Source organism: Lysobacter sp. 5GHs7-4 (assembly GCF_021284765.1).
Classification (GTDB): Bacteria; Pseudomonadota; Gammaproteobacteria; order Xanthomonadales; family Xanthomonadaceae; genus Lysobacter.
The window spans coordinates 283643-339730 of sequence record NZ_CP089924.1 but is presented as its reverse complement, the minus strand read 5'-3'; the positions used below and the strand labels follow the sequence as shown (position 1 = coordinate 339730).

At 69.3% G+C, this 56088-nt stretch carries 52 protein-coding genes; 34 read left to right on the top strand and 18 right to left on the bottom strand.

The window, feature by feature from the left end:
- Positions 1–539: 539 nt before the first annotated feature.
- From LVB77_RS01410 to LVB77_RS21240, 4 genes are all read left to right on the top strand, one after another.
- Complete coding sequence (locus LVB77_RS01410; RefSeq protein ID WP_232908445.1) at positions 540–731, top strand: hypothetical protein; 192 nt, start codon at positions 540–542, stop codon at positions 729–731.
- A gap of 173 nt (positions 732–904) precedes the next feature.
- A complete protein-coding gene (gene mnmE, locus LVB77_RS01405) occupies positions 905–2266 on the top strand; it encodes a tRNA uridine-5-carboxymethylaminomethyl(34) synthesis GTPase MnmE (RefSeq protein WP_232908444.1) in 1362 nt (453 codons plus the stop codon).
- Between the two features lie 256 nt (positions 2267–2522).
- Positions 2523–3566, top strand: coding sequence for an energy transducer TonB (locus LVB77_RS01400; RefSeq protein ID WP_232908443.1), 1044 nt, complete (start codon positions 2523–2525; stop codon positions 3564–3566).
- Positions 3567–4297: 731 nt separating this feature from the next.
- Positions 4298–4432 carry a hypothetical protein gene (locus LVB77_RS21240; protein ID WP_255700563.1) on the top strand — a complete coding sequence of 45 codons (135 nt, stop codon included), beginning with the start codon at positions 4298–4300 and terminating at the stop codon, positions 4430–4432.
- Between the two features lie 241 nt (positions 4433–4673).
- On the opposite strand, the gene LVB77_RS01395 is transcribed toward LVB77_RS21240, so the two are convergent.
- The 4 genes from LVB77_RS01395 to LVB77_RS01380 form a co-directional block, all read right to left on the bottom strand.
- Positions 4674–5861 carry an ABC transporter permease gene (locus tag LVB77_RS01395; protein WP_232908442.1) on the bottom strand — a complete coding sequence of 396 codons (1188 nt, stop codon included), beginning with the start codon at positions 5859–5861 and terminating at the stop codon, positions 4674–4676.
- Complete coding sequence (locus LVB77_RS01390; RefSeq protein WP_232908441.1) at positions 5858–6604, bottom strand: ATP-binding cassette domain-containing protein; 747 nt, start codon at positions 6602–6604, stop codon at positions 5858–5860. Before LVB77_RS01390 ends, LVB77_RS01395 begins: the two co-directional genes overlap by 4 nt.
- An 87-nt stretch (positions 6605–6691) precedes the next feature.
- On the bottom strand, positions 6692–8209 hold the full coding sequence (locus tag LVB77_RS01385; RefSeq protein ID WP_232908440.1) for an alpha/beta hydrolase: 1518 nt from the start codon (positions 8207–8209) through the stop codon (positions 6692–6694).
- Positions 8210–8352: 143 nt separating this feature from the next.
- On the bottom strand, positions 8353–8775 hold the full coding sequence (locus tag LVB77_RS01380) for a low affinity iron permease family protein (protein WP_232908439.1): 423 nt from the start codon (positions 8773–8775) through the stop codon (positions 8353–8355).
- Positions 8776–8965: 190 nt separating this feature from the next.
- Here LVB77_RS01380 and LVB77_RS01375 point away from each other — a divergent pair, with 190 nt between their 5' ends.
- The 9 genes from LVB77_RS01375 (at position 8966) to LVB77_RS01335 (ending at position 23253) form a co-directional block, all read left to right on the top strand.
- The gene (locus LVB77_RS01375; protein WP_232908438.1) at positions 8966–10081 is read left to right on the top strand and encodes a beta-lactamase family protein; all 1116 of its coding nucleotides are present in this window, start codon (positions 8966–8968) and stop codon (positions 10079–10081) included.
- 336 nt (positions 10082–10417) lie between these two features.
- Complete coding sequence (locus LVB77_RS01370; RefSeq protein ID WP_232908437.1) at positions 10418–11446, top strand: chromate resistance protein ChrB domain-containing protein; 1029 nt, start codon at positions 10418–10420, stop codon at positions 11444–11446.
- Positions 11443–12114: a ferric reductase-like transmembrane domain-containing protein gene (locus LVB77_RS01365; RefSeq protein WP_232908436.1), complete on the top strand. Its 672-nt coding sequence runs from the start codon at positions 11443–11445 to the stop codon at positions 12112–12114. The genes LVB77_RS01370 and LVB77_RS01365 overlap by 4 nt, the downstream gene beginning before the upstream one ends.
- 58 nt (positions 12115–12172) lie before the next feature.
- Positions 12173–15382, top strand: coding sequence for a FlgD immunoglobulin-like domain containing protein (locus tag LVB77_RS01360; RefSeq protein WP_232908435.1), 3210 nt, complete (start codon positions 12173–12175; stop codon positions 15380–15382).
- Entirely contained in the window at positions 15382–16290 is a 909-nt protein-coding gene (locus LVB77_RS01355) for a hypothetical protein (RefSeq protein WP_232908434.1), read from the top strand. Before LVB77_RS01360 ends, LVB77_RS01355 begins: the two co-directional genes overlap by 1 nt.
- Before the next feature lie 35 nt (positions 16291–16325).
- Positions 16326–17474 (top strand): FlgD immunoglobulin-like domain containing protein, encoded by a 1149-nt coding sequence (locus tag LVB77_RS01350; RefSeq protein ID WP_232908433.1) that lies wholly within the window; start codon positions 16326–16328, stop codon positions 17472–17474.
- A 2-nt stretch (positions 17475–17476) separates the two neighbouring features.
- Positions 17477–22039: an RHS repeat-associated core domain-containing protein gene (locus LVB77_RS01345; RefSeq protein ID WP_232908432.1), complete on the top strand. Its 4563-nt coding sequence runs from the start codon at positions 17477–17479 to the stop codon at positions 22037–22039.
- A 1-nt stretch (position 22040) separates the two neighbouring features.
- Positions 22041–22484: a hypothetical protein gene (locus LVB77_RS01340; RefSeq protein WP_232908431.1), complete on the top strand. Its 444-nt coding sequence runs from the start codon at positions 22041–22043 to the stop codon at positions 22482–22484.
- A gap of 295 nt (positions 22485–22779) precedes the next feature.
- On the top strand, positions 22780–23253 hold the full coding sequence (locus tag LVB77_RS01335) for a DUF2262 domain-containing protein (RefSeq protein ID WP_232908430.1): 474 nt from the start codon (positions 22780–22782) through the stop codon (positions 23251–23253).
- Between the two features lie 118 nt (positions 23254–23371).
- Here the strand turns inward: LVB77_RS01335 and LVB77_RS01330 are convergent, their stop codons facing one another.
- Positions 23372–24082 carry a ferredoxin--NADP reductase gene (locus LVB77_RS01330; protein WP_232910416.1) on the bottom strand — a complete coding sequence of 237 codons (711 nt, stop codon included), beginning with the start codon at positions 24080–24082 and terminating at the stop codon, positions 23372–23374.
- A 142-nt stretch (positions 24083–24224) separates the two neighbouring features.
- Here LVB77_RS01330 and LVB77_RS01325 point away from each other — a divergent pair, with 142 nt between their 5' ends.
- Genes LVB77_RS01325 through LVB77_RS01315 form a run of 3 tightly spaced genes read left to right on the top strand, consistent with a single transcriptional unit; the run spans position 24225 to position 26481 of the window.
- Complete coding sequence (locus LVB77_RS01325) at positions 24225–25262, top strand: ABC transporter ATP-binding protein (protein WP_232908429.1); 1038 nt, start codon at positions 24225–24227, stop codon at positions 25260–25262.
- A gap of 17 nt (positions 25263–25279) precedes the next feature.
- Positions 25280–26077 carry an ABC transporter permease gene (locus tag LVB77_RS01320; protein WP_232910414.1) on the top strand — a complete coding sequence of 266 codons (798 nt, stop codon included), beginning with the start codon at positions 25280–25282 and terminating at the stop codon, positions 26075–26077.
- A gap of 26 nt (positions 26078–26103) precedes the next feature.
- Positions 26104–26481, top strand: a complete 378-nt coding sequence (locus LVB77_RS01315; RefSeq protein WP_232908428.1) for a hypothetical protein — start codon at positions 26104–26106, stop codon at positions 26479–26481.
- A 130-nt stretch (positions 26482–26611) separates the two neighbouring features.
- Here the strand turns inward: LVB77_RS01315 and LVB77_RS01310 are convergent, their stop codons facing one another.
- Positions 26612–28603 (bottom strand): winged helix-turn-helix domain-containing protein, encoded by a 1992-nt coding sequence (locus LVB77_RS01310; protein WP_232908427.1) that lies wholly within the window; start codon positions 28601–28603, stop codon positions 26612–26614.
- Between the two features lie 199 nt (positions 28604–28802).
- On the opposite strand from LVB77_RS01310, the gene LVB77_RS01305 reads away from it, so the two are divergent.
- The 6 genes from LVB77_RS01305 (at position 28803) to LVB77_RS01280 (ending at position 31816) form a co-directional block, all read left to right on the top strand.
- A complete protein-coding gene (locus LVB77_RS01305) occupies positions 28803–29081 on the top strand; it encodes a hypothetical protein (protein ID WP_232908426.1) in 279 nt (92 codons plus the stop codon).
- A 57-nt stretch (positions 29082–29138) separates the two neighbouring features.
- A complete protein-coding gene (locus LVB77_RS01300; RefSeq protein ID WP_232908425.1) occupies positions 29139–29636 on the top strand; it encodes a hypothetical protein in 498 nt (165 codons plus the stop codon).
- 86 nt (positions 29637–29722) lie between these two features.
- On the top strand, positions 29723–30160 hold the full coding sequence (locus LVB77_RS01295; protein ID WP_232908424.1) for a carboxymuconolactone decarboxylase family protein: 438 nt from the start codon (positions 29723–29725) through the stop codon (positions 30158–30160).
- A complete protein-coding gene (gene sigJ, locus LVB77_RS01290) occupies positions 30160–31065 on the top strand; it encodes an RNA polymerase sigma factor SigJ (protein WP_232908423.1) in 906 nt (301 codons plus the stop codon). The genes LVB77_RS01295 and sigJ overlap by 1 nt, the downstream gene beginning before the upstream one ends.
- 81 nt (positions 31066–31146) lie before the next feature.
- A complete protein-coding gene (locus LVB77_RS01285) occupies positions 31147–31587 on the top strand; it encodes a hypothetical protein (RefSeq protein ID WP_232908422.1) in 441 nt (146 codons plus the stop codon).
- A gap of 10 nt (positions 31588–31597) precedes the next feature.
- Positions 31598–31816 (top strand): hypothetical protein, encoded by a 219-nt coding sequence (locus tag LVB77_RS01280; RefSeq protein ID WP_232908421.1) that lies wholly within the window; start codon positions 31598–31600, stop codon positions 31814–31816.
- A gap of 72 nt (positions 31817–31888) precedes the next feature.
- Here LVB77_RS01280 and LVB77_RS01275 read toward each other — a convergent pair whose 3' ends face one another.
- Entirely contained in the window at positions 31889–32683 is a 795-nt protein-coding gene (locus tag LVB77_RS01275) for a TatD family hydrolase (RefSeq protein WP_232908420.1), read from the bottom strand.
- 226 nt (positions 32684–32909) lie between these two features.
- Between LVB77_RS01275 and hrpB the strand changes: the two genes are divergently transcribed.
- Both hrpB and LVB77_RS01265 read left to right on the top strand, forming a co-directional pair.
- Complete coding sequence (gene hrpB, locus LVB77_RS01270; protein ID WP_232908419.1) at positions 32910–35417, top strand: ATP-dependent helicase HrpB; 2508 nt, start codon at positions 32910–32912, stop codon at positions 35415–35417.
- Positions 35418–35689: 272 nt separating this feature from the next.
- Positions 35690–36724, top strand: a complete 1035-nt coding sequence (locus tag LVB77_RS01265) for a hypothetical protein (protein ID WP_232908418.1) — start codon at positions 35690–35692, stop codon at positions 36722–36724.
- 72 nt (positions 36725–36796) lie between these two features.
- Here LVB77_RS01265 and LVB77_RS01260 read toward each other — a convergent pair whose 3' ends face one another.
- From LVB77_RS01260 to LVB77_RS01245, 4 genes are all read right to left on the bottom strand, one after another.
- Complete coding sequence (locus LVB77_RS01260; protein WP_232908417.1) at positions 36797–37093, bottom strand: hypothetical protein; 297 nt, start codon at positions 37091–37093, stop codon at positions 36797–36799.
- Between the two features lie 205 nt (positions 37094–37298).
- The gene (locus tag LVB77_RS01255) at positions 37299–37814 is read right to left on the bottom strand and encodes an HIT family protein (protein WP_232908416.1); all 516 of its coding nucleotides are present in this window, start codon (positions 37812–37814) and stop codon (positions 37299–37301) included.
- 98 nt (positions 37815–37912) lie between these two features.
- On the bottom strand, positions 37913–38281 hold the full coding sequence (locus LVB77_RS01250) for a hypothetical protein (protein ID WP_232908415.1): 369 nt from the start codon (positions 38279–38281) through the stop codon (positions 37913–37915).
- Positions 38278–38949, bottom strand: coding sequence for a Fe2+-dependent dioxygenase (locus LVB77_RS01245; RefSeq protein WP_232908414.1), 672 nt, complete (start codon positions 38947–38949; stop codon positions 38278–38280). Before LVB77_RS01245 ends, LVB77_RS01250 begins: the two co-directional genes overlap by 4 nt.
- 154 nt (positions 38950–39103) lie before the next feature.
- Here LVB77_RS01245 and LVB77_RS01240 point away from each other — a divergent pair, with 154 nt between their 5' ends.
- Positions 39104–39463 carry a hypothetical protein gene (locus tag LVB77_RS01240; RefSeq protein WP_232908413.1) on the top strand — a complete coding sequence of 120 codons (360 nt, stop codon included), beginning with the start codon at positions 39104–39106 and terminating at the stop codon, positions 39461–39463.
- Between the two features lie 42 nt (positions 39464–39505).
- Here LVB77_RS01240 and LVB77_RS01235 read toward each other — a convergent pair whose 3' ends face one another.
- A complete protein-coding gene (locus LVB77_RS01235) occupies positions 39506–40597 on the bottom strand; it encodes a hybrid sensor histidine kinase/response regulator (RefSeq protein ID WP_232908412.1) in 1092 nt (363 codons plus the stop codon).
- Between the two features lie 340 nt (positions 40598–40937).
- On the opposite strand from LVB77_RS01235, the gene LVB77_RS01230 reads away from it, so the two are divergent.
- Positions 40938–41891, top strand: a complete 954-nt coding sequence (locus LVB77_RS01230; protein WP_232908411.1) for a DMT family transporter — start codon at positions 40938–40940, stop codon at positions 41889–41891.
- Positions 41892–42111: 220 nt separating this feature from the next.
- Here the strand turns inward: LVB77_RS01230 and LVB77_RS01225 are convergent, their stop codons facing one another.
- The 3 genes from LVB77_RS01225 to LVB77_RS01215 all read right to left on the bottom strand — a co-directional run bounded on the left by LVB77_RS01225 (position 42112) and on the right by LVB77_RS01215 (position 44649).
- Entirely contained in the window at positions 42112–42645 is a 534-nt protein-coding gene (locus LVB77_RS01225; RefSeq protein WP_232910412.1) for a pseudouridine synthase, read from the bottom strand.
- Positions 42646–42758: 113 nt separating this feature from the next.
- On the bottom strand, positions 42759–43622 hold the full coding sequence (locus LVB77_RS01220) for a methyltransferase (RefSeq protein ID WP_232908410.1): 864 nt from the start codon (positions 43620–43622) through the stop codon (positions 42759–42761).
- Positions 43623–43701: 79 nt separating this feature from the next.
- Positions 43702–44649, bottom strand: coding sequence for a LysR substrate-binding domain-containing protein (locus LVB77_RS01215; protein ID WP_232908409.1), 948 nt, complete (start codon positions 44647–44649; stop codon positions 43702–43704).
- A gap of 128 nt (positions 44650–44777) precedes the next feature.
- On the opposite strand from LVB77_RS01215, the gene LVB77_RS01210 reads away from it, so the two are divergent.
- The 4 genes from LVB77_RS01210 (at position 44778) to LVB77_RS01195 (ending at position 47175) form a co-directional block, all read left to right on the top strand.
- Positions 44778–44960, top strand: a complete 183-nt coding sequence (locus LVB77_RS01210; RefSeq protein ID WP_232908408.1) for a hypothetical protein — start codon at positions 44778–44780, stop codon at positions 44958–44960.
- 139 nt (positions 44961–45099) lie between these two features.
- Positions 45100–45471 carry a DNA-binding protein gene (locus tag LVB77_RS01205; protein ID WP_232908407.1) on the top strand — a complete coding sequence of 124 codons (372 nt, stop codon included), beginning with the start codon at positions 45100–45102 and terminating at the stop codon, positions 45469–45471.
- Between the two features lie 38 nt (positions 45472–45509).
- Positions 45510–45992 carry an RES domain-containing protein gene (locus LVB77_RS01200; RefSeq protein WP_232908406.1) on the top strand — a complete coding sequence of 161 codons (483 nt, stop codon included), beginning with the start codon at positions 45510–45512 and terminating at the stop codon, positions 45990–45992.
- 61 nt (positions 45993–46053) lie between these two features.
- Entirely contained in the window at positions 46054–47175 is a 1122-nt protein-coding gene (locus LVB77_RS01195) for a pYEATS domain-containing protein (protein ID WP_232908405.1), read from the top strand.
- A gap of 17 nt (positions 47176–47192) precedes the next feature.
- Here LVB77_RS01195 and aceK read toward each other — a convergent pair whose 3' ends face one another.
- Together aceK and LVB77_RS01185 are read right to left on the bottom strand one after the other, a co-directional pair.
- On the bottom strand, positions 47193–48923 hold the full coding sequence (aceK, locus tag LVB77_RS01190; protein ID WP_232908404.1) for a bifunctional isocitrate dehydrogenase kinase/phosphatase: 1731 nt from the start codon (positions 48921–48923) through the stop codon (positions 47193–47195).
- A gap of 286 nt (positions 48924–49209) precedes the next feature.
- Positions 49210–50460, bottom strand: a complete 1251-nt coding sequence (locus LVB77_RS01185) for an FAD-binding oxidoreductase (protein ID WP_232908403.1) — start codon at positions 50458–50460, stop codon at positions 49210–49212.
- Positions 50461–50620: 160 nt separating this feature from the next.
- On the opposite strand from LVB77_RS01185, the gene LVB77_RS01180 reads away from it, so the two are divergent.
- Positions 50621–51514: a sulfite exporter TauE/SafE family protein gene (locus tag LVB77_RS01180; RefSeq protein ID WP_232908402.1), complete on the top strand. Its 894-nt coding sequence runs from the start codon at positions 50621–50623 to the stop codon at positions 51512–51514.
- Here LVB77_RS01180 and LVB77_RS01175 read toward each other — a convergent pair.
- Positions 51483–52217: an AraC family transcriptional regulator gene (locus tag LVB77_RS01175; RefSeq protein WP_232908401.1), complete on the bottom strand. Its 735-nt coding sequence runs from the start codon at positions 52215–52217 to the stop codon at positions 51483–51485. The genes LVB77_RS01180 and LVB77_RS01175 overlap by 32 nt on opposite strands.
- Positions 52218–52320: 103 nt before the next feature.
- Between LVB77_RS01175 and LVB77_RS01170 the strand changes: the two genes are divergently transcribed.
- The 3 genes from LVB77_RS01170 (at position 52321) to LVB77_RS01160 (ending at position 56026) form a co-directional block, all read left to right on the top strand.
- Positions 52321–53265, top strand: coding sequence for a proline racemase family protein (locus LVB77_RS01170; RefSeq protein WP_232908400.1), 945 nt, complete (start codon positions 52321–52323; stop codon positions 53263–53265).
- 48 nt (positions 53266–53313) lie between these two features.
- Positions 53314–54219 carry a dihydrodipicolinate synthase family protein gene (locus LVB77_RS01165; protein WP_232908399.1) on the top strand — a complete coding sequence of 302 codons (906 nt, stop codon included), beginning with the start codon at positions 53314–53316 and terminating at the stop codon, positions 54217–54219.
- A 220-nt stretch (positions 54220–54439) separates the two neighbouring features.
- The gene (locus tag LVB77_RS01160) at positions 54440–56026 is read left to right on the top strand and encodes an aldehyde dehydrogenase family protein (protein WP_232908398.1); all 1587 of its coding nucleotides are present in this window, start codon (positions 54440–54442) and stop codon (positions 56024–56026) included.
- Positions 56027–56088 lie beyond the last annotated feature (62 nt).

The following is a 56088-nucleotide window of genomic DNA, read 5'->3' as shown; positions in this document are numbered from 1 at the left end:
CGTCCATCCGTCTGCTCGCGAAGCCCGCCCTCCGGCGGGCTTCGTGTTTGTGGGGCCGTCTCGCTCCCGCCGAGGCTTTGGCTTTTGCCGATGCTCCCGCGTCTTCCGATGCTCCCTGTAGGAGCGGCGCAAGCCGCGACCGCGAATCCCGGCTATCGAGCCTATCCGGTTCCGATGGCCTCCAGATCCCGGCGTTGCGCTTTTAGCTCCCTCCTTTGACAAAGGGTGAGGCCGTGCGCTTACGAACCGCAGGTTCGTGCACGGGTGAACGACAACAGGCTGTGCCTGTTGGCCGGGCGGGTTGGGGAGGATTTGCTTTTGGTGTTGTTTCGCTGTTTCTGACCGAAGGTCAAAGGCTTCCGCCTGCTGCGCATGCGGGTCACTTTCTCTTGCTGACCCAAGAGAAAGTAACCAAAGAGAAGGGTCTGAGCCCAGAGCTCCCGTGTGGCTTCGGTTCTTGCGCCGGGATTTTTCGATAGGACATCCCTGTCCTATCGAAAAACGGCGCGCGTCCTGCGCGCCGCCCTCCGGGTCTGGGAGTGGTCGTGTGGCTTCGGTTCTATGGACTTCAATGCCGGAGCAAACTCAACGGCAACGGCAACGGCAACGGCAACGGCAACGGCAACGGCAACGGCAACGGCAACGGCAACGGCAACGGCAACGGCAAACAGCTATGGCAGCGCACGCTGGCGATTGGTTGGCGCCGACCGCTCTCTGTGGGAGCGGCGTGAGCCGCGACTCACTCATGCGGAGAGGCAACCGGGCATCCGTTCTTAAGCGCGACCCGGTCTGACCGATCCTTGTGAGGCCGACCGCCGGTTGCGATCCGAAGTCGCCCTCCGATCGATACCCCAACTCCCGCGACCCGCGCTAACCTTTCCTCCCACCCCGACACCCACCTGCGATGCACGACCCGCATCCAACCGACCGCGACACCATCGCCGCGATCGCCACCGCTCCAGGCGCGGGCGGCGTCGGCATCGTGCGCCTGTCGGGGCCGCGTGCGCGCGAGATCGGTGAGGCGCTGGCGCGGCGGCGCCTGCGTCCGCGCCACGCCCATCACGTGCGTTTCGCCGACGCCGACGGCGCGGCCATCGACGACGGCATCGCCCTGTACTTCGCCGCGCCGGCCAGCTACACCGGCGAGGACGTGGTCGAGCTGCAGGCGCATGGCAGCCCGGCCGTGCTGCACGCCTTGGCCGAACGCTGCGGCGCGCTGGGCGCGCGGCGCGCGCGGCCGGGCGAATTCAGCGAGCGCGCGTTTCTCGAAGGCCGGCTCGACCTGGCCCAGGCCGAGGCCGTGGCCGATCTGATCGCGGCCGCGGACGCACGCGCCGCGCGCGCGGCCCGGCGCGCGCTGGACGGCGAGTTCTCGCGACGCGTCGATGCCCTGGCCGACGACCTGCTGGCGATCCGCGTGCACGTCGAGGCCGCGATCGATTTCGCCGACGAACCGCTGGACACCCTGGGCGGGGCCGCCCTGCGCCGCCGCTTCGACGCCCTGTCGACCGACCTGGACGTACTGCTGGCCGCGACCGAACGCGGCCGCCGCCTGCGCGACGGCCTGCATGCGGTGATCGTGGGCCCGCCCAACGCCGGCAAGAGCTCGCTGCTCAACGCCCTGGCCGGCAGCGAGCGCGCCATCGTCACCGACATCGCCGGCACCACCCGCGACCTGCTGCACGAAACCATCCGCAGCGACGGCGTCGAGCTGACCCTGGTCGACACCGCCGGCCTGCGCGAGGGCGGCGACGCGATCGAGCGCGAAGGCATGCGCCGCGCCCGCGACGAGCTGGCGCGCGCCGACTTGGCGATCGTGGTGCTGGACGCGCGCGAGCCCGAGGCCGGCCGCGCCGCGGTCGCCGACGCCATCGCCGCCGTGCCGGCCCGACTGTGGCTGCACAACAAGGCCGACCTGCTGGAACCCGCCGCCCTGGCCGCGCTCGAAGGCGAGGACCGCATCGCCCTGTCGGCGCGCACCGGCGCGGGCCTGGACGCCCTGCACGCGCACCTGCGCCGGCTGGCCCAGGGCGACGGCGCCGATGCCAGCGAGGGCGCCTTCACCGCGCGCGCGCGCCACGTCGAGGCGCTGCGCCGCGCCCAGGCCGAACTGGCCGACGCCCGCGCCCAGCTCGCACACGAGGCGCTGGACCTGGCCGCCGAATCGCTGCGTCAGGCCCACGACGCCCTGGGCGAGATCACCGGGCGCATCCGCGCCGACGACCTGCTCGGCCACATCTTCTCCAGCTTCTGCATCGGCAAATAGACCGCCCTGGCGTCGCCCGACCGCGCCCGTCGCGCCCCCGCCGCCGGCCCGCCGACGTTGCGGACTTTGGCCGCGCGGCCCGCTCGCCGACCTGAATCGGCGGCCCGCGGAACCCTGGTGTCTCGGATCGGTCACAATTCCCGATTCATGCCCGGCTAAGCCCGATTCGGGTCGCCGCCCGCTTGACAAACGCGGCTCGCTAGCGCGTCCTATCCGGCGTGTGCTCGCTACGGCGCACTTCAGGGGAGTTTTGCCAATGACTGTGAACCACAACGACCGGCGTTCAAGCCGGCTGTCCGTCGTATCGCATGCGACCATCGCGCTGGCCCTGGCCTGCGCACTGGCGGCGTGCGGAAAAGATCAACCCGCCCAGGATGCGGCGGCCACCTCCGCGGCCACCACGGCCCCGGCGGTCACACCGGAAACCGCGGTATCGGCCAAGGTCTCGGCCTTGACCGTCGACCAGCTGCGCGAAGCGGCCCGCAAGGCATACGCGGAAAACCGTCTGTACGCACCGGTGGAAGACAATGCGGTGGAGTACTACCTCGCACTGCGCGACAAGGCGCCGGCCGACGCCGCCGTCTCCAGCGCCCTTACCGACCTGCTGCCGATGACCGTCATCGCCACCGAGCAGAGCGTCGGCCGCGAGGACTTCGCCGAGGCGCAGCGCCTGGCCGCGCTGCTGGAAAAGGCCGATGCGCAGCATCCGGCGCTCGCGCGCCTGAAGGCCAGCATCACCGCCAAGCAGCAGGAAGTGGCCAAGCGGGCCGAACAGCAGGTGCTGACCGCCGAAGAGCAGGCCAAGAAGCAGGCCGAACTCGAGAAGCAGCGTCTGGCCCAGCAGGAAGCGCAGCAGCGGCAAGCCGCGACCCAGCTGGCCGCCTCGCAGGCCGCCGAGCGTCAAGCCGCGGCGAGCCGCGAAGCCGATCAGCGTGCCGCCGACCAGCGCGCCGCCGATCAGCGTGCGGCCGAGCAACGCGCGGCCGATGCGCGTGCCGCCGAAGCCCGCCAGACCGCCGCCGCCGCGTCCACGCCTTCCGCCGGCGCCGACCTGCGCGCGGTGTCCACGCCGGCGCCGCGCTATCCGCCAGAAGCGCTGCGCGCGGGTCAGTCGGGCGAGGTGCAGGTGGAGTTCACCGTCGGCACCGACGGCTCGGTCACGGCCGCTCGCGTGGTGCGCTCCAACCCGGCGCGCATCTTCGACCGCGAGGCGGTCAACGCGGTTCGCAAGTGGCGGTTCCAGCCGGTGGGCGCACCGGTCACGACCCGCCGCACGATCGGGTTCAACCCGGGCGGTTAAGCGACAACGGCGGGAGTGCGCTTGCGCACAGGGGACCCGCCTGCAGTACCCGCAACGCCCGGCTACGGCCGGGCGTTGTTTTTTTGCGCGATTGAAGATGGACGCAAGGGCATGGGCCAACCGTAGGATGCGGGGAGCCGAAGGCGCACCGCAGCGCGCGGAGCATCGCGGTGGGGCGATATTGGCAGTATCACCGCACCCTGCGCCTCTGCTTGCTTGGCACGAAGGTCAACGGCCTCTGCCTGCCGCGCAATGCGGCTCCCTTTCTCTTGCGGGCGCTTTCTGTAGGAGCGGCGTCCCACAGGGATTTCCTTCGGTCATAAGCCGCGACCGCGAACTCCAGCGATCGCGCCTGTCCGATTCTGATTGCCCTTCAGAAACCGATGCTGTGCTCTTGGCTCCCTCCTTTGACAAAGGGTGAGGCCGTGCGTTTACGAACCGCAGGTTCGTGCACGGGTGAACGACAACAGGCTGTGCCTGTTGGCCGGGCGGGTTGGGGAGGATTTGCTTTTGCTCTTGCTCTGCTGCTTCTGACCGAAGGTCAAAGGCTTCCGCCTGCTGCGCATGCGGGTCACTTTCTCTTGCTAGCCCAAGAGAAAGTAACCAAAGAGAAGGGCTTGAGCCCAGAGCTCCCGTGTGGCTTCGACTCTTGCGCCGGGATTTTTCGATAAGACGTCCCTGTCTTATCGAAAAACGGCGCGCGTCCTGCGCGCCGCCCTTCGGGTCTGGGGATGGTCGTGTGGCTTCGTATCAATGGACTTCAATGCCGGAGCAAACTCAACGGCAACGGCAACGGCAACGGCAACGGCAACGGCAACGGCAACGGCAACGGCAACGGCAACGGCAACGGCAACGGCAACGAATAAGCGGTGCGGCTTCTTTTGCCGTCATCCCCGCGAAAGCGGGGATCCAGTGACTTCAGCGCGTGATCCGACTACTGACGAACAATGATTCATCCGAAAACCGCCCGTAGGATGCGGTGAGCCGCAGGCGAACCGCATCGGCGCGCGACTGCGTGGCATGGCGATGGTGCGGTTTGCACCGCACCCTACGGCAAAAAAAGCCCGGCATCGCCGGGCTCTTTTTTCCTCGCGAAACGACGCTGCCTCAGCCGGAAATCGCCAAACGCTCGTTGTGGTAACGCCGCACCGCCGCGAACCACAGCAACCCCGCCAGCGCCGAACCCGCGGCCAGGTACACCATCCACACCTGCGGGCTGATGAACTCGCCGCGGATCACTTTCAGCAGCAACTGGTTCTGCGCCAGGAACGGCACCGCGAACTGCCACAGCTGGGTCTTGAGCGGGTTCACCATCAAGATCACCGTCGGCACCATCGGCATCAGCATCAGCCAGGTCATGTGGCTCTGCGCTTCCTTGATGCTCTTGGCGCCGGCGGCCAGGTAGGTCAGCAGCGCGGTGCCGATGAACAGCATCGGCAGCAGGATCAGCAGCATCTTGCCGATCGCCATGAAGCTCACGTCCAGCATGCGCATGCTGCCGGTGCCCATCTGCGCGCTGAGCTTGAACGCCAGCAAGGTCAGCAGCAGCGAGGTGAAGCCCAGGATGCAGGCCGCGGCGATCTTGCCGCTGACGATGGAGCCGCGCGAGGCCGGCGTGGCCAGCAAGGGTTCCAGGGACTGGCGCTCGCGTTCGCCCGCGGTCGCGTCCAGGATCAGCGCCGCGCCGCCGATGAAGGACGAGAAGATCAGCAGGTAGGGCAGCATGAACGACAGCATCAGGCCGCGCTTGGCTTCCGGTGTGGCCAGATCGCGCATGCCCACGTTGACCGGCCGCGCGACCGTCGGCGACAGGCCGCGCGCAAGCAGGCGCAGCGCGCCGACCTGCTGGCTGTAGTTCTCCAGCGCGTTGCGCAAACGCGCGCTGGGGATCTCGGCGTCGCGGCGCGTGCTGTCCTGCACGATCTCCACCAACGCCGGCTGGCCGTCCTTCCATTGCTTGCCGTAGTCGGCGCCGATCTGCAGCGCCACGTCCACGTCCTGGCGCGCGATCGCCTGGTCCAGGTCGGCCGGCGGCTTGGTCGCGACGATGCCGCGCGTGGCCAGGAAGGCGATCAGGTTGGGCGCGCGTTCGGCGCCTACCACCGGCACCTCCAGGGTCTTGTCGAGCTGGGTCTTGGCGCGCTTCTCGGCCAGCGAGCCCATGCCCAGCATCAGCACCGGATACAGCAGCGGGCCCAGCAGCAGGGCCAGCGCCAAGGTGCGGCGGTCGCGGCCGATGTCGCGCAGCTCCTTGCGCACCACCGCCATCGTGGCGGAAAACCATGACGTCTTCATGCGTGCAGGCCCTCGTCGCTGCCGATCGCGCGCACGAACGCGTCCTCGAGATTGGATTCGCCGGTCTGCGCGCGCAGTTCGTCGGCGGTGCCGGAGGCCACGACCTTGCCCTTGGCGACGATCACGATCCGATCGCAGAGCGCGGCCACCTCCTGCATGATGTGGCTGGAGAAGATCACGCAACGGCCCTCGTCGCGCAGCTGCTTGAGGAAACCGCGCATCGCGCGCGTGGTCATCACGTCCAGGCCGTTGGTGGGTTCGTCCAGGATCACGTTGCGCGGGTCGTGGACCAGCGCGCGCGCGATCGCGGTCTTGGTGCGCTGACCCTGCGAGAAGCCCTCGGTCTGGCGGTCGAGGATGTCGTCCATGTCCAGCGCCTGCGCCAGCGTGCGCGTGCGTTCGGCGATGGCTGCGCGCGACATGCCGTGCAGCTCGCCGAAGTAGGCGATGTTCTCGCGCGCGGTCAGGCGCTTGTACACGCCGCGCGCATCGGGCAGCACGCCCAGCGCGCGGCGCACGGTGGCCGGATCGCGGCGCGCGTCGACGCCGTCGACCTGGATCTCGCCGCGGTCGGGCTGCATCAGCGTGTAGAGCATGCGCAGGGTGGTGGTCTTGCCGGCGCCGTTGGGGCCGAGCAGGCCGGTGATCTGGCCGTCGCGCGCCTCGAAATCGACGCCCTCGACGGCGTGGACCACGCCGGTCTTGGTCTTGAAGCTCTTGTGCAGATCGTTAGCGGTGATCATGGCTTTCCACGGAATGCGTGATGTGGGATTCGGGAACGGCGGAGCGGTGGCGGGATCGGGCCCGGTACACGGCCCGAACCGCGGCGCTTACGGTTCCCACCCGTTGAACGAAACGAACGGCGGCACGTAGTCCAGCGTGCCCAGGCATTTGGCGTCGAGCTGCTTGGCGTCGGCGTTTTCCAGGAACTGGCTCAGCAGCTTGGGCATGCAGCCGGCCGCGAAGCTGCCGTGGCCCTGACCGCGCAGCACCAGGTGGCGGCCGTTGGGCAAGCCCTTGAGCACCTGCTCGCCGTAACGCGGCGGCGTGACCGGATCGAACTCGCCCGACAGCAGCAGCGTCGGCAGGTTCGACTTGAACGGCGCGTGGAAATCCGCCGGGCGCTTGCCGGTCGGCCAGGCCTTGCACTGCGCGACCAGCACCGTGGACAGGTCGCTGCCCATCACGGTGTCGGCGTCGGCGGGATCGTCCTTCAGCAGGTCCGCGTCCTCGGCGCAGATCACCGACAGCTGCATGCCGTGCATGATCTGTTCGCTGACCTGGCCCTGGATCATCTGCGTCAGCGACATCAGCGGCGCGTAGCGGCCCTGGTCGGCCTCGTTGAGCACCAGCGGCAGCAACGCGGCGGCTTCCGGCGCGTAGGCGAACATGCGGGTGAGCCCCGCGACCGCGCCGGCGGTGGCTTGGTCGCGCTTGAGTTCGCCGGTGGTCGGATCGCGGTACTCGACCTCGACCGGCTGCGCCTTCAGCCGCGCCATCAGCTCGCGCAGCTGCGCGCGCGGATCGTCGCCGAAACGCTGGCGGCAGGCCGGCGTCTTGCGGCACTGCTCGAACTGCAGCGCCAGCGACGCGTCCAGGTTGCGCGCGTGTTCGGAGCCCAGCACCAGCTCGTTGGGCACCACGCCGTCGATCACCACCGCGCGGGTGTGCGCCGGATAGCGCATCGCGTACTGCTGCGCCACGCGGGTGCCGTAAGAGCCGCCGACCACGTCGATCTTGGCCGCGCCCAACGCCGCGCGCACACGGTCCAGGTCGCGCACCGCGTCGGTGGTGGTGTAGTAGCGCGGGTCGGCTTTCAGCTTGGCCGCGCATTCGCCGGCGAACTTCACCGCCGCCTCGATGCCGCCGTCGCCGTCCTCCATCACCGCGCTGTCGCCCTGCGCGTTGCGGCAGATCAGCGGATTGGACTTGCCAGTGCCGCGCTGGTCGATCAGCACGATGTGGCGGTGCTTGCGTACCTCGCGGAAGGCCGCGTCCAGGGTCGGCCAGACTTCGGTCGCGGCCTGGCCGGGACCGCCGGCCAGGAAGAACACCGGGTCGGCGGCGATGTCGGATTCGTCGGTCGCCGGCAGCCACGCGATGTTGAGCTCGACCTGGCGCCCCTTGGGCTGGTCGGGGTTCTCGGGCACTGCATAGCGCGCGCATTGCGCGGCGATGCTGGCGCTGGCGAACGGGCTGGCCAGCGAGCAGGGCCGGAACGCGATCTGGCCGTACATGCGCTGGCCGGCGTTGGCCGGCTTGGCGTCTTTCGCCGTCGGCGCCTGGCCGCAGCCGGCCAACAGCAGGGCGGCCGCGAGCGCGGCCGACAGAATGCGGGTGATACCCATGGATCCCTCTTAGTCCTAAGGCGATGCGCCTTCAGGATGACAGACTGGGGCAGGCGGAAGAATGTGACCGAGGGCAGTGGACGGGCGCAGGTCGATGACCGTGGGCGCCGCGAAGCCGAGTTCGCCCGCGATCGCGGGGGCGGCTACAGATCGGGACCGGGCGCGGCGGCCCGGCCTTCCAGTTCGTCGCTTTCGCCGCCCTCGCGCGCGACCTTGGCCAGCGCCTGGTAGCGGCTGCGGTAGCGGTCCAGCGCCGTTTCGTCCATTTCCTCCAGATCCAGCAAGGCGTTGTGGGCCTCCATGGTCGCGCGGATCAACTCGTCCAGCTTGATCTGCATCGCCTCGGTATCGCGGTTCTGGGTGTTCTGGATCAGGAACACCATCAGGAAAGTGATGATGGTGGTGCCGGTGTTGATCACCAGCTGCCAGGTGTCGCTGAAACCGAACATGGGGCCGCTGACCAGCCACAACAGCACCAGTCCGGCGGCGAGGGCGAAACACAGCGGCCGCCCGGTGAAGCGCGCGGCCGCTTTGGCCAGGCGGGTGAATCCGGCTTGCAGGCTCATGACCGATTCCATCGTGGCGGGACGGCCATGGTGGCCACGCGCGCGTAGAGCCGGAGTGCACGGCGGCGGCGCCGCTAAACCTTGTCGCGGCCTGCGGCATCACAAGGGCGCATCCGATCCGGGCATCGCCGGATCGACGCACCGCCTGCGTCGAGGACGCGCGGCACGGTCATTCATTCTTGGGGGTTGCATGCAGTGGGCGAAGTTCCGGTACCCGATCGCCACGTTCGTGTTGGCCGCGTCGATCGCGCTGCCTTGCGCCGCCGCGGATTCGCCGGCCCTGCAGCAAGCCAACGCGCGCGCGCGGCAGTTCGTGCGGCAGGCCCAGCAGGAGCAGCGCATCCCCGGACTGCAGGTGGCGGTGATTCAAGGCGGCCGCGTCGTGCTCAGCGAAAGCTACGGCTGGGCCAATGTCGAGAACCGCGTGCCGGTCACGGCCAAGACCCGGTTCCCGCTCAACTCGGCGACCAAACCCTTCACCGGCGTGGCGATGATGCAGCTGGCGCAGGCCGGGCGCGTGGACCTGGACGCGCCGGTGTCGCGCTATCTGACAGGCTTGCCCACGGCCTGGCAAAGCGTCCGCGTGCGCCAGCTGCTCACGCACACCTCGGGGCTGCCCGATATCGTCGAAGCCAGCGGCTCGATGATAGGCGGCAGCGAGGCGGACGCCTGGAAGACGGTCCAGACGCTGCCGATGGGCGCGGCGCCGGGCGAGACGTTCGCCTACAACCAGACCAACTACGGCCTGCTGGCGAAGATCGTCGCCGAACAAACCGGTGGCACGTATGAGCGCTACCTGGCCGAACGCCAGTTCGCCGTGGCGGGCATGCCCACCACGACCTTCGGCGACAGCTACGACCTGATCCCCGGCGCGGCCACCGTCTACGCCTACTCGCCGCGCCAACCGCTGGCGGACGGCGAAACCACGCGTTTGTCGCATTGGGCTTACGACATCCCGTACAGCCTGTGGGCGGGAGGCGGCATCCAGACCACGGCCGAGGAACTGTCGCGCTGGCTGATCGCATTGTCCGACGGGCGTTTGATCGGAACGGACGCGCTGCGCGCCATGTGGACGCCGGGCCGCTTGAACGATGGCGCCGCCGGCGACTGGGGCCTGGGTTGGCCGGTGCTGCAAACCGCGCCCACGCGCCGGGTGGCGGGCATCGGCGGCGCGCGCGCGGCCTTCGTGGTCTATCCCGACCAGGACCTGGCGGTGATCGTGCTGACCAATCTGGCCGGCGCGAATCCGCAGCGCTTCGTGCCCAAGATCGCCGAGTTCTACCTGACGCCAGCCCCCGTGCGCTGACGCCGCCCGGCTCTAGCGCGCGATGCCCACCGGGCGACAGCGGCCAAACTCGCTACCCATGCCCCGCACCGTCCTGCCGGAAGGCCAACCGGGCTGGCGCAACGGTGCCCGATTTCCGGTGCACGACACCGCCGCCTGCTGTAGATAGACGGCAGGCCGGCACGGACCGCCACGCTCGCGTCTCATTGCGCGAATTCGTCTGTGATACCGTTCGCGGTGGTAGGGGACTCAGGCCGACATTTGCCGTGCAGATGGATCGGCCTGCTCGGGCGCTTCGTGCGCGCGAGCGATTCATCTCGGCGGTCTGGACGATGGCTGAAACAGGGGCGACACAGGATGTGGCAGCGCGTGCGTGATCGTGGTTGGCTGCGGCCGATGGCAACGGTGTTGGCGATCGCGATGTTGGCTGGTTGCAGCGCGTCCACGCCACCGCGCGCCCCTGTGGTGACGGACTATGGCCTGGGCCCGGACAAATGGGCGACCGCCTGGTTGATGGCCCGCCATGCCGAGCCCGGGGCGGAACTGGTGGTGGTACCGCAAGGCCATGCCCTGCCGGAGGGCGTCGCATTCGATGTGCCTTCTTCGCCGCTTCGACGCGAACGCGATCACGCCGCGTTCCAGTCCGTGATCCAACGCTATCGATTGGCCGATCCGGCGCTGGCACGGATGGCGCGGATTGTGCGCGATATCGAGGTGAACTATTGGGGCGCGCCCGACGCCGCGGAATCGCCCGCGATCGAACAAGCGTTCCGCGAGCTGCAGCAGCGCCACGGACGCTATTCGGTGGCGCCGGCGTGTTATCTCGCGTTCTTCGACAAGATCTACAAGCAACTGCAATCGTCGCCGCAACCCGGTCCGGCGTTCGACGCCGACGCCTTGCGCGTGGACTGCCATGCGCTGGCCAGTCAGGAGGCGCAGGGGCCGCTGGTGCCGGAGTTGTCGATCGCCACGCTCCTGGCGGAGATGAAAGCCGGCAGAACCGTGCGCTTCGTCGATGTGCGCGAACCAGAGGAGTTCGTCGAGTCGCACATCCCCGGCGCGCTGAACATCCAGCTGCGGTCGCTGGACGAAAACGCGCTCGCCCAGCTGCGCGGCGCGGACTATGTCGTGAGCTACTGCATCAAGGATTTCCGCGGGTTCGAGATGGCGCGGTCGTTGCGCGATGCGGGTATTCGGAACGCCGTGATCCTCAACCCCTATGGCATCAAGGGTTGGATCGCCGAAGGCCTGCCCACGGCAGGGGCGAAGGCATTGACGTCGGGCGAGGCGCTGACCAGGCTCGACGCCTGCGTGACGTCGCCCGCCGCCTGCAAGGCGGATGGCGCGTCAACGCACGGCGGCGGTTCGCGGGAGGCGCGCCCATGAGCGCGATCGTGCCGGCAAGCCGAGCCCGCGCGCTGGCGCTGTTGTCGCTGTGCTGCGCGCCCTTGATCGTCTGGACGGTGTCGGTCAACGACCCCATGGCTTACGTGCGTTGGGGCGGCTTGCCGCCCGGCCAGCAGTGGTACCTCGCCGCGAAGCTGGCCGGCTTGCTTGGGTTCTGCCTGTTCTGGGCACAGTGCATGCTGGCGCTGGCGCGGCATGTCGCGCCGCTATCGACCTGGTTCGTCGTCGACCTGCGCTGGCACCGCAAGCTGGGCCTCATCACCGCTTCGTTGGTGCTTGCGCATGTCGCGCTGTTCGTCGTGGCGGCCTCGCTAAGGACGGGGCAGCCCGCCTGGGATCTGTTGCTGCCGGACTTCACGCATGGGTACTACCGCTCCAGGATCGCGCTGGGAGCGGCGGCCTTCTGGCTCGTATGCCTGACCGTCTTCGCGGGATGGAAGACGATGCGCGGCGCCAGGCGCTGGAAACGGATCCATTTGCTGTGGCCGGTCGTGTTCGGCCTGGCCTTCTGGCATGCCTTCACCATCGGCACCGAATCGCGCTACGGCGCGATGCGCGGGGTGATGCTGGCTTTGCTGGCGGGCATCGCGGTCATCGCCGCGCTGCGAACGTGGCGAGCGCTGCGCCGGAGCGCGCCGCGCCGATAGGAAATCGGGTGTCAACCGGAGGCGGACGATGGTTCGCCTCACTGCAAAGGAAGCGCGCATGTTCGCCGAACCGAATCATCGAACCGAAGCTGCGTCGGGCGCGAGGCTGAGCCGACGTCGATTCGTCATCGTTGCGACCATCGCGCTCCTGCTGGCCGCTCTGCTGAACGTGACCGCGACACGGGGTGCCGACGACGATCTGCTGCTGTATCCCTTGTCCGCCGTGAATTACGCACGGGTGTTGCGCGTGACCGGCCTCGCCGAGCCAGGTCAACGCGTTCGGATCGAGGTCGATGGCGTTGTCGCGGGCAAGACCGTTGCGAACGCGAGCGGCGACTTCGTCTTCTTGATCGCGCCGTCGCGAGGCGAACACCTCGTACAGGCCGTCGAGGACGCCAAGCACCCGTACCCCGTACGCTCGGTGGCCTTCCGCGTCCGTCACGATCCGCCACCCGAGCGCGAGGCCGCGCGCGCACGGCCGGCGGCCGCATCGGGCGCGGTCGCTGCGGCGACCGGCGCACCCGCGATCGATCCGCCCGCGGCGACCAGTACCACCAACCCCGCGACGATAACCGGTACCGCCGCGGCCGGCGCGGAGGTCAGCGTGTTCGTCAACGGCCGGTACGCGCGCAAGTTCCTGGCGACGACGGGCGGAACCTTCTCGGCCTGGGTGCCGCTGGAAGACGGCCCCAACAGCATCTATGCGATCGCCGACGACGGCAGCGGCGCCAGCCCGGTGTCCAACACCGTCGAGATCGCGTACACGAACAGCCTGCCGCGCAGCTACGGCGCAACCACGATCAGTACGCCGACCGTGTGGACCGTCGGCGACGGAACCCCCTATACGCTCAGCGGCGACATGGTGATCTCCGCCACCGGCGCATTGTGGGTGCAGCCGGGCGTGACCTTGCAGGTGTCCGGCAACTACAAGATCAAGGTCGAAGCCAACGGTGAGGTGGCGTTGCGCGGAACCGCGGCCGCGCGCGTGCGCTTGCGTCCGACCACCACCGCTTGCACCGATGCCACGCCGCGCCGCAGCGACTGGCTGGGCATCGAGGTGCTGGGCGGCGTCCCCGTCAATGCGCTCGGTCGCGCGTCGGTCGAATACGCGGACATCTACTGCGCCAATAACGGCGTCTACTTCAACGGCGGCACAGGATCGCTGCGGGACTCCCGTTTTCTCAACAATGTCAGCGGCATCAAAACGCGCGCGGCGACGGCGGCGGCCCTGATCGCTCCGCTGATAGCCGGCGGCAACACCATGCAAGGCAATACCCACGGGGTAAGTGTCGATATCAATAGTCGGCCTTCGATTACCGGCGGCAACCTGATCACAGGCAATACCTACGGCATAGTCGTCACTGGCGGCAATGTTGGTCAGGACCCGTTGCCGGTCGTCAATGGCAACAGCCTGTATGGGAACTCGACCAACAACTACTACGCGCAGTCGTTCGGCAATCCGACCGGCATCGTGCTCGACGCGCGCGGCAACTGGTGGGGTACTGGCGACCCCACCGCGATCGCGGTAACGATCCGCGATCGCAAGGTCAGCACATCGGCGCCGTACGTCGATTTCTCCGGATACCTGGGCAGCGCGGGCGGCGCTCCGGCATCGACCGACAGTCCGCTGGTCGGGCCGATCAACGCCGATGCCACCCTGGCGGCCGGCGACTATCTGATGATCGGCGACGTCACGGTGCCGTCCGGTGTGACCTGGACGCTCGCGCCAGGCGCGACGATCCGTTCCGTGGGTGGGCGCCGGATCCGGGTGTCCGGTACCCTGCGCGCGCTCGGCAACACGTCCCAGCACGTGCACTTCACCTCGGCCAATCCTTATCCAGCGAAGGGCGACTGGTACGGCATCGAGGTCATGGCCAATGCCGTCGCGCAGATCGATCGCGCGCGCATCGAGTACGCGGTGGCCGGTGTGGACTTCAACGGCGGGCAGGGGACCGTGTCCCAATCGCTGATCCGATTCTGCACCTACGGGATCTACGCCCAAGCCGGGGGCAATCCCACGATCCATCAGGGCAATCAGATATCCCATAACGACTACGGGATCTATGCGTATGCCGGCCAACCGGTGGTCAACGGCAACGCGCTGTTTTCCAACGCGTTGTACAACTACTACACCCGTGGATTCTCGGCGCCGAAGCCGACCCTGGACGCGATCGGCAACTGGTGGGGTGTCGCCACCGAGGCCGGCATCGCCGCCACCATCTACACCGCCGGGACGTCGTCGACCACGGTCAACACTTCGGGTTATCTCCTGTCGGAGCCCTTCGCGCCGGCGATGCTGCTCAGTGGATTCTCGATGAGTAGGCAGCAGGTCCGCCCGCTCATCGCCGCGCTGCCGGCGGAGGGCGTTTTCACGCTCAATCGCGGCGGCAGCGTGGCTTATCGTGTGGTGCGCGATGCGGACGGCGCGATCGTGCGCCAATGGACGCGGGCCTATGCCGACCCTGGCCAATACGCTTTCCAGTGGGACGGCCTTAACGACCAGGGCACTTCGGCTGCCGGCGGTCTGCATCGCGTCATCCTGACCGCGACCGACGGGCTGGACCCTTATGTGTTCGACCTCAAGATGCCCACGACGGTGGTCGTGCCGAGCGGAAGCCTAAGCGGCGGCTTCAATCCGTACTTGAACGAGTTCTACAAGGCGCAACTGAGCTATTCGCAATCGTCGCTCGCCTCCTTGCTGGTCACGCCGCTGGGCGGCACGCCGTTCTATGCGTTCGAGGGGGTTCATTATCCGGCCGGCAGCCATTGGGTTCATTGGAATGGACGCACGCCCGACGGATCGTTGGTCACCGCCACCACCGCCACCTTCGCGACCGATGCGCAGGTGATGCGCGCCAACGGCATTTACGTGTTCGAGCCTGCGGTATCGATCACCGGCACCGGAACGGCGCCCAACATCGAGGTCAAATCCAACCCCTATCTGGTCACTCACAGCTTCGACCAGGCATCGAGCATCGTCTATCGCATAGACGCCGACGCCGTCGTGCGCGTGGTGATGCTGCCGCCGGGCATCGTCGACCCGGCGCACGCTTCGGCCATCGTGCTGCTGAACGACGTCGCGCAGAATGCGCGCGATTCCAGCGGTCTTCCGGTCGATCACACGGTGGTGTGGCGCGGATTCAACGAGAGCGATCCGAACGGCGTGCTGGTGGCGTCCGACGGCGCCTATACCTTCGTGATCGAAGCCACCCTGCCGGCGACCGGGCGCAAGACCGTCTATCGCGGCGTGCTGAGCATGGTGCAGTAATGCGACAGACCCACATTCGGGCCACGCCATCGTCGCGCATGCTGTGCGCGATGGCCTTGGCGTTGTCCCTGCTGCTCGGCGGGTGCCGTTCCGAGCCTGCCGACGCGCCGATCGCTTTCCTCGCGCAGCGCGACGGCTTGTGGCAGGCATGGTGGATCGAGCGCGCCGGTGCGCAGCCCAAGGCGCTATCGAAGACGTCGGAGGACGTGATTCGGTTGTCCTGGTATCCCAACGGGCGCGAGCTGCTGTTGAACCTGCAGGACGGCCGCTTGGTGAAGGTGAATGTCGCCAACGGGCTTACGACGAAGCTCGATTTTCCGGTCGCCGGCGTTGCCGATGCCGTGATCTCTCCCGACGGCCGGCGTATCGCCTACTCGGTCAGCATGGTCGACAGCGGAGACCGCAACGACCTGTGGACCTACGACCTCGCCACCCGCGAACGCCGCAAGCTGACGACGATGCCCGGCCTGCAACACGACCCGGTCTGGAGCCCCGACGGCAAGGCGATCTACTTTCTTTCCGCTGGCGGTCCGCAGGCGCACGACCTGTGGCGACTGGATCTGGCCACGGGCAGCACGGAGCAGCTGACGGTGAACGCCCTGTACCACTTCGACCCGGCGGTCCGCTCCGACGGCCTGATCGCGTATTCCGGCAACGAAGACGGCGACTACGACCTGTGGACGCTGAAGCCCGGCAAGCCGCCGCAGCGCCTGACCCGGGATCCGGCGCTCGATGCGCGCCCCAGTTGGTCGCCGGATGGACGGACGCTGGTGTTCGAATCCACGCGCGACGGCGGTACGCACCAGCTATGGCGCATCGATCCCGAGGGCGGTCAGGCGACGCGTCTGACGAATCTGCCCGGCGGCGCGCGCATGCCGGTATGGGCGCCGACGGGGATGCGGCGGTGAGCCGGTCGCGGGCGATGGGCGCAGGCATGCGCTCGATGGGCCTGGTGCTGGCGCTGGTGTGCGTGGCCGCTTGCGGGAAACAGACGCCGGCAGGGGAGGCAGCGTCTACCTCGCAAGCCAAGCCCGCCGTCGTAATCGCGCAGGTACGCACGGACCGCCTGGCGTTCGATCCGGCCCGATCCGAATCGGTCGCGATTCGGTTCAATTTGAGCGAGCCGGCCGATGTAACGCTCTCGATTCACGACGGCCGCGACCGCCGGGTATTTCAACGCGCCGCCAAGGCCTTGGCCGCGGGCGATCACGCGCTGACCTGGAACGGCCAGGACGGCACCGGCGCGCGGGTACCGGCCGAGGCCTACAGCTACACCTTGACCGCGCGCACGCCCAAGGGCAGCAGCACGCACGACCTGACCGATCTCACCGGCGGCGAGCGCATCGAAGCGCGCGACGTTCGCTGGGACTCGGCGACCGGCACCATCCACTATTACCTGGACAAGCCGGCGCGTATCAATCTGAGAATCGGGCTTGAGGACGGCCCCTATCTGCGCACCGTGGTGGATTGGGTGCCGCGTCAGGCCGGCGCGCAGGCCGAACGCTGGGACGGGCGGGATGCGTCCGGAGTGCTCGATCTGTCCGGCAATCCGACCCTCAAGCCGGTGGTGGCCGCGTACACGCTGCCGGACAACGTGATCTTCGTCGGCGGGCCGGCGGAGACGACTCGCTTCGTGGCCGAGCAGGGCGCCGCGGCGATGCGCGAAAGACAGGCCGTCGTCCGCAAGCAGATCGGCAACAGTACGCAGCAGCCGCTGGACACGCGCGGCGACGTGCGCGCGCAACTGGTTCCGGTCGGAGATTACGCGCGCGACGACCAGGGGCGTTGGATCGTGAGCGGAGCGGTGCGGTTCCGCGTGGACGTGGCCGACGCCGACCGCGAGCGCGTGATTCAACGACGCTTCGAGGCGGTCTACTACGTGGACGGCGTCTTTACCTACGAGAACGAGCTCGGCTATCTGCCGATGACGTGGACCTGGGACACCAGCGCATTCAACCCCGGCGAGCACTTCGTCACTCTCAATATCCGCGGCTACGAAGGCAACTTCGGTGCCGCCACCGTCAAGGTGATGGTGACGCCAAGCGCGCGAGCCAGCACACAGCAGACCGGCTCGCCGGTCGAAGGAAAATGAGCATGCAGCTTTCGCCCGTTCCGGCCGATCGCCGCGGCGCTACGCCCCATCCGCACCCGCGCTCTGCGCGCGGCTGGTACGCGGTCGCCCTGGGTCTGCTGTGCGCCTTCCTGCTGTCGTCGCCTGTTTCCGTCGGTCCGGCGCGTGCCGACGGCATCGGCTCCAGCGTGACGCCGGGCGCCGCGCCGCAGGGGCCCGAGTCGCGCCCATGCAGCGGCGATGGCTGCTGCAAGGCCAATGCACAGGGATCGAACGGTACCGGTGTCGGCGACCCGGTCTGGACCTACGATGGCAGCCTGTATCTGAGTTACGTCGACATGACGGTCGGCGTCAACTTTCCGATCCAGTTCTCGCGCCGCTACGACAGCCGTTCGGAATACGACAGTTCGGTCGGCTACGGCTGGTCGCACAATTACGACAAGCGCCTGTTCGAGTATCCGGATGGCTCGATCGTCATCCGTACCGGTTGTGGCGGCCGCAGCCGCTACGTCTACTCCGGTGGCGCCTATGTGTCTCCCTCCGGCGGCGCGACCGGTCAGCTGCTGGCGCTCACCGGCGGCGGTTTCCAGTTCCAGTACCGCGATGGCTCCCGCGATGTTTACGACTCGCGCGGCTACCTGGCGACCCGCGTCGCGGCCAATGGCTGGCAGCAGGAGCTGAGTTACGACGAGCGCAACCGTCTGCCCCTGATCGGCACCTCGCGCCGCGCGGTCGACCCCAACAAGCCGATGCTGGTGGCCTATCAGCCGCGCCTCACACGGATCGTCGAGAAGACCCATGGCGGCCTGCCGACGGGATATGCGCTGGATCTGCAATACAGCGACACCACCGGCCGGTTGACGAAAATCGTGGCCAACGACGGTCGCGAGGTGAACTACACGCACGACATCCACCAGGGCGCCACGCGCGGAAACCTGGTCGCGGTGGCCGGCCTCACCGACTACAGTCAGGCATTCGCCTACGCGGACGCGAACGACCAGCACAACGTCACCTCGATCACCGATGGCGCCGGCGCGGTCACTGTGGTCAACACCTACAACGCCCAGGACAAGGTGACGCGCCAGAACCAGGGCGGCACCGTATGGACCCTGGCCTATCCGGCCGCAAACACCACGACGGTTACCGAGGCCGTCGATCAGGGCAGCACCACCAGCACGCGTACCTCCACCCAGGTGTTCAATCCCGGCGGGTATCTCAGCAAGGAGATCGATGCCCTGGGCAACGAGCTGCGCTATACCTACGACGGCAACGGCGATCAGACCCGTACCGAGTTGTGGGAGAAGCAGGCCGACGGTTCGTTCGCACTGCTCAAGGCGGTGGACAACACCTACAACGGGCAATCGCAGAAGCTGACCGAAGCGGTGACCCTGGACAGCGGCGAGGTGGTCACCACGGCCTGGACCTACACCAACGGCTGGGTGTCCAGCGAGCAGACCGGCTCCAGTGCGAGTACGCAGGTCTTCCGGACGGAGTTCGCGTTCGTTTTGACGCAGGGCCGCCCCATCGCGATCAGCCAAGTCCGTCGGCGCAAGGACGATGGGACCTTTGCGACCACGACCTACAGCTACTGCACCGGGAGCGATATCTCCGATCCCAATGCCGGCTGCCCCGATCGCCGTCTGGTCAAGCAGATCGACGGCCCGCGTACCGACGTCAACGACGTCGTGACGATCCGTTACTACACCAGCGCCGACACCAGCGGCTGCGCCGCGGGCATCGAGCCTTGCCATCGTCTGGGCGATCGCAAGGAGGTCGAGAACGCGTTGGGACAGAAGGTCGAGTTCCTGCGCTACGACGGCGCGGGCCGGCCGACGAGAATCCGCGACGCCAACGGCGTCGTCGCCGAAATGGTCTTCCACCCACGCGGCTGGCTGCAGCAGCAGATCGTGCGCGGCAGCGACGACGGATCGACCACGGACGACCAGATCACCACCTACGTCACCGACGCGCGCGGCAACGTCACCCGCATGACCACGCCGGACGGCAACTACGTCGACATGACCTACAGCAACCAAAACTGGTTGCTGACGGTACGCGATCAGGCCGGCAACGAACTGCGCTACACCTACGACTCGGCCGGCAACCGCCTGACCGACAAATCCTATGCCCCGGGCAATGTGCTCAAACGCACGCAAACCGTCGCGTTCGACAAGCTCAATCGGGTGGCCAGCGCGGTCGGCACCAGCGGCACCACGCACCTGCTGACCTACGATGCCGCAGGGCGCCAGACCAAAGTGACCGATCCGAACCTGGTACAGACGCTCAATCAGTACGACGATCTCGACCGTCTCGTCACCACGGTCTCCGACGGCGCCAGCGGCGGCCTGCAGATCAGCACCGCGATGACCTACGACGCGGTAGGCAACGTGCGCTCGGTCACCGATCCCAAGAGCCTGACGACCCACTACGCCTACGACGCCCTGGGTCGTTTGACCGAACAAGTCAGCCCCGACAGCGGCGCGACCGCGTTTGTCTACGACGATGCCGACAACCGCCTCTCCCAGACCGATGCGCGTGGCATCACCGCGACCTACGTCTACGATGCGCTCAATCGACCGCTCTCGGTGACGTATCCGAACGCCGCGGAGAACGTGACCTACGTTTACGACGCGGTGAACGCGGTGTGCCAGTCCGGCGAGACCTTCGCGGTCGGCCGCCTGAGCAAGATGACCGACGAAAGCGGCGCCACCGAGTACTGCTACGACCGCTTCGGCAATGTCGCCCGCAAAGTCCAGACGACCGACGGCCAGCTCCGAGTGGTCCGCTATGGCTACGACAAGAGCAACAAGCTGGCCAACCTCACGTATCCGGACGGCACCCAGGTCGACTACGTGCGCGACACCCAGCGCCGGGTCAAGGAGGTCGGGGTCACCGCGGATGGCGGCACGCGCCAGGTGCTGGTCAAGAATGCCGCCTACCTGCCGGCGGGTCCGGCCAGCAGTTGGCAATACGGCAACAACCGCACCCTGACGCGCGGTTACGATCAGAACTACCGCGCGACCACCGTCTACGACGCCGGGCCGAATACCAGCACCTCGGCCAGTGGGATGTTGGACGATGGCCTGAATATCGGCTACGTCTACGACAACGCCAGCTACCTGAAGGAGATCCGTGCGGCCAGCCTGTCGACCAGCACGACGCGGGCGAAGTTCGCCTACGACGCCGTTGGCCGCCTGCTGACGCGTAGCAGCAGCGCGAACGTGGTGCTGGAAAGCTACGTCTACGACCTCACCGGCAATCGCCAGAGCGTGACGGCGGGCGGCAGCACGACGAACTACAGCTACGACGTCGCCAGCCATAGGCTGACTTCGGTCGGAGGCGTCGCGCGCACCTATGAAGCCAACGGCAACCTGAGCACGGTGGGCGGCACCGGTAAGGAATACGTCTACAACCAGGCCAACCGGATGAGCGTCGCCAAGGCCGGCGGGGTCGTGCAGGCCACGTACACCTATAACGGCTTCGGCGAGCAGGTGCAGCGCCAGACCAGCGTGACCACGCGATTCGTGTACGACGAGGCCGGAAATCTGCTGGGTCAATACGATGCGAACGGCCAACCGATCCAGCAGTACGTGTGGATGGAGGGCGTGCCGGTCGGTGTGCTCACCGGGACCGGCGCCGGCCAGGTGCTGCGCTACGTCCAGACCGACCAACTGGGCACGCCGCGCGCAGTGATCGATCCGACACAGCAACGCGCGGTCTGGCGTTGGGACGAGAGTCTGGAGGGCTTCGGTACCGACGCGCCGAATACGGATCCGGACGGCAACGGCCAGACCTTCGTGTTCGACCTGCGCTTCCCCGGCCAGCGCTACGACATGGCCAGCGGGTTGTATTACAACTACATGCGGGACTACGACCCGACGACGGGACGGTACACGCAGAGCGATCCCATTGGACTGTTGGGCGGAGTCAACACATACGCCTATGCTGGCGGCATGCCGACGATGGCCGTAGATCCGTACGGACTCGATTTTTCGCTCGATCCGGTGTGGGGCGCCATTTACGATGCGACGGATGGATGGAGCCCCCAGCAATCAACCGTGGATTTCTGGGCGGGGTGGGGAGACATGGTCAGCTTCGGTTTGACTAACTCCATTCGCGAGTTCAACGGAACGAATGGAAATGTCAATCGGTGCAGTGGCGCGTACAAATGGGGCGAGGCCGCCGGCTTCGCCAACACGCTGGCCGTAGGATGGGCGGGCGGCATGAGGTCCGCTGTTCGCGGTTGGGCCAACTACTCCCATTCCATGTTCCCTGCCAGGTGGGCCACGGGCGCCTTGAAGAACAGGAAGTGGTGGCTGGACAACAAATTCGGACGTTGGTTGGCCGGGAGGAAAAGCAAAAACAGATTGAACGGAGACTACGTACCCTGGCAGCTCCATGCACGTATGGACCCATTGGCCAGAAAAGGGTTGAAGCTGCACGAACTGGCGGCTGCGGGACCGTTGTTTTCCCCCTTACGCCAGGCAATAAATCGAGTTCCGTACTTTCCTGGCAGCGCAATTTACGGAGGAGCGTCGCTTCTAATGAACAGCCAAACGTCCCAGTCTGATTGTGGTTGCCAATAGAATGAACGTCATACAAGCGATCCATTCGCGAATCACAACGAAGCTGTTCTCCTTCGACGACTTCGATAGGGCGCTGCTGGATTTTCTGCTCTCCAGATTGTCCGATGAGAACAGGCACATCTTGTTGTCTCAGATGTCTTTGATCAACAAATGCCAAACCGAATTCGACGAAGAGACGGGCGTTCTCACGAATTATTTCTATAGGATGTTCTTCGGAAATTCGATACGGGACTTCCCCGAGGTTTTCCCGCATTCCGATCGTTCTGAGCTGCTGGCGAGATTGCGGGTGGATGTCAACGAGCAGGTCGTGATCCACGCGGAGTTGATGCAGGTGGATGGCGTGTTCTTCTGTATCAGATACACGTCGAGTTCGGATCTGTTCCGGCCCTTGAGTCCTGATTTCAAGATCACGATCGTGGAACTGCCGGAAGGCATCGCCGGTTAGCACGCCGGCATCCGGACTCGCTGCTCACAAGATTTCGGGAGCGGATCGTCGGCGCAAGCCGTACGCACGTCAGCATCATCTCGACACTGCGTTTTGGCTCTAAGTTCAAGCGGTATACGAGCTGATCGCCCTGGGCACGAGTAGCGACCGAATGGGGCTCTTAGGGGGCCGTTTTCGGCATATACGGCGCCATCCCGACGATGACCTAAACGACGATGACGGACTATCGCTCGACCTTGGGCTGCGGTTTCGGAGCCTGAGATGAAAACATCCCTCTAAAGAAGTGGGAGGAGATATGTTTGATGGCATCAAGCGTTTCTTGTTCGGCGATAAAAGGCAGATAACCGACGTCGTCCAAAGCGACCTGCTCGGGAAGCTGACGTTCGACGACGACGTAGAGGCGTGGGAGTCCGTCGCGAGGATCGGCGGAGAGAAAATCAAATTCCACATCGCAGGGGACTGGGGCAAGGAACAGGTCGTTATTGGCCCATCCCCGCGATTGATCGGCGAGGCGGAGCAGCTTGCGGCGCACTTCGAGGAATTCTCGGGTGCGGTGAGGGAGTTCATCGAAGCCCAGATGGATCAAACCCCTTCGTTGGACGAATGGCGCGAGGAATTGCGGCGGCTGAAGATCGCCCAGATATGCTTTTTCTGGGCTGAGCGTCCAAACGATGGAGAGATCGTTTTCTCGGGCGGAGCGGCCGGCCGCATCTGGGCATGCGCCATCAAGAACGGAAAGCCCGCGCCGACGCTGAGTTTCTCGTCCTGATCGCCGGCGGGGCGAGTCGGCCCTGCTTCAATACCCGCTTCTGCGAGCGGGTGGGCGGCTGTACGGTGGGTAGAGCGCCTCACTCACGAGGCCGATCGGTATCCGGCCTCGTTCCTACCTATTTGCTGCTGACGTACTTCTCGCGGCGGATCGCCGGCACCGGTAGGCCGTGCGCCTTGAGCGCTTCGAAGCAGGCATCGACCATGTTCGGATTGCCGCACAGGTAGGCGATGTCGGACTCGCCGTTGGGCGCGAACTCGTCGATGAACTGCTGCACGTAGCCGTGGCGGGTGTCCGGGTGCGGATCGGCCGGCAGCTCGCGCGAGTAGCAGGGCACGAAGCGGAAATTGGGGTGGGTATCGGCGAAGGCGCGGAACTCGTCGCCGTACAGCAGCTCGTCCGGGGTGCGCGCGCCGAACATCAGCACCACCTCGATGCCGCGCTCGCGGATCAGGGTCTCCAGCTGCGGCAGCATGGCCCGGTACGGGGTCACGCCGGTGCCGGTGGCGATCAGCAGGTAGCGGCGGTTGGCGTCGGCCGGCATCAGGCAGAAGCGCCCGAACGGGCCGCTGGCGTCGACCGTGCCGCCTTCGTCCAGGCCCTCGAACAGCGCCGTGGCGGCGCCGCCGGGCACGTAGCTCACCGCGATCTCCACCGCCTCGCCCGGTCCCAGCGCATGGTCGTGGATGGTTGCCAGCGAGTAGCTGCGCTTGGTGGCGGTGCCGTCGGCGTACTGGAAGTGAACCTGGATGAACTGGCCGGGGATGTAGTCCAGCGGCTGGCCGTCGTCGCGCACGAAGGTGTAGTGGCCCACGGTGGGGGCCAGCATGCGGCGCGAGACGAGCTTGAGGGGGAAATGCTGGATGGCCACGGTACCGACAAACCTGCAACAGTCTGTGGCCGGAGCGCGGCCACGGGGGCGCCTATACTACCGGTTATCGCCGCGCGGCTCGCGGCGCAGGCTTCCCGAAATGACCCAGAACCAAGCAGATACGGCCGCCGCGGGGCTCGCGCCGCCGGTGGCCGCCGGCGCCGCCACGGTGCCGGCGCTGTCCGTGCGCGCGCTGCGCAAGACCTACGACAACCGCGTGGAGGCCCTCAAGGGCGTCTCGCTGGACGTAGCGCCCGGCGACTTCTTCGCCTTGCTCGGACCCAACGGCGCCGGCAAGTCGACCCTGATCGGCATCGTCAGCTCGCTGGTCAATCTCAGCGACGGCGCGGTCGAGATCTTCGGCACCGACCTGGCCAAGCACCGCGACGCGGCGATGCGCCTGATCGGCCTGGTGCCGCAGGAGCTGAACTTCAACATGTTCGAGAAGCCGCTCGACATCCTGGTCAACTACGCCGGCTTCTACGGCGTGCCGCGCAAGGTCGCGATCGAGCGCGCCGAACAGGAACTCAAGCGCGCCCAGCTGTGGGACAAGGCGCAGATGATGAGCCGCACGCTGTCGGGCGGCATGAAACGCCGACTGATGATCGCGCGGGCGATGATGACGCGGCCGCAGCTGCTGATCCTGGACGAGCCCACGGCCGGCGTCGACATCGAGATCCGCCGCGGCATGTGGAAGACCCTGCGCGAGATCAACGCCGCGGGCACCACCATCATCCTGACCACGCACTATCTGGAAGAGGCCGAAAGCCTCTGCCGCAATCTGGCGATTATCGACCACGGCCGCATCGTCGAGCAGGGCCCGATGAAGGCGCTGCTGGCCAAGCTCGACGTCGAGGGTTTCCTGTTCGACATCGACGGCGTGCTGCCGGCGACGCTGCCGACCATCGACGGCGCCAGCCTCAGCGCCACCGACGATCACACCCTGGACCTGGAAATGCCGCGCGCGATGGACCTCAACCGCGTGTTCGCCACGCTGGGCGAGGCCGGCATCCGCGTGCGTTCGATGCGCACCAAATCCAACCGTCTGGAAGAGCTGTTCGTGCGACTGACCAGCGACAACCTCGACAAGGGCCCGCTGGGCAACGGCGTGCCCGCGCAACCGGAGCAAGGCGCATGAGCGAGGCGTCCACCCCAATGCAAGACCAGCACGCGCAGCCCAGCAACGCGCAACGCAACCTGACCGCGCTGGGCACCATCGTCCGCCGCGAAGTCGCGCGCATCCTGCGCATCTGGGGCCAGACCCTGGTGCCGCCGGCGATCACCATGGCCCTGTACTTCCTGATCTTCGGCGGCCTGATCGGTTCGCAGATCCGCGACATGGGCGGCTATAGCTACATGGAGTTCATCGTCCCCGGCCTGGTGATGATGAGCGTGATCCAGAACAGCTACGGCAACATCTCCTCCAGCTTCTTCGGCGCCAAGTTCGGCCGCCACGTCGAGGAGCTGCTGGTCAGCCCGATGCCGAACTGGGTGATCCTGACCGGCTACGTCGCCGGCGCGGTGCTGCGCGGCCTGATGGTGGGCACGATCGTGCTGCTGATCGCGATGTGCTTCACCAAGGTGTCGATGCCGCATCCGCTGGTCACGCTGTCGACGGTGCTGCTGGGCGCGACCATCTTCTCGCTGGCCGGTTTCATCAACGCCGTCTACGCCAAGAAGTTCGACGACGTCGCGATCGTGCCGACCTTCATCCTGACCCCGCTGACCTACCTGGGCGGCGTGTTCTATTCGGTCAAGCTGCTGCCGCCGTGGGCCGAGGCCATGACCCACGCCAACCCGATCTTCTACATGGTCAACGCCTTCCGCTACGGCCTGCTGGGCAGCAGCGACGTGCCGCTGTGGATGGCCTACGGCCTGATGCTGGGCTTCGTCGCCGCGCTGTCGGCGCTGGCGCTGTGGCTGCTCAAGCGCGGCGTGGGGCTGCGCAGTTGAGGCCGCGTCGCGGCGCGATCACGGCGATGCTGATCCTGGCGCCTGCCCTGAGCGGCGGCGCCATCGCTGCCGAAGCCGCCTCGGACGCGGCGCGCGCGCTGCGCGAACTGGCGATCGCCGACGGCGTGCAGCTGAGTCGGGCGTCCTACTGCGGTTACTCGCGCGAGGACCTGGACCGGCTGCTCACGCGCCTGCACGAGCGGACGATCGCGCGCGCGCAAGCGACCGGCGCGTCCGTCGACGACAAGGCTTACAAGGACGGCATGTACGTCGGCATGCAGCAGGCCATGGACGAGGTGCTGCGGCTACCGCCGCAGGACATCGCCGACGAGCACGTCTACCGTGCCAAGCACTGCGGGAAAACGCGTGCGCAGATCGACGCGTTGCTGGCTCCGGTGCCCTGAGTCCGGGGGCGCCGCGCATCGCCGTCCCTTTCGTAAGATGCGCTGAGCCGCAGGCGAACCGCATCGTCGCGCCGCGGCGAATTCCCGCGACGGTGCGGTTGGCGCTGCACCCTACGGCGTTACCCCGGCCTCACTCGCAGACCGCGCCCTCGCCGCCATCGGAGCGGCACACGCGCGGCCAGCCGCGCTCGCGCCAGAACGCCAGCAGGCCGCTGTCGCGCAGATAGGTCTGGAACGCGGGATCGCGGCGCAAGTCGCGCGACTCGGGTTGCCACAGCACCCACTGATACGACGCATAGCCGGCGCGCTGCACCGCGTCCAGGCCGGCGATGTCGCGCGGGTAGTCGCGCACCGGCAGCAGCAGGCGGGTGAAGTCGTAGCGCACCTGACCGTAGTGCGGATGGCGTTCGGAGACCTCGATCGCGGGCAGCACCGCCGGCCAGCGCGCCGGCTCCTGCAGCGCGGCGGCGGCGGCGATTTCCGACTCGCGCCACGGCATCTCGGCCGGCAGCGCGGCGGCCAGACGCGCGGCGGTGGCGTAGTCCTTGCGCCAGGCCGCGTTGAAGTAGCGCGCGGTCTGGGCCTGGATCGGATCGGCCATGGCCAGGTGCGACTGCGCCTCTTCGTGACGTCCCAGGGTGTCGAGCACGCGGCCGCGCCAGAAATGCAGCATCGGGTCGTAAGGCGCGATCAGCAGGGTGTCGTCGATCTCGCGCAGCGCCTGATCGACGTAGCCCATGGTCGCCAGCCGTTGCGCATGCGCGCCGCGCCAGCTGGTGTCCGACGGCGTCAACGCGATCGAGCGCTGCGACAGCGACAGGCATTGGTTCCATTGCTGCTCGCGGCAGGCGCGGTTGGCCCATACGCCCAGCGCCTCGGGCTGCTGCGGGTCCAGCGCCAGCGCCGTGGCCGCGGCCTGTTCGGCCTGGTTGCGCACGTCGTCGCGGCCGGCTTCCGGGGCCAGCGAGCGCACCCACAGCTTGGCCGACAACGCGCCCCAGGCGCGTGCGTAGCGCGGGTGTTCGCGCAGCAGCGCGCGCAGTGCGGTTTCCGAGGGCAGGCTGGAGGCGTTGGTGTTGCGCAGGCCGCCGGCCGAGGTGTTGCGCGCGATCAGATAGCGCTGGTACAGCGCCGGGTCTTCGTCGGCCGGCGGCGGCGGCGGCTTGCGGCCAAGCTGGCGCTGCATGGCGTTGCCGATCGCGTAGGCGATGTTGCGCTGGATGACGAAGATGTCGCGGAACTCGCGGTCCAGGTCCTGCGTCCACAAGGTGCGGTCGCTGGCCGCCTCGACCAGGCGCAGGCTGATGCGCAGGCGCTCGCCGTCCTGGCGCACGCTGCCTTCCAGCACGTGGGTGGCGCGCAGGCGGCGCGCGATGTCGGCCAATGACAGCGGGGTGTCGCGGAACTGCACCGAGGAGGTGTGCGAGGTCACGCGCAGGCCGTCGATGCGTGCGAGCAGGCCGATCAGTTCCTCGCTCAAGCCGTCGGCGAAGTCGCGGCTGCGCGGGTCGTCGCCGAACGCGCGCAGCGGCAGCACCGCCAGTACGGGTTGCGTCGTGGCTTGCGTGGCGGATGCGACCGCGGCGGCGGGCGCCGCCTCGCGCCCGCCGGAGTGGCGCCACCAGGCCAAGGCGCCCAGCGCCAGCACGGCGACCACGGCGACGATCGTGGCGACACGGCCGCGCGCGCGCGTGGGCACTGGCGCGTCGGCGCGCGGCGGCGTCGCGTCGCCGTGGCCGTCCGCGTCCGCGTCCGCGGGCGGCGTGGCCTGGGCGCGCTCGGTGTCGGCCGACACCGGCAGCTCGAAGCGATAGCCGTAGCCGTGCACGGTGTGCAGGTAGCGCGGCGAGGCCGCGTCCTCGCCCAAGGCATGGCGCAGCAAGGTCATGACCCGGTTGAGCACGCCCGGGGTGACGTGGCGATGGCCCCAGACCGCGTCCAGGATCTCGTCGCGCGCGAACACCCGGCCCGGCGATGCCGCCAGCAGCGTCAGCACCGCGAACGCCTTGGGCTCCAGCGCCTGCACTTCGCCATCGCGCAGCAGCCGGCGGCCGGCGCGGTCGATCACGATCGCGTCGAAGCGCAGTGCGGCGGAGTCGGCGGGCGGGTCGGTTGCGGTCATGAAGAAGGTGAGGGCCTGCGGGGGGATCGGCCATTAACGGTTACGCGTCGGCCGCGCTGACGCGGCCTAAGCATTTCCCAAGCTTAGGTCTGCGCCCTCACGCTTCCCAGTGACCTTCCTCATGCCGCCCTCAAGCTTGCCGCGGCGGCCGGCGCGAGCCTGTGCGCGCCGGGACGTCCGGCGCCTTGGAACCCACGCCATGAAGCGCTTCGTGTTCGCCACCGTTTTCGTTCTGACCGCCGCACCCGCTGTGGCCGCGCCGCCGTCGCTGCTGATCGACTGCGCCCGGCCGGTGCTGCCCGACCAGCAGGCGGTCGCGCGCCTGACCGGTTTGGACAACCCCGGCCAGGTCTATGCGGCGCGCGCGCGCCTGATGGCCGAGGCCGGCCGCGCCTGCCATCGCGACGGCGCGCAGCAGGTGCGCATCGTGTTGGCGCCGCAGGCCGAGCGCGCGCGGGCCCTGGCCGCGGCGCGTTAACCCGCCGGCCACGCGGTCTGCGGTCTACTGGGCGCCACGAACCGCCCGGAGCGACCCATGCGCCTGATCCCCTGCCTCGCCGTCCTCAGCCTGAGCCTGGCCGGCTGTGCCGCCACCGACCCCGGCAAGACCGCCGCCACGGCCGAACCCGCGCCCGCTGAGACCTCGCCCGCGGTAGCGCCGCGCGGCAAGATCGGCGCCGACCAGGTCGGCCAGGTCAGCCCGGTGCCCGCGTTCAAGGGCCTGGGCGAGCATTGGTCGGTCGACATCCAGGCCCGTGGCGGCATGGACCACAGCGTCGCCCTGGTCTGGGGCAGCGGCAGCTACCGCGCCGACGGCCACGCGCTGTACCGCGGCCAGCCCGCCGATGCGCCCAGCTCGCTGATCGTCCTGTCCGGCGAACTGCAAACGCCGCAGGGCGCCAAGCCGATGACCATCGAGATCCTGCGCAAGGATTGCACCGACGACGGCGACCGTCCGCACCAGCACAGCGTCAGCGTGCACGTGGAAGGCATGGACGCGCTGCGCGGCTGCGGCGACCTGGCGGTCTACTGATCGATCGCGCGGTGGCATGTCACACGGCCGCGGGCTGGATCGTCGACCCAGTAAGACGGAACGGTCCGTCATTACTGGAGCCCGACATGAACGACACCGCCGCACGCCCGATCAACTACCAGCGCGAGATCCCCGACGTGCTGCAGGCCCTGGGCAGCGTGCACCGCGCCATGGACAGCCACGGCCTGGAGCGCGGCCTGCATCATCTGGTGCAGCTGCGCGCCTCGCAGCTCAACGGCTGCGACTACTGCATCAAGCTGCACACCCGCGAGGCGCTGGAGGACGGCGAAACCGGCGAGCGCCTGCAGGTCCTGGCCGACTGGCGCGCGGTCGCGGACTTCAGCGCGCGCGAGGGCGCCGCGCTGGAGTGGACCGAGGCGCTGACCCGGCTGCAGGCCGACACCGAACTGGGACCGTTGCGCGCGCGCCTGCGCCAGCACTTCAGCGACAATGAGATCGGCGTGCTGACCTCGACCGTGGCGATGATCAATCTGTGGAACCGGATCCAGGTGTCGAGGCACTGATGGCGCAGGCCACTCCGCCGCAGGCGGCCGCGGTCGCGGCCACGTTCGAGAGCCAGCGCGGTCTGCTGACCGGCCTGGCCTACCGCATCCTCGGCTCGCGCGCCGACGCCGAGGACGCGGTGCAGGACACCTATCTGAAATGGCGCGAGGCCGATCACGCCGCCATCGCCAACCCCGCCGCCTGGCTCACCACCACCTGCACCCGGCGCAGCGTCGACTTGCTGCGCTCGGCCCATCGCAGCCGCGTGGACTACGTCGGTTCCTGGCTGCCCGAGCCCATCCACAGCGCCAGCGACGATCATCCCGAAGCCGCGTTGTCGCTGGCCTCGTCCTTGAGCACCGCCTTCCTGCTGCTGCTGGAACGGCTGACGCCGAAGGAGCGGGCGGCTTACCTGCTGTACGAAATCTTCGACCAGCCCTATGCGCAGATCGCGCAGGCCCTGGACCTGCAGGAAGCCGCCTGCCGCAAGCTGGTCTCGCGCGCCAAGGCCCACGTCGAGCGCGCCGACGTGCGCCACGCCACGCCGTTGCAGCGCCAGGATCAGCTGCTGAGCGCATTCGAGAGCGCCATCGTCAGCGGCCGCACCGACGCCTTCGCCGCGCTGCTGGCCGACGACATCGAACTGCGCGCCGACAGCGGCGGCAAGGTGCCCACGCGCCTGGACGTGATGCACGGGCGCGAGCAGGTGCTGGATTTCGTGCTCGGCTCGCTGCGCCAGTACTGGGGCGAGTACCGCTGGACCGTGTCCGACCTCAACGGCGCGCGCGGCGTGATCCTGGAACACGACGGCCGCGTCGAGGCCTCGCTGTCGTTCGCCTACGACGCGCACGGCCGCGCCACCCGCATCTACATCATGCGCAATCCCGACAAGCTGGCCGCGCTGGACGCTCCGGCGATCGCCTGAGGCGCGGGCTTCACACCGCCCGCGCTCGCGCGTTGTAACGGAAGACGGCAGCGCCGCCGTCGCCGTCTACAGGAGCGCTCCATGCGTGTACTCGTCGTCGCGATCGTCGGCTTGGGCCTGGCCAGCGTGCTCGCGTCCTGGCCGGCGCCGGTGCGCTCGGCCGATCCGGTGGCCGCCGGCTATCCCGCAGCGGTGTTCCGCGGCGGCAACCAAGGCTGGGGGCTGATCATGGACACCAGCGTCAAGCCCGCGCGCTATCACTTGGTGGTGCCGCAGCTGGTCGGCGTCGCCTACGGCAACCTGACCCAGGACTCGCAGGTCCCAATCAAGCCCGACCGCTACGCTCTGATCGGGCGCGTCAACGTCGGCGGCCAGCCGCGCGAGCTGGTGGTGCGGATCAGCAAGGCCGCCAGCGGCCAGCCCTGCCTGAACAGCGCCGGCAAGGCGCACGGCTACGCGGTGATCGCCGGCGCGGCGCAGACCGCCAACTGGTACGGCTGCGGTGACTTCGCCGCGCCCTGAGCGCGAACACGTGCGCCGGATCCCTTGGCTGGGATTGCTGGCGTTCGTGCTCGCCGGCCTGGGCCTGCCCCCGGCGCCCGCGACGGGCGAGGCCGGTGTGCGCCCGACCGCCTACGACGCAGCCGTGGACTGCGTGGTGGCGGGTTCGCTGGCGGGGGCGGCCCAGGCCGAATCGAGTGCGGCGTGCGCCGCGATGCTGCTGGCGTCGGTGGGCGACGCGGGGCGGTAGGCGCTGGCGCCCAGGGGGCGCGATCGCGGCTCACGCCGCCCCCACAGAATGCGGGGGCGGCGCTTTTGGTCCTTACACCGGCGGCAGGCGGAAGAAGGCGCGCGCGGTGGCGGTGCTGTTGGCGGCGGTGACGGCGACGTCCTCGCCGCGGTCGCGCGCGAGTTCCTCGACGATGTGCGCCAGGTACATGGGCTCATTGCGGCGGTGCGAGGGCGCGGGCCTGACCGTGCGCGGCAGCAGGTAGGGCGCGTCGGTTTCGATCATCAGCCGGTTCGCCGGAATGTTCCTGACCAGCTCGCGCAGGTGCTGCCCGCGGCGCTCGTCGCAGAGCCAGCCGGTGATGCCGATGTGCCAGTCCTGGTCGAGATAATCGAACAGTTCCTCGCGCGTGCCGGTGAAGCAGTGCACCACCGCCGGCCCCAGCCGGCCGTCGAAGTTGCGCAGGGTCGCCATGAAGTCGGCGTGCGCGTCGCGCTGGTGCAGGAACAGCGGCTTGCGCGTATCGACCGCGATCTGCAGCTGCTGCTCGAATGCGCGCCGCTGCGCCGGGCGCGGCGAGAAATCGCGAAAGTAGTCCAGCCCGCATTCGCCCACCGCCACCACTTCGGCATGCGAGAGCAGGGCGCGCATCTCGGCGTCGCACTCGGCCGTGTATTCGGTGGCGTGATGCGGGTGCACGCCGGCGGTCGCGTACAACTCGCCGGGGTGCTTGCGCGCCAGCGCCAGGGCCTTGGGCGAGTGCTCGCGGCTGGCGCCGGTCACCACCATCTGCGCCACGCCCGCGTCGCGCGCGCGCTGCAGCACCGCGTCGCGGTCGGGATCGAAGCTGTCGTGGGTGAGGTTGGCGCCGATGTCGAGCAGTTGCATGGGGGAGCGTTCGGTAGCGAGGGGCGCAGTTTAGCAATGCCGGCTTGGCGGCTTCCCGCGCTTCCTGTGGGAGCGGCGTAAGCCGCGATGGGCTCCGGCTACGACGTCCTCGGCGATCTCGGCGAGCTGGAGCCATCGCGGCTTACGCCGCTCCCACGCAAAGCGGTCACGCCGCGGAGCGGCAGCCACGATGGCAAGCGCAACGCCCCCGCGTATCCTTGCGCGCGTGACCGCGCCCGTCTTTCCCATCGATCCCCTGCTGCCGCAGATCCGCGACAGCCTCGCCGCCCACCCGCGCCTGGTGCTGGAGGCGCCGCCGGGTGCCGGCAAGACCACCCAGGTGCCGCCGGCGCTGCTGGACGCGCCGTGGTTGCAGGGCCGCAAGATCGTGATGCTGGAACCGCGCCGCGTCGCCGCGCGCGCCGCCGCGCAGTTCATGGCGCGCCAGCGCGGCGAGGCCGCGGGCGAAACCGTCGGCTACCGCATCCGCTTCGAGAACCAGGTGTCGGCGCGCACGCGCATCGAGGTCGTCACCGAGGGCATCCTCACCCGCATGATCCAGGACGACCCGACCCTGGACGGCGTCGGCGCGCTGCTGTTCGACGAATTCCACGAACGCCATCTCGCCGCCGACCTCGGCCTGGCCCTGGCCCTGGACGTGCAGGCCGCGCTGCGCGAGGACCTGCGCATCGTGGTGATGTCGGCCACCCTGGACGGCGAGCGCCTGGCCCAGTTCCTGGACGCGCCGCGCCTGAGCAGCGCCGGCCGCAGCTATCCGGTGAGCATCGCCCACTCTCCGGCGCGCCGCGACGAGAAGCTCGAACATCAGACCAAGCGCGCGGTCGAACACGCGCTCAGCCAGCATCCCGGCGACGTGCTGGTGTTCCTGCCCGGCCAGCGCGAGATCGCGCGCGTGGACGCGGCCTTGCAGGCCAGCGACGCGCTGCGCGGCGTCGACGTGCTGGCGCTGCACGGCGAACTGCCGGTGGAGCAGCAGTCGCGCGTATTGCAGCCCGATCCCGACGGCCGCCGCCGCGTGGTGCTGGCCACCAACGTCGCCGAATCCAGCGTGACCTTGCCGGGCGTGCGGGTGGTGATCGATTCGGGCCTGGCGCGCGAGCCGCGTTACGACCCCAACAGCGGTTTCGCGCGCCTTGACGTGGTGGCGATCGCGCAGGCCTCGGCCGACCAGCGCGCCGGCCGCGCCGGCCGCGTCGCCGAGGGCTGGGCCTACCGGCTGTGGCCGGAGTCGCAGCGTCTGGAGCCGCAGCGCCGGCCCGAGATCGCCCAAGTCGAACTGGCCGGACTGGCCTTGGAGCTGGCCGCCTGGGGCGACGCTTCGCTGCGGTTTCTGGATACGCCGCCCAGCGGCGCACTGGCCGCCGCGCGCGAGCTGCTGCAGCGCCTGGGCGCGCTGGACGGCGGCGCGATCACCGCGTTCGGACGCCGCGTGCTCGCGCTGGGCACGCATCCGCGCCTGGCGGCGATGCTGCTGGCGCCCAGCGACGCCGGCGAACGCGCGCTGGCCTGCGACCTGGCGGCGCTGATCGAAGCGCGCGATCCGTTGCGCAGCGGCGGCGACGCCCTGGCGGCGCGCTGGCAGGCGCTGGCCGCGTTCCGCGCCGGCCGTGCGCCGCCCGAGGCTTCGCGCTCGGCGTTGGCCGCGCTGGACCAAGCCAGCAAGCAGTGGCGCCGCCGCCTGCGCGTGGATCGCGCGCCACCGTCGCAGGTGCCCGCGCATGCGCTGGGCGATCTGCTGCTGCACGCGTTCCCCGACCGCATCGCGCGCCAGCATCCCGGCGATGCGTACCGCTACCAGCTCGCCAACGGCCGCAGCGCCAAGCTGTTCGACGACAGCGCGGTCTACGGCGAGCCGTGGCTGGTGATCAGCGAGCTGCGCGACGATCCGCGCGACGCGCGCGTGCTGCGCGCCGCGCCGCTGGACGAGGCGCGCCTGGAGCGTGAGTTCCCGCAGCGCTTCGTCAGCGAGGACCGCGTGGTCTGGGACGCCAACGCGCGTGCGATCGCCGCGGTGCGCGAGCGCCGTTACGACCGCATCGTCATCGACAGCCGTCCGCTGGCGCGGCCGGATCCCTCGCGCTACGCCGACGCCCTGGTCGATGCGGTGCGCCAGCTCGGTCTGGACGCCTTGCCCTGGACGCCGTCGCTGCGGCAATGGCGCGCGCGCGTGCGCAGTCTGCGCGCGTGGTTGCCCGAGCTGGCGGGCGAACTGCCGGAGCTGTCGGACGGCGCGCTCATGGACACGCTGGACGACTGGCTCAAGCCGGCGCTGTCCGGCAAGACGCGTCTGGACGCGCTGAGCGAAAGCGAACTCGGCGAAGCGCTGCGTTCGCGCCTGGACTGGTCGCTGCGCCAGCGCATCGACGCGCTCGCGCCGACCCGCATCGTCGTGCCCTCGGGCATGGAGCGCGGCATCGAGTACGCCTTCGAGGAGGAGGGCGGGGTCGCCGCGCCGGTGCTGGCGGTGAAGTTGCAGGAACTGTTCGGCCTGGCCGACACGCCGCGCATCGCCGACGGCCGCGTGCCGCTGACCCTGCACCTGTTGTCGCCGGCAGGCCGGCCGCTGCAAGTCACGCAGGATCTCAAAGGCTTCTGGGAGCGCACCTATCCGGAAGTGAAGAAGGAAATGAAGGGCCGCTATCCCAAGCATCCCTGGCCGGACGATCCGTGGACGGCCAAGGCGACGCATCGGGCGAAACCGCGCGGGACCTGAGGCGCAGGTCGCGGCGAAGGATCGTCCGGGTGGAAGCGATACGTCGCCGGCCTGCGGCCGTGACGCCCCGCCGGCATGCTGGATCCCCGCCTGCGCGGGGATGACGAGCAAAAGCAGAGCGAACCAGCAAAAGCAGAGCGAACGAGCAAAAGCCGACGATGCACCGAACGTCATCCCCGCGCAGGCGGGGATCCAGGCCACCCGCGTCCTACCCCGCCAGCCCGCGCATCGCATCGCCTACACTGCGCGCTGTCCCCGCCGACCCGCCGCGCATGAGCGCCAGCCCCGCCGATCTGCCCGAGTTGCTGCCGTTCAAGCTCGACCTGGTCGGCCGCCGCGTGCTGTGGTTGCGCCTGAGCGCGCAGCAGCGCGAGGAGGCGGCGTTTCTCGACGATCGCGCCGTGCCCGCCAACGCCGAAGGCGGCTGGATGCCGCTGGCCTCGCTGCCGCCGGCCGCCGCGTCCGGCGCGCGGCCGGCCGATGCGATCTTCCACATCGGCCACTGCGGCTCGACCCTGCTCAGCCGCGTGCTCGGCGCCTGGCCCGAGGTGCAAGGCCTGCGCGAGCCGCTGCCGTTGCGCACGCTGGCCGAAGCCTGGCCGCTGCTGGGCCGTCCCGAGTCGCGCTTGTCCGAACCCGAAGCACCGGAATTGCTGCGCGCGCTGTGGTCGCAATGGAGCCGCGCGCTGTCGCCGCACACGCGCAGCGTGGTCAAGGCCACCAGCGGCTGCAACGGCCTGATCGCGCCGTTGTTGGAGCGCTGCGCCGATGCGCGCGCGATCCTGCTCGACATGCCGCTGCGGCCCTACCTGGCGACCTTGCTGAAGTCGCCGGCCTCGGTGCTGGACGCGGCCAGCGCCGCCGGCGAACGGCTATGCGATCTGCAGGCGCGCGGCCATGCCGCCGGCGTCGCCTTGCACGCGCTGTCGCTGCCGCAGCAATGCGCGATGGGCTGGCTGGCCGAACGCGTGCGTTTCGCCGCGCACGCCCAGGGCGCACACGCCGCGCGTGTGCTGCGCATGGATTTCGAAACCCTGCTCGCGCAGCCCGAACCCAGCCTGCAACGCGCGGCCGCGCATCTGGGCCTGGATCCGCAGGGCCTGCCGCGGGCCCTGGCCGCCGCGGCCTGGGGCCGCTATTCGAAAGCGCAGACGCACGACTACGGCCGCGACGATCGCGCCCACGACCTGGCGCTGGCGATGCAACGGCACGCCGACGAGATCGCGCAAGGCCAGGCCTGGGTCGACGCCATCGCGCGCCGCGAACCCGCCCTGGCCGCCGCGATCGACGCCCCGGACCACCCCTAAGCTCACCCGAGAACCGCATCGCGCGTCACCCGGCGGGCTGACGAGGCTGCGGTGTCCACCGTGCCGCACGGCTCACTCGTCGCCGTTCTCCGATTTCTGCGCCTCATGCTTGCGCAGGATCGTCGCGAGGCATGCCGCCGCAATGCCGAATGCCGCGTAGAACGCCAGGCTGAAAAGCGCGTAGTTCGGAAACAAGGCCAGCGAATCGCGCAGCAGGAAAAACAGCATCAACACCGCGGCGATGAACAGCGCCATCGCCGTGCTGGCCGCCGCCGCGCCCGGCCGGGGCCGTGCCGCGATCAGGCCCAGCACCAGTGCCGCGACCAGCATCGCCGGCAGACCCAGCATGATCGTCGCCAGGCCCGACATGTCGGAGGCGTGCGCATGGGCGGGCAGCAAGGCGCAAAGCGCGACGCCGCAGGCCGCGCGGCGCCGGACCTGCGCGAAGCGCTCCGGTGCGCGTGCGTGTCCGTGCGCCGTTGCGGGACGATTCGCATCCGGGTGATTGCGCATGCTGGTCTCCTGATCGATGGCGGTACCGCGTTACGTCCACCGCGGCGCCGGTACCGCAACGTCACTGTGGCAGATTCGAACGGATCAACGCGGCCGTCTCGGTCAGCTGCTGCGCGGACACCCGGACCCGCTCGCGACGCTGCGCATCCCCGCTGGGATCGTGCGAGGCGCCGCGTTCGCGTCCGGCGCCGTCGAAGGTCGCCAGCTGAGGCGGGCCTATGCCCCAATCGCTGCCCGGCTGCCGCGGCACCACATGGAAATGGAAGTGCGGCGTTTCCTGCCCGCTGTACACGCCGTTGTTCTGGAACGTGAGGATGCCCAACGGCCGATACGCCGCGACCAGCGCCTGCGCCACTCTCTGCGCCGAGGCCATGACGGCCGCGCATTCCGACGCGGACAGATCGAGCAAGGTCGCCACATGCCGGCGCGTGATGACGCAGCACTGGCCGACTTCGAATTGCCACGGATTGATCACGGTCAGCGTGTGCTCGGCTTCCTCTATGACCGCCCACCGTGGTTCGCGACCGGCCATGCCTTCGCAAAGGTCGCAGGGATCGCGGACGGGAAGTTCGATCATGGGTGCTCTCCGATGGATCCGCAGGGCGCGCTAGGTTCGAGGCGAGCCCGAACCCGCGCCGCCCCGCGGCATGGCGGCGCCGCGGTCGTTACCGCAGCTTAGGGCGCAGGCGGGTCCGACTCGCTCTTCATCCGCTTGACCAGGACCACGACGAAGCAGGCGATCATGATCGCGAACAGAACATAGAACGCCACGCCGACATCCACGAACCGGGGAAACAGCGCGAGCGAGTCGTGCACCAGCAACAGGCCGATCGCGCCGGCGACGACGAACACCAGCCAGGCCAGACCGCTGGCGACCCGACCCACGCGCCCGCGCAAGGCCAGTACCGCCAGCACCAATATCGCCACGATCATCGTCGGGATGCCGATCATGACCGCGCCCAATCCCGACATGTCGGAGGCGCAGGCGCTGGCCGGCAGCGCCGCGCAGGCGCCGACCGTCCAGGCCGCGCGGCGCGCGTTCACGTATCGGCCCACATCCGGAACAAGTTGGTGCGCAGCGATTCCAGCAGCACCTGCAGACGCGGGTCCGGTCCGCCGGGCTGGGCGGCGGCGATCGCGCGTGCCTCGTCCAGCTGCACCAGCAGTTCGCGCCGCGAGACGTCGGCGACCCAGCTCTGCAGCCAGGTGATCGCGGCCAGGCGCACGCCGCGCGTGACCGGGGTGACGCGGTGGATGGTGGTGGACGGGTAGAGGATGGCGCTGCCGGCGTCGAGCTTGTAGGTCAGGTGCTGCGCGCCCAGCTCGATAGTGAGCTCGCCGCCGTCGTACTCGTCCGGCGCGTTGAGGAAGATCGTGCACGACAGGTCGCTGCGCAGCGGCGGCGAGGACGGGAACAGCGCCTCGTCGACGTGCCAGCCGTAGTTCATGCCCGGCTCGTAGCGCACCACCGTGGTCCGCGCCATCTGCTTGGGATGGGCGTAGGTGCGCACGTCGGGGTGGCGCATGAAGGCGTCGCGCGCGATCTGGGCGATGCGCGCGTTGGCCGGGTCTTCCTGCGGCGCCTGCAGGTTCTGCTTGATCGTCGAGTCGGGGTTGGTGATGCGGCCGTCGCCGAAGCGCACCTGCGGCAGCAGCTCGCGCACGGCCTGCAGCTCGGCGGCGTTGAGCACGTTGGGCAGCACTCGGATCATGGCGGCTCGCGTCGGGTCGGTCCCGGATCGGAGGATCGGGTGCGGCCATGATCGGCATTCAGCCGCGGGCGGGCAATACGCGACCCCGATCACGCCGTTTCAACGATCCGCGCAGGAGACTGGTCCCCGCATTCCAGCCCCAGGATCCGATCCGATGAGCAAGTTCACTTCCTTGCCCGACCGCGCCATGGAACTCGTCGCCACGGTCGGCGACAGCCTCAAGCAGGTGCCCGGCAGCGCCGGCAAGCTGCTGGAGGCCGGCGTGGCGCTGGGCGCGGTCAAGACCGGTGCGCGCGTGGCCGGCAATTTCGTGCGCCGCAATCCGGCGATCGCGGTCGCCGCGGTGGCCGGCGCCGGCCTGCTGTGGCTGGCGGCGCGGCACCGCGCCAAGCAAAAGCAGGCCGGCGCGCCGATCGAGGGCAGCGCCAAGCGCATCGACGCGCGCCGTGCCGACGGCGGCACCCGCCGTCGCCGCAGCCGCAGCGCGGCCGACGAAGGCACCGCCAGCGAATAAGGTTCCCGGGGTCATGGAGCGCGGCGCCGCGAGCGCCGCGCCTTACTGCGCTTCCGGCAGCTCCACCACGAAACGCGCGCCGCCGCGGCGGCGATCCTCGTACCAGAGCTGGCCACCGAAGTTGGCCACGATCTGGCGCGCCAGCGACAGGCCCAAGCCGCTGGACAGGCCGTCGTCGACGGCGTCGTCGTGCAGACGCACGAAGGGCTTGAACAGCTCGCGCTGGCGCTCCGGCGCGATGCCCGGGCCGCGGTCGGCCACGATCAGCTGCCAGTAGCCCGGCGCGCCCGGACGCGCCGCCAGCAGCAGTTCGCTGCCGGGCGCGTACTTCATCGCATTGGTGAGCAGGTTCTCGCTGACCTGGCGCAGCACGCGCGGGTCGATCGCGACCTCGGCCGCGCCGGGCGGCGGCGCCACCTCGATGCGGATGCCGCGCGCATCCAGCTGCATCTCGTAGCGGTGCACCAGCCACTGCAGGGTCTGGCCCAAGTCGGCGCGTTCGTCGCCGTCGGCGGCGCGACGGCCGGCGCTGCTGCTTTCCAGGTAATGGCGGATGTAGCCCAGGGCGTCGTCGGCGCTCTCGTGGATCATCTGCAGATAGCGCGGCACCCGCTCGGGCTTGCAGCCGCCGCTGCGCAGCAGGTCGCTGGCGAACAGCACGCTGGTGAGCGGATTCTTGAGGTCGTGCGCGACCAGGTTGACCAGTTCCTCGCGCTCGCGCGCGACCCGTTCCAGCCGGTCGCGGGTGAGCTTGAGGCCGACGTGCGCGTTGACCCGCGCCAGCAGTTCCTCGGGCAGGAAGGGCTTGGTGACGTAGTCGACCACGCCGGCGTCGAAGGCGCGCAGCAGCAGGTCGCGGTCGTGGGCGGCGGTGACGAACACCACCGGCACCTTCAGCGGCGCCTGTTCGCGCAGCGCCTGCATGACCTCGAAGCCGTCCATGCCCGGCATCATCACGTCGAGCAGGATCAGGTCGGGCTCGGATTCGGCATAACGCGCCAGCGCCTCGTCGCCGCTGGAGGCGGTGATCACCTCGTAGCCCTGGCGCTGCAGCAAGGTGCCGACCACACGCAGATTGGCGGCCTGATCGTCGACCACCAGGATGCGGCCCATGGACGTGACGGCGATGGTCATACGGTCGGTGTCGCTCCCCAGCGCCTGCGCTGCCAGCGCAGAGTCGGCCGGCGCGGGCTCGTCGCGGGCCGGGGCCGACGCGGTGGGCGGCGGGTCCTGGCCGAGCTCTGCGGCGTCATCTGTGCGCATTTGTAGTGGCAACTTAACAGAATGGGCTGTGGGGCAGCGGTGCCTGTACAGGTACAGTCTGAACCATTCATCGGGGCATGCAATGGCGCCGGTCACGCTGTCGCCGATAGGGCGGACGGGTCCGGCCGCCGCCAACGGGCCTGGGCGGCGCGGCCGCGTCCGGCTCCGCGCGCCCGCTATCATGGTGGGGCTACGACCTCGCGAATCCGCCGTGACCCCCACCCACGATCCCGCCGCCCGGCGCCTCGGCCTGAGTCTGGCCGCTGCCGGCGCCGTCCTGTTTTCGGCCAAGGCGATCCTGGCCAAGCTGCAGTACCGCTACGGCATCGACGCGCTGGACGTGATGGCGCTGCGCATGGCCCTGTCGCTGCCGCTGTTCCTGCTGCTGGGCGTGCGCGAGACCCGCCGCGCCCGCGCGCGCGGCGACGGCCTGAGCCGGCGCGACCTGGGCCTGATCGTGGTGCTGGGCGTGCTGGGCTACTACCTGTCCAGCCTGTTCGATTTCTGGGGCCTGGAATACGTGCCGGTGTCGCTGGAGCGGCTGATCCTGTTCCTCAATCCCACCTTCGTGCTGCTGATGGGCGTGTTCGCGTTCGGCCGCAAGGTGGCGCGCAAGGAATGGATCGCGATGGCGGTCAGCTATGCCGGCGTCGCCCTGGTGATGGCCGAAAACCTGCGCGTGGAAGGCGAGCACGTGCTGTTGGGCAGCGCGCTCGTGCTGCTGGCGGCGTTCTGCTATGCGCTGTACCTGGCGATGTCGGGCCAGGTGATCCAGCGTGTGGGCTCGCTGCGCCTGGTCGCCTACGCGATGGTGGTGTCGACCGCGGCCACGCTGATCCATTACCTGATCGCGCGCGACGTCGCGCACCTGCTGGCGCTGCCGTGGCCGGTGTACGGCCTGGCCGCGGCCAACGCGCTGTTCTGCACCTTCCTGCCGGTGACCTTCACCATGGCCGCGGTCGCGCGCCTGGGCGCGGGCACCGCGGCGCAGCTGTCGGTGTTGGGGCCGGTGTCGCTGGTGTTCCTGGGCGGCTGGGTGCTGGGCGAGGCGATCACGCCGGTGCAGATCGTCGGCACCGCGGTGGTGCTGGGCGGGGTGCTGATCCTGACGCGGCCGGGCGCGAACTCGGTACCGGTGGCGCCGCCGATGGCGGAGCGGGATTGAGGTGGGCGCGGTAGCGATGCGCGCTTCGGTGGCGACGTCGCCGCATCGTTGTCGCGATCGCGGCTTACGCCGCTCCCACAGAAAGCGCGTCGCCGCTTTGGGGTAGGAGCGGCGTGAGCCGCGACCACGCAACCCACGCACCGCGAAAACCATATGCCCCCTGTGGGAGCGGCGTAAGCCGCGATCGCGACAACGCGCCCGGCCGCGAACCTCGATCGCGCTAAATCTCCCGCCACTCCCCCGGCGCCAAACCGTCGAGGCCATGCTCTGCGATCGCCACCCGCACCAAACGCAAGGTCGGCAACCCCACCGCCGCGGTCATGCGCCGCACCTGCCGATTGCGGCCTTCGCTGATGGTCAGCGCCAACCACGCGTCCGGCACGGTCTTGCGGAAGCGCACCGGCGGATCGCGCGGCCACAACGCCGGCGCTTCGATGCGCGCGGCCCGGGCCGGCCGCGTCGGGCCGTCGTTGAGCGTCACGCCCTCGCGCAAGGCGCGCAGCTGCGTTTCCGACGGCTCGCCTTCCACCTGCACCCAATAGGTCTTGGGCTGCTTATGCCGCGGATCGGTCAGCCGATGCGCGAGGCCGCCGTCGTCGGTAAGCAGCAGCAAACCTTCGCTGTCGTGATCGAGCCGGCCGGCCGCGTACACGTCCGTCGGCAGGCCGAAGCCGGCCAGCGTCGGCCGCGGCGGCAGGCTGCGGTCGGTGAACTGGCACAGCACGCCATAGGGCTTGTTGAACGCGATCAGCATGCGCGCATGATCGCGCAGGCCCGCGTGCGCCGCCAAACGTGGCGGTCGCTACGGGACGCGCATCCAGAAGCGCCGCGCGCGACCGCATCGATCGCGCGCGACGGCCGCCGGCCTCAGCCCGGCTTCTTGAAGCGCAGCGTCATGCGGTCGCTTTCGCCGATCGCCTTGTACTTGGCCGCGTCGGCCGCGTCGTGGCGGTTGCTGGGCGGCAGCGTCCACACGCCGTTGGGGTGGTCGGTGCCGTCCTTGGCGTTGGCGTTGATCTCGCTCTTGGCGTCGAGCACGAAGCCGGCGCCCTGGGCCAGTTCGATCACCAGCGCTTCGGTGAGGTAGCCGGAGGTCTTCATCTTTTCCACATCGGTGCCGGGCTTGGCGCGGTGGTCGACCACGCCCAGCACGCCGCCGGGCTTGAGCGCATCGAAGAACGCCTTGAAGTAGGCCGGCGCGTTGCCGTCGGACACCCAGTTGTGGGCGTTGCGGAAGGTCAGCACCGTGTCGGCGCCGCCGGCGGGGCCGAACACCGGCGCCTTGGGATCGAACACGCGCACGTCCGGCGCGCCGTACACGGCCGGGTTGCCGGCGAACTTCGCGCGCAATGCGGTGTTGAGGCTGTAGCGGTACTTGGGCTGGTCGGGAATCGCGTCGTCCCAGACCGCGGCGACGTAGCGGCCGTGATCCTTGAGGTAGGGCGCCAGCACTTCGCTGTACCAGCCGCCGCCGGGGGTGATTTCGATGACGGTCTGGCCGGGCTGCACGCCGAAGAAGGCCAGGGTCTGCGCCGGATGGCGGTAGACGTCGCGCGCGCTGTTCTTGGCGTCGCGCCAGTCGCCGGCCAGCGGCTTGGCCAGCGCGGCTTCGATGCTCTTGGCCGACGCGGCCGGCTTGGCGGCTTTTTCGGCCGCGTGGCCGACGCCGATGCCGAGCGTGGCGGCGACCACGGCGACCAGCAACGAACGGTGCAGGGGGAGAGCGGTCATGCGTCGGTCTCGCAACGGAAAGGGCGATCAGCCTAACCGCTGCCGCGTTAGCGGCCAGTGCCGGTGGTCCCGGACCCGCTCAGGTCTGCGAGTGCTTGCGCACCTTGCGCATCAGCCCGTCGTCGCTGGGCAGGCTGGCCTGCATGCGCGCCACATAGGCCTGCGCCTGCTCGTGCACCCAGCCGCGGAACGCGAGCAGGCCGGCGTGGTCGGCCGAGCGCTGCGGATACACCAGGTAATGCGCGTAGTCGGTGCGCAGGCGTTCGGGGCGCAGCGACACCAGCTGTCCGTTCTCGATCAGCAGCCGCGTGCGCGCCATGCGCGCCAGCGCCACGCCCATGCCTTCGACCGCGGCGCGGTGCATGGTTTCGGAGTCGTCGAAGTGGGCGACGTAGCGGTTGGGTTCGCGGCCGCCGTAATGCTCGAACCAGTCGCGCCAGTGGTCGGCCGGATCGCCCAGCAAGGGCCAGCGCTGCAGGTCTTCCAGCGCCGGCAGGCCGCCCATGCGTTCGATCAGTTTCGGGCTGGCCACCGGGGTCAGGGTTTCGTCGAACAGGTGCTCGATCACCACCCCGGGCCAGGCGCCGTAACCGCCGCGCAGGGCGGCGTCGACGTTGGTCTCGCGTTCGAAATCGACCAGGCGCGTGCTCGATTGCAGGTTGAGTTCCAGCTGCGGGTGCAGGGCCAGGAAATCGCCCAGGCGCGGCACCAGCCAGGCCGAGGCCATCGAGGCCATCAGGCTCAGGGTCAGTACGTCGTCGCGGCAGGGGCCGTAGGGGCGCAGCGCATCGTCCAGCGCGGCCAGATGCGGGGCGATGCGGTTCATCAGGCGCTCGCCGTCGGCGGTGAGTTTGACGCCGCGCGGCCCGCGTTCGAACAAACGCCGCCCCAGGCGCTCTTCCAGGGTGCGGATCTGGTGGCTCAGCGCGCTGACCGTGAGGTGCATGGAGCCGGCGGCGCGGGTCAGGTTGCCGGCGCGGGCGGCGGCGGCGAAGCCCAGCAGGGCGTGCAAGGGTGGGCGGCTCATGTTGAATCCTGCTCAAGTCTGGCTTGCAGAAATGTCGCTTTTTCAGTGCATGGGCTAAGCGTAGCTTGTGAATCACTCAAGTGGCCAGCCCATCCCGGGCCCCGGAGCCCAGTCCCAAGGAGTACGTCATGAGCATCTACAAAGACCTGCTGTTCATGCAGGGGTACCTGACCGACGACCGGTTCTACGACCGTCCCGCGCCGCTCCCGGCGCCGGCCCAGGAGGCCAAGCCGGTCGCACGCGACCGAGCCCAGCCGCTGCCGGCCGCCTCCGCCGCGGTCCCGGCCTGCGCACCGGGCGCCTGCGCGTGAGAGCAGGACGCGCCGCCCAGCCCACTGTCCGCTGAAGGCCCGGTCGCTCCAGGCCTTCTTTTTGGGCTTCCCGCAGATCAGTGCATTGATTGTGCAAAATATAGGCGTACTATGGTCGCGTCCCCTCTGGAGTGACGCCGTGTCCGCCGCCGCCTTCGACACCTTCCTGGAAACCCTGCGCGAACCCTCGCGCCCGACGCTGTCGCCGGTGCGTATGGCCCAGGCCCTGCACATGGGCGTGAGCGACCTGGCCGGCCTGGCGCGCGTGCACCGCAACACGGTCACCGGCAATCCGGAGTCCTCGCAGCTGCAGGGCGCCTTGCGCGACATCGTCAAAGTGCTGGCCGCGGCCTACCGGGTCAACGACGACCGCGAGCGCACGCTGTTCTGGTTCATCAATCATCCGATCGCCGAGTTCGGTTACCAGACCGCCGCCGACCTGGTGCGCGACGGCAAATCCGAGGCGGTGATCCGCTACCTGGCGACGTTGGAAGGCGGCGCCACCGGATGATCGTCGCGGCACTGGGACCGGACCTCCCGGCGTACCGCATGCACACCCCGCGCTGGTCGTTCCAGCCGCTCAGCGGCGCCGGCGCGGCGATCTCCGGCGGCCGCCTCAATCGGCCCGGCATCGACGCCCTGTACCTGGCGCTGGAACCGGAAACCGCGGTCGAGGAGTTCCGCCAGGACGATCCGCTGGTGCGCCCCGGCACCCTGGTCGCCTACCGCGCCACCATCGCGCGCGTGGCCGACTTCCGCGCCGGCTACGACCCCGCGCACTGGCCGCCGCTGTGGCAGGAACTGTCCTGCAACTGGAAGCGCATGGCGTTCCTGGACGAGATCGAGCCGCCCAGCTGGGTGATCGCCGACGACGCGCGCGCCGCCGGCCTGGCCGCGATCGCGTTCCCGTCCACGCGCCGCGCCGGCGGTTCCAACCTGGTGGTCTATCCCGACCTGCTGGGCGCCGACGACCGCCTGCTGGTGCACGACCCGCGCATGGACCTGCCGATCGATCCGTCCAGCTGGCGCTGACGGCCGCGGCCCAGCGCGAATTGCGTTAGCTTGGGCGAGAACGGAATCGGAACACGCCGCGATGGACACGCAGCCGACCCCACGCATCTCCCCGCCGTCGTCCGCGCGCGAGCGCGACGCGGAACCGATACGCCCGATCGTGCGCGCCGCGCGCGTGGCCGCGGTGTTGGCGGTGTTGATCCTGCTCAGCGCCTGGCTCGCGATCGGTCTGCAATGGAAGTTCGGCGCCGCCATCGCCGGCGTGTTGTGCGCGGCCCTGGCCGGCACCTTGCTGGGTTTCCTGTTCGGTATCCCGCGCGCGCTGACCGAGCCGCCGCCGACGGTGGTGACCGACCCGGCGCGCGAAGGCGCCGCGCCGCGCGCCGATCCGGGCTTCAGCCACAACACCAACCTGGAACAGATCAGCGACTGGCTGACCAAGATCGTGGTCGGCGTGAGCCTGGTGCAGGCGCGCGAGATCGCGGACGCGTTCAACCGCCTGTCGATCCAGGCCGCGGCCGACTGGGGCTTGAAGAACGGCGCGACCACCGCCGGCTTCCTGCTCGCGACCGCGGCGCTGCTGGGCTTCCTGGCGTCCTACATCTGGACCCGCACCGATTTCGTCCAATACCTGGAAAGCAGCCAGAGCGCTGTCGCCGCCGAGCGCCGCCGCCGCCAGGAGGCCGAGCGCAGCGCGCGCGAGAGCAAGGCCACCCTCGACGACGCGGTGGCTTTCATCGCGCGCGGCACCGCGCCCGCCGCCGCGCCAGCGCCGGCCAAGCGCGTCGACGCCGCGGGCCGCGAATCCGCGCGCCCGGCCTTCGTGCCCGCGCTGCGCACCCATTCGGCGCTGTGGGACAGCGACCCCAACAAGAACGCGTTCGGCGGCGCGGCCACGGCCGAGGGGCGCGTGCTCGACGCGACAGTGAGCCCCCTGAATGCCGACGGCAGCCTCTGCGCCGTGCTGCTCAGCGTGCGCATCCTGCCGGGCGCGCCGCCCTTGGTGGGCACGGTGATCTTCCATCTGCATCCCACGTTCGATCCGCCGCAGCGGCGCGTGGTGCCCAACGGCGAGGGCGCCGAGTTGCGCCTGATCGCGGCCGGCGCGTTCACCGTCGGCGTGGAGATCGAGGGCGAGCCGACGCGGCTGGAACTGGACCTGCTGGCGCTGCCCAATCTGCCGCAGGCGTTCCGCGACAACTGAGCGGCCTGGGCCGGCGCTCAGGGCAGACGCCGGTCCAGCGGATACGGCGCGACGTCGGTGTAGCGGCCGGCGCGCAGCGCGTCTTGCACCTGCTGCCACCACGTCACCTGGAAGATCTCCGGGTGCGCGTGCAACAGCGCGCCCAGCAGCGGCGGCGTCAGGCCCAGGAAGCGCGGGAACTGTTCGGGAAACACGTCGTTGCCGGCCGCGTAGAACCAGGCCCCGGCCTCCATCTCGTCTTCGTGGTTGCGCGCCTGCGGCACCGCGCGGAACCGGCAGTCGGTGACCAGGCACAGCTCGTCGTAGTCGTAGAACACCGCGCGGCCGTGGCGCGAAACGCCGAAGTTCTTCAACAGCAGATCGCCGGGGAAGATATTGGCCAGGGCCAGGTCCTTGATCGCCTGGCCGTAATCGATCGCGGCCGCGCGCGCGGTTTCCAGCGGCTGCTCGCGCAGGTACAGGTTCAAGGGCCGCAAGCGGCGCTCGACGTAACACAGGTGCAGCACCAGGTCTTCGCCGTCCTCGGTGATGCTGCCGGCGCAGGTGCCCAGCAGTTCCTCCAGCAGCTCCGGCGCGAAGCGCGCGCGCGGAAAACGCAGGAACCGGAACGGCTGCGCGTCGACCAGGCGACCGACGCGGTCGTGGTGGAACACCAGCGCGTACTTGGCCTCGACCTCGGTACGGGCGATATCCTTGGGGTAGGCGAAGCGGTCGCGAATCAGCTTGAACACCAGCGGATAGCTGGGCAGGGTGAAGACCGCCATCACCATGCCGCGCTCGCCATCGGCGCGTACCAGTGGCTCGCCGGCCTGCGCGGCGAACTGACGGAAGAAGGTGCGGTAGCGCTCGGTCTTGCCCTGCTTGGCGCGGCCGAGCACGGTGTACAGCTCGTCGATGGGCTTGCCCGGCAGCAGCGTGCGCAGGAACACCACCGCGTCGCCGACCGTGCCCAGGTCGGCATGGAAATAGCTGCGCGAGTAGCTGAACAGCTGCACCACGTCCGCGCGCAAGGTCAGCACCGCATCCACGCGCAGCGCGCCGCCATCGTTGACCAGCGCGATCACGCACGGCGAGAACGCGCGCTCGCCGAACACGCGGCCGATCAAATAGGCGCGGCGCTCGCGGTAGAACACCGCATCCAGCAGCTCGATCGCGCGCACCGGATCGGGCCCCCAGTGATGCAGGTCGTCCTGCAGGCGCACCGCGATCCCGGCCGCGCAGCGTGTGCGGTGCGCGTACGGCACCGCGAACGGATAGTCGTCCAGCACGCGCATCAAGGTTTCGGTGAGCCGCTCGCCCGACACCGCATAGCTGTGGCGCGCGACGGGGTGGGTGATCGCGTCGGTGGGCTCGATGTCCAGCGCCACGAACTCGATCGCCGCGTCCACGCCGCGGGTCTTGAAGAAGCGCCGGGTCAGGGTGTTGAAGAAGGTCTTGTAGAGCTCGCGGTCCAGCAACGGTTCGATCTGGCGCGCATAGCCGGCGTGCACCGCCGACCACAGCGCGCGGTCGTGCGCCTGCGCGCCCAGGCGCGCGTCCAGCGCCTGGCTGGCCTCGGCCACGCAGCGGTCGTACAGCGCGATGCGCTCGACCGCGTCGTCGCGCGCGCCGCTCCAGTCGCAGGTTTCGAAGCGGCCCTTGGCGCGCCGCGTGATCGCGGCGAAGCGCGCGTGGTAGTCGGCGAAGGCGTCGCGGATCTGCGCGGCGACGGCATCGGCATCGGCGAGTGGGGCGACGGGGGCGGCCATGCCCGCAGTCTAAGCAGGCCGCGGCAGCGGCCGCCAGCGCCGGTGCTCCGACGGTGCTGCCCCGGCTTTCGCCCGCACCCAGGCTCCGTCATTCCGGCGAAAGCCGGAACCCATGGTCGCTCTTCGCTGGCGATCACGGATGGATCGCTTACAGAGCAACGGCAACATGGGTTCCGGCTTTCGCCGGAATGACGGGTGAGGAGAGCGCCCAGGCTCCGGCCTTCGCCGGAACGACGGGAAACGAAGCGCTTCGCAAACGCGCCAAAGCCGCAAGGCTACGTTTGCCTCAGCCGCCGAACCGATCCAGATCGAACGCCGCCAGCTCGGTGCCGTCGCTCTCGCCGCTCATCGACCGCGCCAGCAGCTCGCCGCTGATCGCGGCCAGGGTCAGGCCCAGGTGCTGATGGCCGAACGCGTAATGCAGGCCCGGCACGCGCGCGCTGCGGCCCATCGCCGGCAGGTAGTCGGGCAGGGTGGGGCGGGCGCCGAACCAGCGGCTGTGCGCGCCGCGCACCGGCAGGCCCAGTTCGGCCACGTGCAGACGCAGGCGCCGCCACTTGCCGGGATCGGGCGGCGAATCCGCGTGCGCGTACTCGACGAAACCGGCGGCGCGCAGACCGCCCTCGAAGCGGGTCACGATCATCGAGCGGTCCTCGAACACCACCGGCGGCAGGTCCGGCCAGCGATGCTCCGCCCACTGCAGGTGATAACCGCGTTCGGCCACCAGCGGCGCGTGGATGCCCAGCGAAGCCATCAGCGCGCGCGAGCGCACGCCCGCGCACACCAGCACGCGCTGCGCGCGCAGCGTCTCGCCCTCGGCGGTGCTGGCGACCAGGCCGCCGCCGTCGCTGCGCAGACGTTCGATGCGGTCGTAGCGGCGCTCGCCGCCGTCGGCGAGGAAGCGCGCCTGCAAGGCCGCGGCCAGGCGCCGCGGATCGGCGATCTGGGCGGTGCCGGAAAAGGCGATGCCGGAATGGATCGGCGCGCTGGACGCCGCGCGCAGCGCGCCCAGGTCGCCGTCGGCCAGCGTCTGGAAACGGGTGTCGCCGGTGTCGCTGCCGTCCCAGCCGGCGCGGCCGCGCGCGGCTGCGCCCGCCGATTCCCAGCACACCCAGTGACCGGTCTCGCGCAGCAGTTGCGGTTGTTCCAGCGTCTGCGCCAGATGCCGCCACGCCGGCAAGGCCTGCGCCAGCAGGCCGCGCAAGGCCACGCGACCGCGCTCGTAGGTATGCGGCCGGCACGCGCGCAAATAGCGCCACACCCACGGCGCGATGCTCAGAGGGTCGCGCAGCGACAGCGGGCCGCCGAACGCATACAAGCGGCCCGGCGCCGAACGCAGCGTCGCCGGCGAGGCCAGCGGCTGCGCCTGCTCGGTGGCGATGTGGCCGGCGTTGCCCCAGGACGCCGCGCTGCCGGCCTGGTCCGGGTCGGTCATCACCACGTCGCAGCCGCGCCGCTGCAGCGCCAGCGCGCAGGCATGGCCGATCACGCCGGCGCCGATCACAAGCACGGAAGAGGCGGTGGACGTTCGGCTCAAGCGCAGGCCCGCGCGGATGGAGGGGCTGATGCTAGGCGCGGCCGCCGCGGGCGACTACGCAATATTCCGCACGCAGCGCGCGGAAGCGAGACAAGCCATGCGCCCGTGCCCGCGCCGACCATGGGCCGGGCACGCGACCGCGTGCGCAGGGAGTCTGGCGATGGATCCCAACCGGGACGGCACCGTGCTGTTGCTGACCGCGCTCACCGCGCTGGCCCTGGCCTACGCCTGGCGCTGGTGGGCGATCGAACGCGCGCGCCGCGCCGAAGCGGCCGCGGACGGCGCGCGCCGGCCCGACGCGCGCGATCTGGCGACCGGCTTCGTCGCCAACTTCTTCGACACTTTGGGCATCGGTTCCTTCGCCACCACCACCGCGATCTTCAAGCTGCGCGGACGCGTCGCCGACGAGCGCATCCCCGGCAGTCTCAATGTCGGCCACGCGCTGCCGACCGTGGCGCAGGCGCTGATCTTCATTGCGGTGGTGCAGGTGGACCTGACCACGCTGCTGAGCATGATCGCCGCGGCGGTGGCCGGCGCCTGGCTGGGCGTGCGCGTGGTCGCGCGACTGCCGCGGCGTGCGATCCAGATCGGCATGGGCGTGGCCTTGCTGATCGCCGCGGGGTTGTTCCTGGCGGCCAACTTGAACTGGCTGCCCGGCGGCGGCGACGCCGTGGGCCTGGCGGGCGCCCGGCTCGCGTTCGCGGTCGTGGTGAGCCTGCTGCTGGGCGCGCTGATGATGCTGGGCATCGGCCTGTACGCGCCCTGCCTGATTCTGGTGAGTCTGCTGGGCATGAACCCGATCGCGGCCTTCCCGATCATGATGGGCGCCTGCGCCTTCCTGATGCCGGTCGGCGGCGGCGCCTTCGTGCGCTCCGGGCGCTACGACCTGCGCGCGGCCCTGGGCCTCACGCTGGGCGGCATTCCCGGGGTGCTGATCGCGGCCTTCGTGGTCAAATCGCTGCCGCTGGAATGGCTGCGCTGGCTGGTGGTGATCGTGGTGCTGTACGCGGCCGCGCAGATGCTCATGTCGGCGCGCAGGGCGGCGCGGGATTGAGCCGGCGGTAATCGCGCGGCGTCAGTCCCACGCTGGCCTTGAACTGGCGGCTGAAGGCGCTTTGATCGGTGAAGCCGCACAACTGGCCGATCGAGGCGATGGTGTCCTCGCCGTGCAGGCGCTGCATCGCCGCCTCGATGCGCAGGCGCGTGAGCCATTGCTGCGGCGCCAGTTGGAACACACGCCGGAATTGCCGCTCCAGTTGCGACAGCGACAGCCCGGCCAGTTCCGCCAAGGCCTGCATGCGCACCGGTTCGCCGTAGTGCGCCTCCATGTGATCGAGCACGCGACGCAGCCGCGCATAACCCGGATGGCGGCCGTCGGGCTGGGCCAGATCGCGCGAGATCCCGATCAGGCCGTGGATCTCACCGTCGTGCCGCAGCGGTTGCTTGCTGGTCAGGCACCAGCCCGCGGCGCGGTTTTGGAACATGTGCATTTCCAGCTGGTCGTCGATGCGCGCGCCGCCCAGCACGCGCCGGTCCTGCGCCGCATAGCCGTCGCCCAGGCGCGCCGGGAACAGCTCGCTGGCGCGGTAGCCGATGACCGCCTCGCGCGCGCCCAGGCCCAGGCGCTGCACCAGGGTCTGATTGGCGTGGGTGTAGCGGCCGTGCCGGTCCTTGATGAAGAACACCACGTCGGGCAGACGGTCGAACAGCTCCTGCAGGAGGTCGGGATCCACCGGCGGCAGCGCTGCGGAAGGCATCGTCGGATTATGCGTCGGCGGAAAAGTTTTGTGCCGATTTCCGCATCCGCGACGACGCAAGCCGGCTAGACCCCCGAGCGCCCGCGGCGGGACCATGACGGTCATGCGCAGCATCGACTACATCGACACGCACACCGGCGGCGAACCCACGCGGGTGGTGCTGTCCGGCCTGCCCGATCTGGGCGCCGGCAGCCTCGCCGAACAACGCCTGGCGTTCGCCGCGCAGCACGACCGCTGGCGCAGCGCGATCGCCTGCGAGCCGCGCGGATCCGATGCGATGGTCGGCGCCTTGCTGCTGCCGCCGCAGTACGTGTACTCGGTCGCATCGGTCATCTTCTTCAACAACGTCGGCACCTTGGGCATGTGCGGCCACGGCACGATCGGTCTGGTGCGCACGCTCGCGCATCTGGGCCGGATCGGTCCGGGCCGGCATGCGATAGACACGCCCGTGGGCACGGTGGTGGCGCAGCTGCACGAGGACGGCCTGGTTTCCATCGACAACGTCGAAAGCTACCGCCATGCGCGCGACGTCGAACTCGACGTGCCCGGCTACGGCCGCGTGCGCGGCGACGTGGCCTGGGGCGGCAACTGGTTCTACATCAGCCGCGACTGCCCGATCCCGCTGGAGGTCGCGCAATGGCGCGAGCTCACGCGCTATACCGAAGCGATCCGCCACGCGCTGGAAGCGGCCAGCGTGCGCGGCGCCGACGGCGCCCAGATCGATCACATCGAACTCAACGGCGCGGCGCGCACGCCCGACGCGGACGCGCGCAACTTCGTGCTGTGCCCGGGCCTGGCCTACGACCGCTCGCCCTGCGGCACCGGCTTCTCGGCCAAGCTGGCCTGCCTGGCCGCCGACGGCGCGCTCGCGCCCGGCGCGGTCACGCGCATGGAGAGCGTGCTGGGCAGCGTGTTCGAAGGCAGCTACCAGCCCGCCGACGGCGGCCGCATCCATCCGCGCATCAGCGGACGCGCGCATCTGATGGCGCAAGGCCGCCTGCTGATCGAAGACGACGACCCCTTCGCCTGGGGCGTGCGTCCGGACTAGACGCGCGCCACGCATTCCCCACACCTCAGTGTCGAGACAGGAACCTCAATGAGCAACGCAAGCTTCTGGCGCGGCGTCGTGCCCGCCATCACCACGCCGTTCAAGGCCGACGGCACGGTCGATCACGCCTTCCTCGCCGATCACGCGCGCCAACTCATCGCCGCCGGCTGCACCGGCATCGTGCCGCTGGGCTCGCTGGGCGAGGGCGCGACGCTGTCGTTCGACGAGAAGCTGGAGATCGTCGCCACCCTGGTGGAAGCGCTGGGCGACAGCGCGCCTGTGATCCCCGGCATCGCCGCGTTGTCCACCGACGAAGCCGTGCGCCTGGCGCAGGCCGCGCAGCGCCTGGGCGCGCGCGGATTGATGGCGTTGCCGCCCTACGTCTATTCCACCGACTGGCAGGAGATGGGCGCGCACATGCGCGCGATCCTGGAAGCCACCGACCTGCCGGTGCTGCTGTACAACAATCCGGTCGCCTACAAGACCGACTTCGTGCCCGAGCGCATCGCCGAACTCGCCGCCGCGTATCCGAACCTGCAGGCGGTGAAGGAATCCTCCTGCGACATCCGCCGCTTCGCCGCGATCAAGGCGCTGCTCGGCGATCGCCTGGAATTGATGGTGGGCATGGACGACGCGATCGTCGAAGGCGTGTCGATGGGCGCGGTGGGCTGGATCGCCGGCGTGGTCAACGCCTTCCCGGCCGAGTCGGTGCGGGTGTTCGAACAGGCGCGCGATGGCGGCGCACCGGCGGCGATGGAACTCTACGCCTGGCTGCTGCCGCTGCTGCGCATGGACACCGTGCCCAAGTTCGTGCAGCTGATCAAACTGATGCAGCAGCGCGTGGCGATGGGCGACGAGCGCGTACGCGCGCCGCGTCTGACGGTGGAAGGCGAGGAGCGCGCGCGGGCGTTGGCGGTGATCGATCATGCGATCGCGACGCGGCCTAAGCGGTGATGTCGCGATGATGCCCAGCGCGAGGACGAGGCGCTGAAGCGTTCTCGCACGAAAGCCCTGGATACCCGCTTTCGCGGGGATGACGATCCAGGGTTTCGCCGCGACTTCCGATGCCGTCATCCCCGCGAAGGCGGGGATCCAGGCCGCCGGCGTCGCACCGGATAAGCCGACCGAACCCACCGCACAAGCGCACCGCGTAGACAGCCCAGGACCCCAAGCCATGGAACCCATCCTCATCGCCGGCCAATGGCAACGCAGCCACGACGAGGCCGGCGGCTTCCGTGCCGTCGATCCGACCACCGGCGAGGCCATCGGCCCGCAGTTCCCGCGCTCCGGACCGCGCGATGTCGAAGCCGCGCTGCGCGCGGCCGGCGCCATCGCCGACGAACTGGCCGCGACCAAGCCGGCCCGCATCGCCGACTTCCTGGAACGCTACGCGGCCGGCATCGAATCGGCCGCGGACGAACTGGCCGCCACCGCGCACGCCGAAACCGCGCTGCCGCTGGCGCCGCGCCTGTCGGCGGTGGAACTGCCGCGCACCACGCATCAGCTGCGCCAGGCCGCCGCCGCCGTGCGCGCGTATGCCTGGACCCATCCGGTGATCGACACCCAGGCCGGGCTGCGCGCGCATTACGCGCCGTTGCACAAGCCGGTGCTGGTGTTCGGCCCCAACAATTTTCCGTTCGCGTTCAACGCCGTGGCCGGCAGCGATTTCGCCTCGGCGATCGCCGCGCGCAACCCGGTGATCGCCAAGGCCCACCCCTCGCACCCGGCCACCAGCCGCGTGCTGGCGCGCATCGCCCACGAAGCCGTGCACGCCAGCGGCCTGCCCGAGGCGACGGTGCAACTGCTGTACGACCTCGACCCGGCCCTGGGCCTGTCGCTGGCCGGCGACCGCCGCCTGGGCGCGATCGGTTTCACCGGCAGTCGCGGCGCCGGCCTGGCCTTGAAAGCCGCGGCCGACCGCGCCGGCATTCCGATCTACGCCGAGATGTCCAGCGTCAACCCGGTGTTCCTGCTGCCCGGCGCGCTGCGCGAGCGCGGCGACGCGCTGGCGCAGGACTTCTTCGCCTCTTGCACGATGGGCAGCGGACAGTTCTGCACCAACCCCGGCGTGGTGATGCTGCCCGAGGGCGCGGACGGCGACGCCTTCGCCGCCGCGGTCGCCGCGCGCTTCGCCGCCACCGCGCCCGCCGTGCTGTTCTCGCACGGCGTGCAGCAGCACCTCGCGCAGGCGGTAGCGCGCCTGCGCGAGGCCGGGGCGCAGGTGGTGGCCGGTGCCGCGCAGTCGCAGGGCCCGGGCGCGCGCTACGCGCCGACTTTGCTGAGTGTGTCGGCCCAGGCGTTTCTAGCCGCGCCCGAAGCCTTGCAGCAGGAAGCCTTCGGGCCGGTGTCGCTGCTGGTGCGTTACCGCGACGCCGAGCAGGCCGCGGCGTTGGCGCGCGCCTTCGACGGCAACCTTACCGGCACGCTGCATTCGGCCGCCGATGGAACCGACGACGCGGCGTACCAGCGCATCGCGCCGGCACTGCGCGCGCGCGTGGGCCGATTGATCGACGACAAATGGCCCACCGGCGTGGCCGTGAGCGCGGCGATGCAACACGGCGGTCCCTATCCCAGCACCAGCCACGCCGGGTTCACCTCGGTCGGCATGCCGGCCGCGATCCGCCGCTACGCCGCATTGCACAGCTACGACCAGGTGCGCGACGACCGCCTGCCGCCGGAGCTGCGTGACGCCAACCCCGGCGGCGTGCAACGCTGTATCGACGGAAGCTGGACCACGGCCGACATCGGCCGCAAGGCCTGAGACGTCGCCGCCGAGCGCCTGCGCGTCCCGCTTCGCCGCCCACCATCGTTACCGAGAGTTCG

Excerpts from the sequence above, each read along its gene's own strand:
- LVB77_RS01375 (WP_232908438.1), top strand. The coding sequence starts at position 8,966 with ATGCAGTGGGCGAAGTTCCGGTACCCGATCGCCACGTTCGTGTTGGCC.
- LVB77_RS01295 (WP_232908424.1), top strand. The coding sequence starts at position 29,723 with ATGAACGACACCGCCGCACGCCCGATCAACTACCAGCGCGAGATCCCC.
- LVB77_RS01315 (WP_232908428.1), top strand. The coding sequence starts at position 26,104 with ATGCTGATCCTGGCGCCTGCCCTGAGCGGCGGCGCCATCGCTGCCGAA.
- LVB77_RS21240 (WP_255700563.1), top strand. The coding sequence starts at position 4,298 with ATGGTCGTGTGGCTTCGTATCAATGGACTTCAATGCCGGAGCAAACTC.
- LVB77_RS01310 (WP_232908427.1), bottom strand. The coding sequence starts at position 28,603 with ATGACCGCAACCGACCCGCCCGCCGACTCCGCCGCACTGCGCTTCGAC.
- LVB77_RS01180 (WP_232908402.1), top strand. The coding sequence starts at position 50,621 with ATGGATCCCAACCGGGACGGCACCGTGCTGTTGCTGACCGCGCTCACC.
- LVB77_RS01225 (WP_232910412.1), bottom strand. The coding sequence starts at position 42,645 with ATGCTGATCGCGTTCAACAAGCCCTATGGCGTGCTGTGCCAGTTCACC.
- LVB77_RS01370 (WP_232908437.1), top strand. The coding sequence starts at position 10,418 with ATGTGGCAGCGCGTGCGTGATCGTGGTTGGCTGCGGCCGATGGCAACG.
- LVB77_RS01335 (WP_232908430.1), top strand. The coding sequence starts at position 22,780 with ATGTTTGATGGCATCAAGCGTTTCTTGTTCGGCGATAAAAGGCAGATA.
- LVB77_RS01400 (WP_232908443.1), top strand. The coding sequence starts at position 2,523 with ATGACTGTGAACCACAACGACCGGCGTTCAAGCCGGCTGTCCGTCGTA.
- LVB77_RS01165 (WP_232908399.1), top strand. The coding sequence starts at position 53,314 with ATGAGCAACGCAAGCTTCTGGCGCGGCGTCGTGCCCGCCATCACCACG.
- LVB77_RS01345 (WP_232908432.1), top strand. The coding sequence starts at position 17,477 with ATGCAGCTTTCGCCCGTTCCGGCCGATCGCCGCGGCGCTACGCCCCAT.
- LVB77_RS01260 (WP_232908417.1), bottom strand. The coding sequence starts at position 37,093 with ATGTCGGGCCTGGCGACGATCATGCTGGGTCTGCCGGCGATGCTGGTC.
- LVB77_RS01320 (WP_232910414.1), top strand. The coding sequence starts at position 25,280 with ATGCAAGACCAGCACGCGCAGCCCAGCAACGCGCAACGCAACCTGACC.
- mnmE (WP_232908444.1), top strand. The coding sequence starts at position 905 with ATGCACGACCCGCATCCAACCGACCGCGACACCATCGCCGCGATCGCC.
- LVB77_RS01210 (WP_232908408.1), top strand. The coding sequence starts at position 44,778 with ATGAGCATCTACAAAGACCTGCTGTTCATGCAGGGGTACCTGACCGAC.
- LVB77_RS01265 (WP_232908418.1), top strand. The coding sequence starts at position 35,690 with ATGAGCGCCAGCCCCGCCGATCTGCCCGAGTTGCTGCCGTTCAAGCTC.
- LVB77_RS01235 (WP_232908412.1), bottom strand. The coding sequence starts at position 40,597 with ATGACCATCGCCGTCACGTCCATGGGCCGCATCCTGGTGGTCGACGAT.
- LVB77_RS01215 (WP_232908409.1), bottom strand. The coding sequence starts at position 44,649 with ATGAGCCGCCCACCCTTGCACGCCCTGCTGGGCTTCGCCGCCGCCGCC.
- LVB77_RS01255 (WP_232908416.1), bottom strand. The coding sequence starts at position 37,814 with ATGATCGAACTTCCCGTCCGCGATCCCTGCGACCTTTGCGAAGGCATG.
- LVB77_RS01395 (WP_232908442.1), bottom strand. The coding sequence starts at position 5,861 with ATGAAGACGTCATGGTTTTCCGCCACGATGGCGGTGGTGCGCAAGGAG.
- LVB77_RS01340 (WP_232908431.1), top strand. The coding sequence starts at position 22,041 with ATGAACGTCATACAAGCGATCCATTCGCGAATCACAACGAAGCTGTTC.
- LVB77_RS01300 (WP_232908425.1), top strand. The coding sequence starts at position 29,139 with ATGCGCCTGATCCCCTGCCTCGCCGTCCTCAGCCTGAGCCTGGCCGGC.
- LVB77_RS01195 (WP_232908405.1), top strand. The coding sequence starts at position 46,054 with ATGGACACGCAGCCGACCCCACGCATCTCCCCGCCGTCGTCCGCGCGC.
- LVB77_RS01325 (WP_232908429.1), top strand. The coding sequence starts at position 24,225 with ATGACCCAGAACCAAGCAGATACGGCCGCCGCGGGGCTCGCGCCGCCG.
- LVB77_RS01380 (WP_232908439.1), bottom strand. The coding sequence starts at position 8,775 with ATGAGCCTGCAAGCCGGATTCACCCGCCTGGCCAAAGCGGCCGCGCGC.
- LVB77_RS01175 (WP_232908401.1), bottom strand. The coding sequence starts at position 52,217 with ATGCCTTCCGCAGCGCTGCCGCCGGTGGATCCCGACCTCCTGCAGGAG.
- LVB77_RS01385 (WP_232908440.1), bottom strand. The coding sequence starts at position 8,209 with ATGGGTATCACCCGCATTCTGTCGGCCGCGCTCGCGGCCGCCCTGCTG.
- LVB77_RS01275 (WP_232908420.1), bottom strand. The coding sequence starts at position 32,683 with ATGCAACTGCTCGACATCGGCGCCAACCTCACCCACGACAGCTTCGAT.
- LVB77_RS01330 (WP_232910416.1), bottom strand. The coding sequence starts at position 24,082 with ATGCTGGCCCCCACCGTGGGCCACTACACCTTCGTGCGCGACGACGGC.
- aceK (WP_232908404.1), bottom strand. The coding sequence starts at position 48,923 with ATGGCCGCCCCCGTCGCCCCACTCGCCGATGCCGATGCCGTCGCCGCG.
- LVB77_RS01245 (WP_232908414.1), bottom strand. The coding sequence starts at position 38,949 with ATGATCCGAGTGCTGCCCAACGTGCTCAACGCCGCCGAGCTGCAGGCC.
- LVB77_RS01355 (WP_232908434.1), top strand. The coding sequence starts at position 15,382 with ATGCGACAGACCCACATTCGGGCCACGCCATCGTCGCGCATGCTGTGC.
- LVB77_RS01170 (WP_232908400.1), top strand. The coding sequence starts at position 52,321 with ATGCGCAGCATCGACTACATCGACACGCACACCGGCGGCGAACCCACG.
- sigJ (WP_232908423.1), top strand. The coding sequence starts at position 30,160 with ATGGCGCAGGCCACTCCGCCGCAGGCGGCCGCGGTCGCGGCCACGTTC.
- LVB77_RS01160 (WP_232908398.1), top strand. The coding sequence starts at position 54,440 with ATGGAACCCATCCTCATCGCCGGCCAATGGCAACGCAGCCACGACGAG.
- LVB77_RS01220 (WP_232908410.1), bottom strand. The coding sequence starts at position 43,622 with ATGACCGCTCTCCCCCTGCACCGTTCGTTGCTGGTCGCCGTGGTCGCC.
- LVB77_RS01200 (WP_232908406.1), top strand. The coding sequence starts at position 45,510 with ATGCACACCCCGCGCTGGTCGTTCCAGCCGCTCAGCGGCGCCGGCGCG.
- LVB77_RS01240 (WP_232908413.1), top strand. The coding sequence starts at position 39,104 with ATGAGCAAGTTCACTTCCTTGCCCGACCGCGCCATGGAACTCGTCGCC.
- LVB77_RS01305 (WP_232908426.1), top strand. The coding sequence starts at position 28,803 with ATGAAGCGCTTCGTGTTCGCCACCGTTTTCGTTCTGACCGCCGCACCC.
- LVB77_RS01285 (WP_232908422.1), top strand. The coding sequence starts at position 31,147 with ATGCGTGTACTCGTCGTCGCGATCGTCGGCTTGGGCCTGGCCAGCGTG.
- LVB77_RS01360 (WP_232908435.1), top strand. The coding sequence starts at position 12,173 with ATGTTCGCCGAACCGAATCATCGAACCGAAGCTGCGTCGGGCGCGAGG.
- LVB77_RS01350 (WP_232908433.1), top strand. The coding sequence starts at position 16,326 with ATGGGCCTGGTGCTGGCGCTGGTGTGCGTGGCCGCTTGCGGGAAACAG.
- LVB77_RS01390 (WP_232908441.1), bottom strand. The coding sequence starts at position 6,604 with ATGATCACCGCTAACGATCTGCACAAGAGCTTCAAGACCAAGACCGGC.
- LVB77_RS01365 (WP_232908436.1), top strand. The coding sequence starts at position 11,443 with ATGAGCGCGATCGTGCCGGCAAGCCGAGCCCGCGCGCTGGCGCTGTTG.